This is a genomic window from Spirillospora sp. NPDC047418 (genome assembly GCF_040643275.1).
Classification (GTDB): Bacteria; Actinomycetota; Actinomycetes; order Streptosporangiales; family Streptosporangiaceae; genus Spirillospora.
On the sequence record NZ_JBEYTW010000056.1, the window covers coordinates 1 to 53,648 of the forward strand.

38 protein-coding genes and 1 other RNA gene are annotated in these 53,648 nt (G+C 74.2%); 23 read left to right on the forward strand and 16 right to left on the reverse strand.

Going from position 1 to position 53,648, the window contains the following annotated elements; translation table 11 throughout:
- Positions 1-230 precede the first annotated feature (230 nt).
- The gene (locus tag ABZ806_RS28885; RefSeq protein WP_500220559.1) at positions 231-1,064 is read left to right on the forward strand and encodes a CPBP family intramembrane glutamic endopeptidase; all 834 of its coding nucleotides are present in this window, start codon (positions 231-233) and stop codon (positions 1,062-1,064) included.
- Between the two features lie 150 nt (positions 1,065-1,214).
- On the opposite strand, the gene ABZ806_RS28890 is transcribed toward ABZ806_RS28885, so the two are convergent.
- Entirely contained in the window at positions 1,215-1,901 is a 687-nt protein-coding gene (locus tag ABZ806_RS28890) for a DUF899 domain-containing protein (protein ID WP_500220560.1), read from the reverse strand.
- A 218-nt stretch (positions 1,902-2,119) separates the two neighbouring features.
- Positions 2,120-3,505 carry an alpha/beta hydrolase family protein gene (locus tag ABZ806_RS28895; RefSeq protein WP_500220561.1) on the reverse strand — a complete coding sequence of 462 codons (1,386 nt, stop codon included), beginning with the start codon at positions 3,503-3,505 and terminating at the stop codon, positions 2,120-2,122.
- Between the two features lie 74 nt (positions 3,506-3,579).
- Here ABZ806_RS28895 and ABZ806_RS28900 point away from each other — a divergent pair, with 74 nt between their 5' ends.
- Complete coding sequence (locus tag ABZ806_RS28900; protein WP_500220562.1) at positions 3,580-4,533, forward strand: ArsR/SmtB family transcription factor; 954 nt, start codon at positions 3,580-3,582, stop codon at positions 4,531-4,533.
- A 53-nt stretch (positions 4,534-4,586) separates the two neighbouring features.
- Here the strand turns inward: ABZ806_RS28900 and ABZ806_RS28905 are convergent, their stop codons facing one another.
- On the reverse strand, positions 4,587-5,654 hold the full coding sequence (locus ABZ806_RS28905; protein WP_500220563.1) for a right-handed parallel beta-helix repeat-containing protein: 1,068 nt from the start codon (positions 5,652-5,654) through the stop codon (positions 4,587-4,589).
- 395 nt (positions 5,655-6,049) lie between these two features.
- Here ABZ806_RS28905 and glnII point away from each other — a divergent pair, with 395 nt between their 5' ends.
- Positions 6,050-7,063 (forward strand): glutamine synthetase GlnII, encoded by a 1,014-nt coding sequence (gene glnII, locus ABZ806_RS28910; protein WP_500220564.1) that lies wholly within the window; start codon positions 6,050-6,052, stop codon positions 7,061-7,063.
- Positions 7,064-7,299: 236 nt separating this feature from the next.
- Entirely contained in the window at positions 7,300-7,929 is a 630-nt protein-coding gene (locus ABZ806_RS28915; RefSeq protein WP_500220565.1) for a hypothetical protein, read from the forward strand.
- Here ABZ806_RS28915 and ABZ806_RS28920 read toward each other — a convergent pair.
- Positions 7,910-8,731 carry a hypothetical protein gene (locus ABZ806_RS28920; RefSeq protein ID WP_500220566.1) on the reverse strand — a complete coding sequence of 274 codons (822 nt, stop codon included), beginning with the start codon at positions 8,729-8,731 and terminating at the stop codon, positions 7,910-7,912. The genes ABZ806_RS28915 and ABZ806_RS28920 overlap by 20 nt on opposite strands.
- A 372-nt stretch (positions 8,732-9,103) precedes the next feature.
- On the opposite strand from ABZ806_RS28920, the gene ABZ806_RS28925 reads away from it, so the two are divergent.
- From ABZ806_RS28925 to ABZ806_RS28945, 5 genes are all read left to right on the forward strand, one after another.
- Entirely contained in the window at positions 9,104-10,126 is a 1,023-nt protein-coding gene (locus ABZ806_RS28925; RefSeq protein ID WP_500220567.1) for an alpha/beta fold hydrolase, read from the forward strand.
- Positions 10,127-10,330: 204 nt separating this feature from the next.
- Entirely contained in the window at positions 10,331-16,021 is a 5,691-nt protein-coding gene (locus ABZ806_RS28930) for a beta-ketoacyl synthase N-terminal-like domain-containing protein (protein ID WP_500220568.1), read from the forward strand.
- Positions 16,018-20,286 (forward strand): beta-ketoacyl synthase N-terminal-like domain-containing protein, encoded by a 4,269-nt coding sequence (locus ABZ806_RS28935; RefSeq protein WP_500220569.1) that lies wholly within the window; start codon positions 16,018-16,020, stop codon positions 20,284-20,286. Before ABZ806_RS28930 ends, ABZ806_RS28935 begins: the two co-directional genes overlap by 4 nt.
- Positions 20,283-21,506, forward strand: coding sequence for a glycosyltransferase (locus ABZ806_RS28940; RefSeq protein WP_500220570.1), 1,224 nt, complete (start codon positions 20,283-20,285; stop codon positions 21,504-21,506). The genes ABZ806_RS28935 and ABZ806_RS28940 overlap by 4 nt, the downstream gene beginning before the upstream one ends.
- Positions 21,507-21,695: 189 nt before the next feature.
- Positions 21,696-22,139: an OsmC family peroxiredoxin gene (locus ABZ806_RS28945; protein ID WP_500220571.1), complete on the forward strand. Its 444-nt coding sequence runs from the start codon at positions 21,696-21,698 to the stop codon at positions 22,137-22,139.
- Between the two features lie 9 nt (positions 22,140-22,148).
- On the opposite strand, the gene ABZ806_RS28950 is transcribed toward ABZ806_RS28945, so the two are convergent.
- Both ABZ806_RS28950 and ABZ806_RS28955 read right to left on the reverse strand, forming a co-directional pair.
- The gene (locus ABZ806_RS28950; RefSeq protein ID WP_500220572.1) at positions 22,149-22,802 is read right to left on the reverse strand and encodes a DUF1361 domain-containing protein; all 654 of its coding nucleotides are present in this window, start codon (positions 22,800-22,802) and stop codon (positions 22,149-22,151) included.
- Positions 22,803-22,828: 26 nt separating this feature from the next.
- Entirely contained in the window at positions 22,829-25,576 is a 2,748-nt protein-coding gene (locus ABZ806_RS28955) for an ATP-binding protein (protein ID WP_500220573.1), read from the reverse strand.
- Positions 25,577-25,755: 179 nt separating this feature from the next.
- Between ABZ806_RS28955 and ABZ806_RS28960 the strand changes: the two genes are divergently transcribed.
- Positions 25,756-28,038 carry a hypothetical protein gene (locus tag ABZ806_RS28960; RefSeq protein ID WP_500220574.1) on the forward strand — a complete coding sequence of 761 codons (2,283 nt, stop codon included), beginning with the start codon at positions 25,756-25,758 and terminating at the stop codon, positions 28,036-28,038.
- On the opposite strand, the gene ABZ806_RS28965 is transcribed toward ABZ806_RS28960, so the two are convergent.
- The 4 genes from ABZ806_RS28965 to ABZ806_RS28980 all read right to left on the reverse strand — a co-directional run bounded on the left by ABZ806_RS28965 (position 28,039) and on the right by ABZ806_RS28980 (position 31,114).
- Positions 28,039-29,055 carry a M48 family metalloprotease gene (locus tag ABZ806_RS28965; RefSeq protein ID WP_500220575.1) on the reverse strand — a complete coding sequence of 339 codons (1,017 nt, stop codon included), beginning with the start codon at positions 29,053-29,055 and terminating at the stop codon, positions 28,039-28,041.
- Positions 29,056-29,742: 687 nt separating this feature from the next.
- Positions 29,743-30,141 (reverse strand): hypothetical protein, encoded by a 399-nt coding sequence (locus ABZ806_RS28970; protein ID WP_500220576.1) that lies wholly within the window; start codon positions 30,139-30,141, stop codon positions 29,743-29,745.
- 49 nt (positions 30,142-30,190) lie between these two features.
- The gene (locus ABZ806_RS28975) at positions 30,191-30,535 is read right to left on the reverse strand and encodes a DUF6191 domain-containing protein (RefSeq protein ID WP_500220577.1); all 345 of its coding nucleotides are present in this window, start codon (positions 30,533-30,535) and stop codon (positions 30,191-30,193) included.
- Between the two features lie 45 nt (positions 30,536-30,580).
- Positions 30,581-31,114, reverse strand: coding sequence for a pyridoxamine 5'-phosphate oxidase family protein (locus tag ABZ806_RS28980; protein ID WP_500220578.1), 534 nt, complete (start codon positions 31,112-31,114; stop codon positions 30,581-30,583).
- 113 nt (positions 31,115-31,227) lie between these two features.
- On the opposite strand from ABZ806_RS28980, the gene ABZ806_RS28985 reads away from it, so the two are divergent.
- From ABZ806_RS28985 to rnpB, 4 genes are all read left to right on the forward strand, one after another.
- Entirely contained in the window at positions 31,228-32,049 is an 822-nt protein-coding gene (locus tag ABZ806_RS28985; RefSeq protein WP_500220579.1) for a Nif3-like dinuclear metal center hexameric protein, read from the forward strand.
- On the forward strand, positions 32,046-32,789 hold the full coding sequence (locus ABZ806_RS28990) for a zinc ribbon domain-containing protein (RefSeq protein ID WP_500220580.1): 744 nt from the start codon (positions 32,046-32,048) through the stop codon (positions 32,787-32,789). Before ABZ806_RS28985 ends, ABZ806_RS28990 begins: the two co-directional genes overlap by 4 nt.
- Positions 32,786-33,949 (forward strand): bifunctional RNase H/acid phosphatase, encoded by a 1,164-nt coding sequence (locus ABZ806_RS28995; RefSeq protein ID WP_500220581.1) that lies wholly within the window; start codon positions 32,786-32,788, stop codon positions 33,947-33,949. The genes ABZ806_RS28990 and ABZ806_RS28995 overlap by 4 nt, the downstream gene beginning before the upstream one ends.
- A gap of 78 nt (positions 33,950-34,027) precedes the next feature.
- Positions 34,028-34,426: RNase P RNA component class A (rnpB, locus tag ABZ806_RS29000), an RNA gene on the forward strand.
- A gap of 152 nt (positions 34,427-34,578) precedes the next feature.
- On the opposite strand, the gene ABZ806_RS29005 is transcribed toward rnpB, so the two are convergent.
- Both ABZ806_RS29005 and ABZ806_RS29010 read right to left on the reverse strand, forming a co-directional pair.
- Positions 34,579-36,270, reverse strand: a complete 1,692-nt coding sequence (locus ABZ806_RS29005; protein ID WP_500220582.1) for a sialidase family protein — start codon at positions 36,268-36,270, stop codon at positions 34,579-34,581.
- Positions 36,271-36,354: 84 nt separating this feature from the next.
- Entirely contained in the window at positions 36,355-37,077 is a 723-nt protein-coding gene (locus ABZ806_RS29010; protein WP_500220583.1) for a FadR/GntR family transcriptional regulator, read from the reverse strand.
- A 149-nt stretch (positions 37,078-37,226) separates the two neighbouring features.
- On the opposite strand from ABZ806_RS29010, the gene ABZ806_RS29015 reads away from it, so the two are divergent.
- The 7 genes from ABZ806_RS29015 to ABZ806_RS29045 all read left to right on the forward strand — a co-directional run bounded on the left by ABZ806_RS29015 (position 37,227) and on the right by ABZ806_RS29045 (position 45,277).
- Positions 37,227-38,822, forward strand: a complete 1,596-nt coding sequence (locus ABZ806_RS29015; RefSeq protein ID WP_500220584.1) for an ABC transporter substrate-binding protein — start codon at positions 37,227-37,229, stop codon at positions 38,820-38,822.
- A gap of 64 nt (positions 38,823-38,886) precedes the next feature.
- Entirely contained in the window at positions 38,887-39,846 is a 960-nt protein-coding gene (locus ABZ806_RS29020) for an ABC transporter permease (RefSeq protein ID WP_500220585.1), read from the forward strand.
- Positions 39,843-41,765 carry a dipeptide/oligopeptide/nickel ABC transporter permease/ATP-binding protein gene (locus ABZ806_RS29025; RefSeq protein ID WP_500220586.1) on the forward strand — a complete coding sequence of 641 codons (1,923 nt, stop codon included), beginning with the start codon at positions 39,843-39,845 and terminating at the stop codon, positions 41,763-41,765. Before ABZ806_RS29020 ends, ABZ806_RS29025 begins: the two co-directional genes overlap by 4 nt.
- On the forward strand, positions 41,762-42,790 hold the full coding sequence (locus ABZ806_RS29030) for an oligopeptide/dipeptide ABC transporter ATP-binding protein (RefSeq protein WP_500220587.1): 1,029 nt from the start codon (positions 41,762-41,764) through the stop codon (positions 42,788-42,790). Before ABZ806_RS29025 ends, ABZ806_RS29030 begins: the two co-directional genes overlap by 4 nt.
- Positions 42,787-43,725, forward strand: coding sequence for a dihydrodipicolinate synthase family protein (locus ABZ806_RS29035; protein WP_500220588.1), 939 nt, complete (start codon positions 42,787-42,789; stop codon positions 43,723-43,725). Before ABZ806_RS29030 ends, ABZ806_RS29035 begins: the two co-directional genes overlap by 4 nt.
- Before the next feature lie 26 nt (positions 43,726-43,751).
- Positions 43,752-44,588, forward strand: a complete 837-nt coding sequence (locus ABZ806_RS29040; RefSeq protein WP_500220589.1) for an ROK family protein — start codon at positions 43,752-43,754, stop codon at positions 44,586-44,588.
- Positions 44,588-45,277, forward strand: a complete 690-nt coding sequence (locus ABZ806_RS29045; RefSeq protein ID WP_500220590.1) for a putative N-acetylmannosamine-6-phosphate 2-epimerase — start codon at positions 44,588-44,590, stop codon at positions 45,275-45,277. The genes ABZ806_RS29040 and ABZ806_RS29045 overlap by 1 nt, the downstream gene beginning before the upstream one ends.
- Here the strand turns inward: ABZ806_RS29045 and ABZ806_RS29050 are convergent.
- Entirely contained in the window at positions 45,235-46,224 is a 990-nt protein-coding gene (locus tag ABZ806_RS29050; RefSeq protein WP_500220591.1) for an alpha/beta hydrolase, read from the reverse strand. The genes ABZ806_RS29045 and ABZ806_RS29050 overlap by 43 nt on opposite strands.
- Before the next feature lie 208 nt (positions 46,225-46,432).
- Between ABZ806_RS29050 and ABZ806_RS29055 the strand changes: the two genes are divergently transcribed.
- Complete coding sequence (locus ABZ806_RS29055) at positions 46,433-46,636, forward strand: hypothetical protein (protein ID WP_500220592.1); 204 nt, start codon at positions 46,433-46,435, stop codon at positions 46,634-46,636.
- Between the two features lie 135 nt (positions 46,637-46,771).
- Here the strand turns inward: ABZ806_RS29055 and ABZ806_RS29060 are convergent, their stop codons facing one another.
- The 3 genes from ABZ806_RS29060 to ABZ806_RS29070 all read right to left on the reverse strand — a co-directional run bounded on the left by ABZ806_RS29060 (position 46,772) and on the right by ABZ806_RS29070 (position 51,789).
- Positions 46,772-49,006, reverse strand: a complete 2,235-nt coding sequence (locus ABZ806_RS29060) for a SulP family inorganic anion transporter (protein ID WP_500220593.1) — start codon at positions 49,004-49,006, stop codon at positions 46,772-46,774.
- A 130-nt stretch (positions 49,007-49,136) separates the two neighbouring features.
- A complete protein-coding gene (locus tag ABZ806_RS29065) occupies positions 49,137-50,930 on the reverse strand; it encodes a hypothetical protein (RefSeq protein ID WP_500220594.1) in 1,794 nt (597 codons plus the stop codon).
- Between the two features lie 268 nt (positions 50,931-51,198).
- Positions 51,199-51,789: a YbhB/YbcL family Raf kinase inhibitor-like protein gene (locus tag ABZ806_RS29070; RefSeq protein ID WP_500220595.1), complete on the reverse strand. Its 591-nt coding sequence runs from the start codon at positions 51,787-51,789 to the stop codon at positions 51,199-51,201.
- Positions 51,790-52,184: 395 nt separating this feature from the next.
- Here ABZ806_RS29070 and ABZ806_RS29075 point away from each other — a divergent pair.
- A partial coding sequence (locus ABZ806_RS29075; protein WP_500220596.1) for an NAD(P)/FAD-dependent oxidoreductase occupies positions 52,185-53,648 on the forward strand: 1,464 nt, incomplete at its 3' end.

Sequence of the window (53,648 nt, forward strand, 5' to 3'; positions counted from 1 at the left end):
GCCAAGACCGAGGTGTCGGCGTTCATCCAGAGCCTCGGACTACGCCCCCTCGATGTCGGCGGCCTGGACATGGCCCGCTGGCTGGAAGGGGTCGGGCCGCTGCTGATGGGCCTGGCCCGCAACGGCGCGGGGACCTTCGACATCGCCCTCAGCGTCGACATCGCCGGCTGAGCGCACCCCTACTACTAGCCGGCGGCGCTCCCGCCGCGGCTTCTCACGAAGGAGTCATCATGCGTTTGATATGGCAGCTCTTAGCGGTTGCGGCGGTCTGGGTCGTCGGCAGTTTCGGAACGGCGGCGGTGAAGGACACCCCCTGGCTGGCGCTCGCCGCCGGCCTGCTGACGGCCGTTGTCGCGCTCCTGGTCTACGGCTGGGTGGTGCGGCGCACCGAGCACCGGGCCCCCGTCGAGGTGTCGCCGAAGGGGGCAGGTGCCGCGATCGGCTGGGGCACACTGCTCGGCGTCGCGCTGTTCGGCGCGGTCATCGCGAACATCGCCTTCTTCGGCGACTACACGATCAACGGCCTGGGCACGCCGGCGAACGCCGTCGCCCTGCTCGGCATCATGGTGGGTGCCGCCGTGACCGAGGAGCTGGTCTTCCGCGGCGTCCTGTTCCGCAACGTCGAGCACTGGACCGGAACCTGGATCGCGCTCGTGCTGACCGGCTCGCTGTTCGGCCTGATCCACCTGCTCAACGCGAACGCCACCCTGTGGGGCGCCATCGCCATCGCCATCGAGGCGGGCGGGATGCTGACCGCCGCGTACATCGCCACCCGCAAGCTGTGGGTGCCGATCGGTCTGCACTTCGGCTGGAACGTCGCCGCGAGCGCCATCTTCAGCACCGAGGTGTCGGGCAGCAACACCCCGCAGGGTCTGCTGGACGCGACGATGTCGGGTCCCGCACTGGTCACGGGCGGCGACTTCGGACCGGAGGGCAGTGTGTACGCCGTGGTGTTCGGCGTGGTGGCCACCGCCGTGTTCATGTGGCTGGCACACCGGCGTGGTCACGTGGTCCCCGTCCGTCGCCCGGTCCGGACGGACACGGCCGCTGGGATCGCCAGGTGATCGAACTCCAGCGGGTCCCGGACCGTGACGGCAGATCGACGTCACGGTCTGGGCATGCCGCTGGCTTGGTACGACCGCTCGCAGCAATGGGCCGACGACGACTCATCGATCAGTAAATGCGGCCGGAGTGCTAACCGCTCCGGTTTGGCGTTAGGGGTTCTCGCCGTAGGCGGCGGCTATTTGTTCGGAGGCGGGCCAGCGGGTGTAGGTGGGGGATTGGGGCCAGCCCTTGGGGGAGTCTTGCCATTCCTCCTGGCGGCCGTAGGGGAGTACGTCGATCAGGGCGAAAGAGTGGCTGAGTTGTTCGGTGCCTCGGCCGTTGGTGTGCCACGTGCGGTAGACGGTGTCGCCGTCGCGTAGGAAGACGTTGACGGCGAAGCCGCCGCCGGGTGGCGCGCCCACGTCGGTGCCGAACGTGCTGTTCGCGGTGGAGTACCAGGTCATCTCGTTGCCGACGCGGCGCTTGTAGGCCAGTGCCTCGTCGATCGGGCCCTGGGTGACGATGACGAATCGGGCGTCGTAGGCGTCCAAAAACTCCAGGCGCGTGAACTGGGACGTGAAGCCGGTGCAGCCCGAGCACTGCCAAGTCTCGCCGGGGAACCACATGTGGTTGTAGACGATCAGCTGGGTCTTGCCCTCGAAGATGTCGGCCAACTTGGCCGGTCCTTGCTCGCCTTCCAGGGTGTAGTCGGGCATCTCGACCATCGGAAGGTGGCGGCGCTCGGCGGCGATCGCGTCGAGTTCCCGCGTTGCGGCCTTCTCGCGGACGCGCAACTCGTCCAACTGGCGTTGCCAGGTCTCGGCGTCGACGACGGGCGGTAGGGCCTTGGCGGTCATGGGCGCTCCTCCTGTGTTCCGGCCGGTGGTTCATGGAGGTGGACCATGGCCGTTCGCCGAACTCATCGCTGCGACGATGGGCCGGCGGGTCAGGCAGTCTTCCGCCTGCCGGACGATGACTCTTACCTGCGCGAACCGCTTGTTGTCTGCAGCCTAAAGCGCCGCTAGGACCCCCTGCTCCGGGACGGAGACAGGGGGTCATGCCCCCGCGGCATGGTCTAGCGCAGGTACCGGGACGGGTGGTGGCGGGTGAAGGACGGGGTCGTCGGGTGCAGGCCGCGCTCGGGGTCCGGGTCGAACACCGTCTGGTAGTCGGGGGTGAACTTGGCTGCGGACCCGTTGAGGACGTCCGGGCTGGTGCTGGGCCAGTGGCGGGTGTTCAGGCGGGTGAGGAGGGCTTGCAGGGTCACTATTTCCTCGGACGCCGTGAACGTGCAGTGGTTGCCACGGTCGACATACAACTGCTTGAGGTTCGCCGGGTTGCCCGCTCGCCGCACCTGCGTGGCGTACCAGCGCTGGTTCTCCGGTGGGACGTTGCCGTCTCCCGTCGAGTGCAGGGTCACCACCGGCCAGGGCGTCCGGCCCGTGGGGGTGCCGTAGCGGTTCAGATAGCGGACGGCCCCCGGGTCCGCCTTGATGCGCGGGGCCGCGTTGAGGCGGGCGAGGTCTGCGCGGAGGCTCAGGCCGGCTTCGCGGTAGGCACGCTTGACCAGGGCCTTCTGGCTGGAGCGAGTGAAGAGCCTCCGGTAGTCGATGCCCGTGTTCCAGGACGGGTTGCCGCCCGCGCGGGCCTCGATGTCGGTGCGGTTGAGGCCCCAGAACGCGCCCCGGTCGTAGGCGTTGTAGAAGTACTGCTGCTGGACCTGGCCGGCGACCGTCCCGGGTGCGGGGGCCCGTGAGGTGTACCGGCCGGGGATGTCGGCGAGGGCGCTGGCGAGGGCCAGGCGGGCGCGTCCACTCGACGTGCTCAGGGCGGCACCGAGGGCTTGGCGGGCGTTCGAGATGTTCGCCTGCGGGTCCTTGATGCGCACCAGGTCGAGGTCGGGGGCGAGGAGCGTCTTGATCGCGTAGTTCGCGTCCAGGGCACTGTTGAAGTGGCCCGTCGTGCCGCCGAGCACCCCGCAGAGGGACGCGACGCCGGCGAAGCGGGTGGGGTTGCGTTCCGCTAGGAGGACCGCGACCAGGCCTCCGGCCGACGCGCCCGTGGAGATGGTGCGGCGGGGCTTGCCGATGTTGGCGGTGAACCAGTCGAGGAGGCCGATCTGGTCCTTGAGACCGGACTCCACCACGCCCCAGCCCTGCGCCACGCGGAACTGCGAGGCCGCCACCGCATAGCCGTGGTCGAGCAGCCACTGCTTCGTCGCCGGGTGGTTCGTCAGGGAGATGTCCGAAGGCGCAGGGAACTCCAGGCTGTAGGCGCCGTGGCTCCACAGGAGCAGCGTCCCGTTCCAGTGGCTCGGGACCTCGACACGGTACGGAACCCCGTCGATGTCGCCCTGGTGGACGTCCGCGCTGTCAGCGGCGCGGGCGGGCGGTGCGACCGCGACCAAGGCGGCGACCAGCATCAGCGGAACAGTGCGGCGGAGCGGGCGGAGTCGGCTCATGGCCGCACTTTCCACGAGGCCTCGAGCGAGGCGCAATGATTTTGGAAATAGCTGAAATGTCGTAGATTCCGATCATGCTGCGGCTCTGGCTCGACTATGACGACCTCGCGCGCATCCGCATCACTCCCGGCCTCTCGCCGATCGCCCAGTCGGTCCTGAGCGCCCAGGCTCTGCGCGCGACGGGGCCCGAGCCGGTTCCCGGCGCCTGGCGGACGCGGACGCGCGCGCGGCTCACCGGCCCGTCCCGCCTGCTGCTCGATCTGGTGCCGCCCGGATCCTGGGTGCCCGACTTCCTGACGCCGTACACGCGCGTACCGGGGCTCGAATCGGAACTCGACACGGTCGCCTCGACACCCGTCCGGCGGATCCGGGCCGAACTTGAGCGGTCGCACGGCGCGCGGCCGCCGTCCCCGTGGCTGCCCCGGCTCGGCTCAGGGGACGGGGAGACGATGCGGGCGCTGGTCCGCGGGCTCCGCGATTTCCACCGGGCCGCGCTGGCGGACGTGTGGCCCGAGCTGGGCGCCCTCCTGCGCGCCGAAGCGGCCGGTCATGCCCGGACGATGGCCGGACGAGGGATCGGCGGCCTGCTGGGGAGCCTGCATCCGGACGTCCGCTGGACGCCTCCGGTCCTGGAGATCGAGACGCGGCGCGACGGCGACGTCCGGCTCCAGGGGCGCGGGGTCGCGATCATGCCCTCGCCGTTCGTCGCGGGGCCGCGCGTCCTGATCGGCGGTGACTCTCCGGCGACCGTGGTGCTGCCCACGTCCCGCACGTTCGGCGGGACGAGCGACGCCGCCCTGCCGCGCGTGTTCGGGCGGACGCGCGCGGCCGTGCTCCGGTCGGTCGCCGACGGCGAGCTCACCACCGGTGCGCTGGCCGCGCGGCTCGGGGTCAGTGCCGCGTCCGCGTCGCAGCATGCCACCGCGCTGCGCGGGGCCGGGCTCATCACGAGCGAGCGCCGCGGCAAGACGGTGCACCACGCGCTGACCCCGCTCGGGGAGCGGTTCCTGCGCCGGTCGCCCGGCTGAACGCGAGAAGACCCCGTTCCCGGGTGCGGGAAAGGGGTCTTCATGGCGCCCGATCAGCAGAGGTGGCGCGGCTTCGAGGTGCGGCACTTGTTGTGGACGAAGCGGTTGGTCTTGCTGCCGCTGTTGTTCACCAGGTCGTACGGGGCGTTGCCGCGCGCGGTGTTGCCCTTGATCAGGTTGTGGCTGGCGGGACGGGCGTGGCCGTGCTCCGGGGCCACGCCCGGGAACAGGACGATGCCGCCGGAGTAGGGCAGCTTGCCCCGGTTGTACTTGACGATGTTCTTCTTGACCGTGTTGTGCTGGCCGCCGAAGAACAGGATCCCGGTGCCGCCGAACGGCGGGACGGGCCCGTGCTGGGCGCAGGACCGGTTGTTCTTGTAGACCTTGTTCTTCCAGACGTTGTTGTGGCCCTGCCCGCCCTTCTGGCCGTCGTCGATCAGCGCGACCCCGACGCAGTTGCGGGTGATCTCGTTGTCGTGGACGTTGACGTGGTGGGCGTGCCGGACGAGGACGCCCAGCGTGTTGGCGTAGGAGTGGTTCCAGGCGACCTCGGTGCCGCGGGCGTTGGCGGTGTCGCCGACGTACAGGCCGGCGTCCTCGTCGTTCTCGAGGGTCCAGTTCCAGACGAACCGGCCGCGGGTGGAACGGAATTCCGCGATGCCGTACTCGCCGTTCTTCTTGGCGAGGACGGCCATCACCGCGAGGCGGTCGGTGTACATGCCGTGCACGCCGTTGCCCTTGAAGTTCTGCACGGACAGGTTCCGGATCGTGACGCCCTTGACCGGGTGCTTGGCCCGGCCGATCACGCAGATGCCCATTCCCGGCGCCTTGGCCTTCGCGCAGTTGTCGTGGCGGCCCGGGCGCAGGATGGTCTCGTTGCCCTCGCCCCGGATGGTGAGGCGCTTGCGCACGAGGACGCCGCCCGCGTAGTGGCCCTTCTTGAGCCGGATGGTGTCGCCCGGCCGGGCACGGTCGACGGCCGCCTGGATGGAGTGGCCGGGCAGGACGACATGCGTGCGCCCGCCCTTCGGGCCGTCCGCCGCCTGGCTCGCCGGTGCCAGGGCGGCGAGCCCCGCCAGCACGACGACCGTGCTCAGCGAGGCCGAGAAAGTCCGCCTCATCCCTTTTTCTCCCGTTCTGTTTTTTGGGTCAGGACACGCCGCGGCACGCGCCGCGACGTCATTCCTCGATCATCTTGAAGGGGGCGGCGTAATCCGTGGATGCCAGAGAAGTAAACAGTCGGGGGAGTTTGCGGCAACCATCGTCTGTTCCCTCCGCCGAAAACCGTCGAAAGTGACCGGATAAGGCGAAACATTGGTCGGGATGGTAATCCGCGCGCCCTCTTCGCCCGAGAGTGGACGGGTTGTTACGCAGCGTGATCGCTGTGACGAAGGTCTCCGCAGGTCAGATGGCGTGTTACATGCCGTTCACAAACGGGCAACAGAGGTGAAATGGCCGGTTGGCACGTTCTGTAAGGCCGAACCCGTGAGGCCAGGCAGAGACGAGAGGACCGACGTTGAGCTACAAGGCCGAGTACATCTGGATCGACGGCACCGAGCCGACCGCGCGCCTGCGGTCGAAGACGAGGATCCTCGCCGACGGGGCCGATCTGCCGGACTGGGGCTTCGACGGGTCCAGCACCAACCAGGCGCCAGGCGACCACTCGGACTGCGCGCTGAAGCCGGTGTTCTCCTGCCCCGACCCGATCCGCGGCGGGGACCACAAGCTCGTCCTGTGCGAGGTCTTCCTCGTGGACGGGACGCCCCACCAGACCAACGAGCGCGCCAAGCTGCGCCCGGTCGCCGAGCAGTACGCCGGCCAGGACTCCTGGTACGGGATCGAGCAGGAGTACACGTTCTTCAAGGACGGCCGCCCGCTCGGCTTCCCCGAGCGCGGCTACCCGGCCCCGCAGGGCTTCTACTACTGCGGCGTCGGCTCCGACGAGGTGTTCGGGCGCGACATCGTCGAGCGGCACATGGACGCCTGCCTGGACGCCGGCCTGAAGATCTCCGGGATCAACGCCGAGGTCATGCCGGGGCAGTGGGAGTTCCAGATCGGCCCGGCGGGCCCGGTCGAGGTCGGCGACCACATGTGGATCGCCCGCTGGCTGCTCTACCGCATCGCCGAGGACTTCGACGTCTCCGCGACCCTCGACCCGAAGCCGGTGGAGGGCGACTGGAACGGCGCGGGCGCGCACACCAACTTCTCCACCAAGGCGATGCGCGAGGGGTACGACCCGATCATCACGGCGTGCGAGGCGCTCGCCGAGAAGGCCGACGAGCACGTCGCGAACTACGGCGCCGACATCGAGCGGCGGCTGACCGGGATGCACGAGACGGCCGCGTGGAGCACGTTCAGCTACGGCGTGTCGGACCGCGGCGCGTCGGTGCGCATCCCGTGGCAGGTCGAGGTCGACAAGAAGGGCTACATCGAGGACCGCCGCCCGAACGCCAACATCGACCCCTACGTGGTGACCCGGCTGATCACCGGCACCTGCTGCTCCGCGCTGGAGCGGGCCGGCCAGATCTGACCATCGGCCGCGTCCGACCATCGGCCGGGCCTGACCACAGGCCGGAATTGACCACAGGCCAAGTGTGCTCGGCGGCCGCGTCTCATCGGACGGCAATGACGGCGCCTCCTCGCCCAGAGGGGGCGCCGTCGCCGTGCTCGGGGGCGTGGCCAAGCGACTGCAAATTGTCGAGATTGGGCGAGTCTCCCCATCGGTGCCGGGTAAGCACCTCTACGTTCGCACCCGGGGGAGGGAACATGCCCGACTCGTCATCCGGGCGGTACCCCGGCGGCCTGCCCGGCAGGCACGTCGGCCGTCCTGCGCCACGGCCCTGGGAACGGTCGTTCCGGTGTCCCTCCACGGCCCGGCGCCGCCCGCCGGAGGCGCCGACGAAGCGCTACGAGGACTTCGTCGCGCTGCACGAGGAGATCGCCGCCGAGTCCGGGCCGCCGCTGCGCCCGCTGTGGTGGACGGGGATCTCCGCGTCCCTGGTCGGCGGCGGGCTCGCGTTCGCCGCGGTGATGGGCCTGCGCACGCTGTTCGGCGTGGAGGTCCCGGTGTTCGCGGGCGGGCACGCCTCCGACGCCTCGGCCGCGACGAGCTACGCGCTGTGCGCGACGGCGGCGACGATCCAGGCGACCGCGCTGATGCACCTGCTCCTCGCGACGGCGGCGCGTCCCGTGCGGGCCTTCGCCTGCATCGGCGCCATCGCCGTCTTCGTCCTGACGGTCCTGCCGCTGACGATGCACGGCCCGTTCGACGCGGCGCTCGCGACGTCCGGGATCAACCTGGCGGGCGGGACGGCCGTGGTCGTGCTGCTGTCGGCGGTGGTGGGGGCCACCCGCCGGTTCCCCTGGGACGGGCCGTTCAGGCGCGCCCGACGGTGATCGTCAGCGGGTCCGGCGCGGCCGAGGACGTCACCCGGACGTGCCGCAGCCGCCGCCACACCTGCACGTCCACCGGCTCGTCGGCGGCGAGCAGCCGCAACTCGCGGTGCATCCCGGAGAAGCCCAGGCACAGCGACACCTCCCAGGTCCCGCGCGGCAGCGGCTCGTCGATGAGCGCCCGCGTCACCGGGACGGCGGCGGTGTAGCAGAGCCGGCCGGGACGCTCCTCCAGCATGGCGATGACCTCGAAGCTGCGGTCGGGGCCGTGCTGGGACAGCAGCAGCGTCCCCGAGATCGGCATGCTGGCGTCCTGGAGGTCGACGTGCCCGGCGACGAGGATCTCGGCGCGCGCGCCGTTCCAGCTGGTCATGTCGGCGCGGGTGGTCCCGGCGGAGTGCGGCCGCCCGCCGACGTCGATCTTGAAGGTGCCGTCGGTGGCGAAGTAGGCGATGACGGTGGCGGATCCGGGCAGGAACCGCCGCTGCGGCGCGGCGTCCAGGTCCGGGGCGTGCCCGAGCGGGACGACGGCGTGGGACGGCGGCGCGCCGACCGCCAGGGTGACGTCCCACAGCCCGCCGGGCAGCGGCCGCCCGCCCATGATGGACGCGACGTCCATCCGCGCCTCGAAGACGACGAGACCGTCGCGGGCCTCCGCGGCGACGGGCACGCGCAGCTGCGCGCCCTCGGTGTGCTCGTGCAGCAGCAGTTCGATCTCGGGGACGGCGGCGCCGGGCCCGAACCGGCCGGCCAGCCGCAACGCGGATCCCGTCCAGCCGACCTCCGTCAGAAGAGGATCCGGCATCGCCACCTCCGCCTGGTCCGTCAGCATTTCCCTCACCCGTCCCCGCGATGCCGCCGTCGAATCGGCGCGGGCACGACAAGGCATGACAAGCAGGGACGGTAACGGACGGAGGCGGGGGCGGCCCGCACGGGGTCCGGGCCGCCTGCCGTCGTGCACGGACTGTGATCGCCATTATGCGCCATGTGGCGGCCCGGCGTGAGATTCTCGCGAGGCCACTTCCGGCCCGCGCTGTCAAGCCGAATTCACGCAGGCTTCACAGCCGGGTGATTTCCGGGGGGCGATGACCAGTGTATGAATGGCCTGGACGGCGGCGGCCGCCTAGGGTCAATGCGCGCCGGCCGCAATCGGCGAATGCGGACGGACAATGACGAAATGATCCTTTCCCCGCGAGGTCTGCGCGACGCGACGTCCAATGCCCTGCGGCTGGCCCGGTCCGGCCGGATCGCCGATCTGCGCCCGATGCCGGCGGAGACGGTCGAGGAGCGGCCGGGGCGGTCGGTGCGCCGCTACCGGCCGCCGGAGGGGCTGGTGCCGGCCGGGCCGCCGGTGCTGTTCGTCCCGCCGCCGGACGCGCCCGCGCGCTGCTACGACCTGCGCCGCGGATGCAGCCTGGCCGAGCACGTCGTCCGCGCAGGGCGCCGCAGCTACCTGCTCGACCACGGGCCGGACCGGGACGGCGACCCGGGCCCGGGCCTGCGCCGCTGGGTCGGGGACGTGCTGCCGGGCGCGATCCGGGCGGTCAGCCGGGACGCGGGCGGCCAGCCCGTCCAGCTCGTCGGCTGGTGCCTCGGCGGGGTCCTCGCGCTGCTGGCCGCCGCCGACGATCCGGGCCTGCCGATCGCGTCGGTCGCGGCGATCGGCGCGCCGGTGGACGGGGCCGCCGCGCGGCTCGCGGCACCGCCGGTGAACCGGGCCCCGCTCCCGGCCCGCCTGGACAGGTACCTGCTCCGCCCCTGGGCGATGCTGGCCCACCTCGACGACGCCGATTTCCTCGCGCATATCGAGGCGATGGATCATTTCCGGCATATGACGATCGCCCATCCGGTGGATGCCGCCCGGCGCATTCACCGGTCCCTTCTGGACGGCGGCGGGCTCCTGCGCGGCGGCGTGGAGATCGGCGGCCGTGCGGTGGACCTCGGCCGGATCGGCGTGCCGGTGCTGGCGATCGCGGGGCGCGGCGACGCGTGCGCGCCGGTCCGGGCCGTCCGCCCGCTGGTCCGCCTGCTGGGCGGGGCGCCGCAGGTGCGGTTCGAGATCGCCGCCGGCGGCCACCTCGGCGTGCTGACCGGCCGCGAGGCCAGGTCGACGACGTGGCGGCACCTCGACCGGTGGCTCGATGAGGGCATCGTCAGGCACGGGATCCGCGCACAGCGCGCCGCCGCTTCCACACTCTGACCGGCACTGCTCTGACCGGCGCTGCGCTGTCCGGTGCGGCGCTGTCGGGAGCGTCGCGGGTCTGCCGGAGGCCAAAGGACGTTCCAATCTCCTTTGCGGACACGCCAGCAACACGCCCTCGGGTGTGTCGTCTCGGTAATCGGCGTGTCGCCGACCGTAGTGTGGCGCACCGTTGTTGGCGCACGGGACGTCGGGGGGCAGAGCATGACGGCGGACACGGGCGGATACGGCACGGCCCGGGGCGATCGGGCGCCCGCGGAGATCATCGGGGGCGCCCCGTCCGGCCGTCCGGTGCCCCATCTCACCGTGGCCGTCGCGCGCGCGGGCGGGACCGGGATCCTCGGCCTCGGCGCCGACCGGGCGCCCGTGCTCGCCGCCCTCGCCGACGTGCGCCGCTGGTGGACGGGCCCGTTCGGCGTCCGCGTCCCGCCCGGCTGCCGGGTCCGCGCCGCCGAGATCCCGCCCGCCGCCCGCACCGTCGTCGTGGACGCCGCCGCGCTGCACTCCGACGACTGGCTCGCCGTCGCCGGGTTCGCCCGCGGGCGCCGCCTGCTGATCGAGGTCGCGGAGCCGACGGAGGCCGCGGACGCCGTCCGGATCGGGCGCGGCCTCACCGAAGAGGTGGGGATCATCGCGCGGGGCGGCGGGCGGCCCGCGGATCCGACCGCGTTCGTCCTGCTCCAGATGCTGCTGGCCGAGGCGGACGCCCCGGTCTACGCGGCGGGCGGCATCGGCCCGCACACGGCCGCCGCCGCCGTCGCGGGCGGCGCGGCCGGGGTGGTCCTGGACGAGCAGCTCGCGTTCGTGCGCGAGGCGGAGCCGAGCGGGCCCGGCCCGGCGCTGGGCCGGCCGGGCGTGGTGCTCGCGAACCGGTACAAGACGGCCGGGGGAGTGGTGCAGGCCGTCCGGGAGCAGATCGTGCTGCACGTGCGGGCCGCCGTGCGGGCCGAGCCGCTGGCGCCCGGCACCGGCCCGGTCGCCGTGCAGGGGCCGATGACGCAGGTCAGCGACGTGTCGGCGTTCGCGGGCGCGGTCGCGCAGGACGGCGGCCTGCCGTTCCTGGCGCTCGGCCCGCTGGACGGCGGCCGGGTGCGGGCGCTGCTGCGGGAGACCGCCGACCGGCTCGGCGACCGGCCCTGGGGCGCCGGGATCCCCGGCGGCGCGCCGGCGGACCTGCGCGCGGAGCAGCTCGCCGCCGTCCGCGACGCCCGGCCCCCGTACGCGATCATCGGCGCCGGCCGCCCGGCGGAGGCCGCCGCGCTGGAGGCCGCCGGGGTCGGCGCATACCTGCACGTCACGTCACCGGAGCCGCTCGGACGGCTCCTCGGGGAGGGCGCGCGGAAGTTCGTCTTCGCGGGCAGCGAGTGCGGCGGGCCCGCCGGGCCGTACCCGGGCTTCCCGCTCTGGGACGCGCTGGTGGAGCGGCTGGCGGCGTTCGGCGGCGACGCCCGCGAGCTGTCGGTGATGTTCGCGGGCGGCGTCCACGACGCGCGGTCCGCCGCGATGGTCGCCGCGCTGGCCGGGCCGCTCGCCGAGCGCGGCGCCGACGTCCGCGTGCTGATGGGCACCGCGTACCTGTTCACGCCGGAGGCGGTCGCGGCGGGCGCGATCGTGCCCGCCTACCAGGACGTGGCGCTCGCCTGCACGGGGACGGCCGTGCTGGAGACGGCTCCCGGGCAGGCGGTCCGGTGCGCCCGCACCCCGTACACCGAGACGTTCGAGCAGACCCGCCGCGAGCTGGAGCAGGCCGGGACGCCGGAGCGGGAGGTGCGGCGGCGGCTGGAGAAGCTGAACCTCGGCCGGCTGCACCTCGCGAGCCGGGGCCTGCGGCTCGGCACGCCGGTCGACCCCGTCCGGCAGCGCTCCGAGGGCCTGTACGCGATGGGGCAGGTGGCGGCGCTGCGCTCGGCCACGACCGGGATCGCCGCCCTGCACGAGCAGGTCACCACCGGCGCGACCGCCTTCCTGGCGGCGCGGGCGGCCGAGCTGGGCATCGGGACGGGCGACGCCGTGCGCGACGCCGCGCGGCCGGCCGATGTCGCGATCATCGGCCTGGGCTGCGTCGTCCCCGGCGCCTCCGACGCGGACGGCCACTGGGCGAACATCGTCGGCGGCCGGTCCCGTGGCGGTGCCGTTCCAGGCGTCCCGTTCGACGCGGACGCGTACGGAATCCCGGCGGACGCGATCGGCGGGATCGCCCCGATCCAGCTCCTCTCGCTGGAGACCGCGTTTCGTGCCCTGCGGGACGCCGGCTACGGCGACCGCCCGTTCGACCGGTCCCGGACCTCGGTGTTCTTCGCGGCCGAGGGCGGTGGCGACCTCGGCATCGCGCACGCCCTTCGCGCGACGCTCCCGGCCTACCTGGGCGAGCTTCCGCCCGGACTGGACGAGCAGCTCCCGCGCCCGTCCGCCGACTCCCTCGACGGCGCCCGCACCGGCGCGGTCGCCGGGCGGATCGCCGACCGGCTCGGCCTCGGCGGCGCGGCCTGCACGGTCGGCGGCACGCCGCTCGCCGCCCTCGACGCGGCCTGCAAGGACCTCATGACCGGCTCCAGCGCCATGGTGCTGTGCGGGGGCGCCCACCTGAGCGACCGCGTCCACGACCAGGCGGCGGCCGCGTCCGGGGACGGCGTCGTGTGCGCGGTCCTGAAGCGACTCGCGGACGCCGAGCGCGACGGCGACCGGATCTACGCGGTGGTCAAGTCGGTCGCCGGGTCCGGTGGCAGGCTCGCCCTGGAGCGCGCCCACGAGCGCGCGGGCGTCGCGCCGTCGTCCATCGGACTGGCCGAGACGGACGGCCTCACTGGCCTCGTCACGACCGCGTGCGCGCTGCACACGGGCGTGCTCCCCGGGTCGCCGGACTCCGGCGCCGCCCGCCCGTGGGCGGCTCGTCCCGGTGAGCGGTTCGCCGGTGTGAGCGGGCCCGGGTTCTGCGGCAGGCGCTTCCACGCCGTCCTCTCCGGGTACGAGGGCGCCCCGGAGCCGGTGTCGGGGCTCGCCGAGTGGCCCGCCGAGCTGTTCCTGATCCGCGCGGACGACCGGGACGCCGCGCGCACCGCGATCGACCGGCTGGCGCGCCTGCTGGACGGGCGGCCCCGGCTGCGCGACCTCGCCCGGACCGCCGCCTCGCTCGAAGGCCCCGTCCAGGCGGCGTTCACGGCGTCCGGACCGGACGACCTCCGCGAGAAGCTCGCGCTCGCCGCGCGGTTCCGCCCGGCACCGGGGATCTTCGTTGCGGCGGGCGAGCCGGGGCAGGTCGCGTTCCTCTTCCCGGACGAGTCCGCGGACGAGGTTCCCGGTGCGGGCGGACGGCCCGGAATGCCCGCCGACCTCTGCGTCGCCTTCCCCCGGCTGCAGCGCCTGCTGCGCCTGGCCGGCGGGCGGTGCGCGGGCACCGGCATCGCGGGGCTGGCCGTCCACCGGCTGCTCACCGCCGTCGGCGTCCACCCCGACCTCGCCGCCGGCCGCGGCCACGGCGAACTCGCCGCGCTCTGCGCCGCCGGGGTCATCGACGACACCGACATGATCGAGATCGGCGTCGGCTGCGCCGGCGCGGTCCCGTCCCGCGCCGACCTGGCCGGCCACGACCTCCGCTCGCCGGCCTTCCCGGTCTGGGCGAGCACGACCGCCCGCCCCTGCGAGACCGACCCGGCCGACCTGGCCCCGGCCCCGGCCGCGCCCGTCGACGCCGCCGCGCAGATCGAGGCGATGTACGGCGCGGGCGCCCGCACGTTCGTGGAGGCGGGCCCCGGCCGCGCGCTGACCGACCTGGTCGGCGCGACCCTCGGCGACCGCCCGCACACCGCCGTCGCCTGCGCCGCCCCCGGCGGGGACGGCCTGGGCGGCACCGGCCTGGAGGCGCTGCTGCGCGCGCTCGCCGAACTGGCCGCCGCCGGTGTCCCGGTCGACCCGGTGCCCCTCTTCGCCGGGCGCGGCGCCCACCCGGTCGACGACCCGATGGCCGGCCCGGCCGCCGGACCCGGCTGGCTCGTCGACGGACGCTCCGTCCGCGCCGCCGACGGCGGCTACCCGGCCGGCGCCCTGCGCCCGCCCGAACGCGTCGCGGACGTCCGCCGCCCGGCCGACGCCGCCGTGCTGGAGTACCTGCGCACCAGCCGGGAGATCATCGCGGCCCAGCGCGAGGTCGTCCTCCGGCACCTGACCGCGCCCGCCCCGGCGGCGCCCCCGGCCTCGCCCGCCGACCCGCTAGCGGAGCCGCCCGCCGAGATCTCCGCCGACCCTTCTGCCGAGCCCCCCGCCGAGATCTCGGACGAGCCGCCTGCCGAACCGTCGGCCGAACTGCCCGGCGAACCGCCGGGCGAGCCTTCGGGCGAGCCGCCTGCCGAGCCGCCTGCCGAGCCGCCCGGCCAACCGCCGGGCGAGCCGTTGGGCGAGCCATCGGGCGAGGCGTCGGGCGAACCGCCCGGCGGGTCGCCGCGGCCCAGCGTTCCGCGGCCGGCCCGGCCCAGCGCCCATGTGCGGACCGCGGCGCTGTCCGGGGGCCCGGCCCCGGCAGCGCGGGACGAGCCGCCCGCTGCCGGGGCGGAGGAGGAGCGGCGCGAAGACCACCCCGCGCCCCCGCAGGACGCGGGGACCGTGCCCCGGATGCGCCGGGCCGACCGGCAGGTGTGGCCGAGCCCCGAGGCGCGGGCCGCCCGGCGGCCGGCGCGGCGGGTGCCGCGGGTCGTCGACCTCGATCCGCTGCCGGCACCGCCGGAGTCGGGGACGGCGTTCGCCGGCCGGAGCTTCGTCCTCGTCGACGACGGGTGCGGCATCGCGCTGGAACTGGGCGACCTGCTCGAACGGCACGGCGCGCGGGTGCGCACGCCGCAGGACGTCGACGGACCCTGCGACGGGCTCGTCCACCTGGCGGCCCTGCGGCCGGGAGCGGCGGGCGTGCTGCCCGGGGCGTTCGCGGGCATCGGGCGGGCGGTGACCGGCGGCCTGCGGTGGCTGGTCCTCGCCAGCGGCGCCGGAGGGCGGTTCGGGCACGGCTTCCACGGCGGGGGCATCGGCGATCCGGCCCCGGGCGCGGGCCTGCGCGGCCTGGCCCGGACCCTCGCGAACGAGTACCCGGAGGCGCTCGTCCGGGCCCTCGACCTCGACACCAAGGACACCCCGCGGGCGATCGCCCGGCGGATCATGGCGGAGCTGCTGGCCCCCGACGCGCCGGTCGTGGTCGGGCACGAGGGCGGCCTGCGGCACGGGCTGGAACTGCTGCCGGCCGAGCCGCTCGGCGACGGCGCCCCCGACCTCGGGCGCGACGCCGTCGTCCTGCTGACCGGCGGCGAGCACGAGGTCACGGCGCGGACGGCATTGGAACTGGCCCGGACGACCGGCTGCCACATCGAGCTCATGGCCCGCGCGTCCGGCCGGGACCTGCGGCCGGAGGCCCTGGAGGAGCACGCGGCGTCCGTCCGGTTCCACGCCGGCGACGCCCGGGACCCGCAGGCCGTCCGGAGCGTCGCCGAGAACGTCCAGCTGACGCACCGGCGGCTGGACGGCGTGATCCACGCCGCCGCGCTCGGCGAGGCGCCCCGCGACCTCGAGAACACCTACCGGGCGAAGGTCGACGGCGCCGCCGCGCTCGCCCGGGCGGTCCGGCCCGACCTCGGATTCTTCGCCGTCCTGTGCGGGCTCGCCGGGGTGCGCGGTGACCGCGGCCGGGCCGGCGACGCCGCGGCCGAGGACGCGTGCGGCACGCTCGCCCACCTGTGGCGCAGACGCCTGCGCGGCCGGGTGCTCGTCGCCGGCCTCGGCCCCTGGCCGGACGGCGGCACCGATCCCGGCGGCGGCGCCGCGCCGATCGACCCGGGGGCCGCCGCGGCGGCGCTGCTGCGGGAGATCGCCCGCGGCGACGAGACGCACGTCGTGCTGACCGGGGACGTCCGGTGAACGAGGACCGCGAGCCGATCGCGATCGTCGGTGCCGGGGCGGTGTTCCCCGGCGCCGGGTCGGCGGCCGAGCTGTGGCGCAACGTCCTCGCCGGGTTCGACGCGATCAGCGAGGTGCCGCCCGGACGCTGGGACCCCGCGCTCTACTACGACCCGGACGCCTACGCCCGCGCACCGCAGAGCGACCGGTTCTACTGCCGGCGCGGCGGGTTCGTCGACGACCTCGCCACGTTCGACCCGGCCCGGTTCGGCATCCTCCCCGCGGCGGTGCCCGGCATGGAGCCCGACCAGCTGCTCGCGCTGCGCACCGCCGGGGACGCGATCGCGGACGCGGGCGGCGACGAGCGGCTGCCCGACCGGTCCAGGATCGGCGTCGTCATCGGCCGCGCCGGCTACCTCACGCCCGGCGCGGCCCGCCACGACCAGCGGGTCCGGACGTCCCACCAGGTCACCGGGATCCTCGGCGAGCTGATGCCGGAACTCGGCCGGGAGCGGCTGGCGGAGATCCGCCGGGCGTTCTGCGAGCGGCTCGGCCCGGACGGCGGGGACGCCCCGATCGGGCTGGTGCCGAGCCTCGCCGCGTCCCGCATCGCCGGCACGTTCGACCTGCACGGACCCGCCTACACCCTCGACGCGGCGTGCGCGTCGTCGCTGCTGGCCGTCGAGCACGCCGTGCGGGCGCTGCGCGGCGGGCAGGCGGACGCGATGCTCGCCGGGGCCGTCCACCACGCGCACCACGCCACGCTGTGGAGCGTGTTCAGCCAGCTGCGCGCGCTGAGCCCGAGCGAGACGATCCGCCCGTTCGACCGGGCCGCCGACGGGACGCTCCTCGCCGAGGGCACCGGGATGGTGCTGCTGAAGCGGCTGTCGGACGCCGAGCGCGCCGGCGACCGGATCCACGCGGTCATCCTCGGCGCCGGGTCCTCCAGCGACGGGCGGGCCGCGAGCATCCTGAGCCCGCTGGTGGACGGGCAGGTCCTCGCCGTCGAGCGCGCCTGGCGGGACGCCGGCCTGGACCCGGCGGCGCCCGGCGCGGTCGGGCTCGTCGAGGCGCACGGCACCGGCACCCCGGCGGGCGACGAGGCGGAACTGGCGACGCTGCGCCGCGTGCTCGGGGCCGAAGGCCCGCCGGTCGGGCTCGGCACCGTCAAGTCGATGATCGGCCACGCGATGCCCGCCGCCGGGATGGCCGGGCTGATCAAGGCCGCGTTCGCGCTGCGCGACGGGGTGCTGCCGCCGACGCTGCACGTGGACGACCCGCATCCGGCGCTGGCCGGCGGCAGGCTGCGGCTCCTGCGGGAGGCCGCCGAATGGGAGCGGCCCGGCGGCCCGCGGCGGGCCGTGGTGAACGCGTTCGGGTTCGGCGGGACCAACGCGCATCTGGTCCTCCAGGAGCCGCCGTCGTCGACCGTCCGGCGCGGAGGGCGGCGGCGGCTCGACACGCCGGCTCAGGACGGCGAGGCCGTGCTGCGGCTGGCCGCGCGCACGACCGAGGAACTGGCCGGGGCGCTGGCCGCCTCCGACGAGTCGCTCCTCGCCCGGGCCACCGAGGACGTTCCCGACCTTCCGTGCCGCCTCGCCATCGTCGGCCCGACGCCGCGCAGGCTCGACCTGGCGCGGGCCGTCGTCCAGCGCGGAACCGCGTGGCGGGGCCGGAGCGACGTGTGGTTCGCGCCGCGTCCGCTGCTCGCGGAGGGCGGCCGGCTGGCGTTCCTGTTCCCCGGGTTCGAGCCCGCCTTCGACCCGTGCGTCGCCGACGTCGCCGCGCACTTCGGGCTGCCCGACCCCGGCCTCACCGGCCGCACCGACCTGCTCGGCCACGCCGCCGACGCGCTGGGCGCCGGGCGCCTGCTCGCCGCCGCGCTCGCCGAACTGGGCGTCGAGGCCGATGTCGTGGCCGGGCACAGCCTCGGCGAATGGACGGCCATGACCGTCGCCGGGATGTGCGACGCGGGCGCGCTCGCCCGGGACCTCGACGGCGCCGCGCTGGACGCCCCCGACGCCGTGTACGCGGTGCTCGGCTGCGGCGCCGCCCCGGCGCGGGAGGCCGTCGCGGCGGGGTCGGGCGTCTTCGTCAGCCACGACAACTGCCCGCACCAATCGGTGATCTGCGGGCCGGCGGAGGCCGTCCGGGAGATCCTCGGGCGGCTGGCGTCCGAGGGCGTCCTCGGCACCGAGCTGCCGTTCCAGGCCGGATTCCACACCCCGCTGGCCGAGGCGTTCGAGAAGCAGGTGCGGCACTCGCTGGAGGCCCTGGAGATCCGCGAGCCGCGCGTCCCGCTGTGGTCGGCGTCGACGGCCGCGCCGTTCCCGCGCGGGCCGGAGGCGGTCCGCGACCTCGCCGTCCGGCACCTGCTCGAACCCGTCCGGTTCGGCGAGCTGATCGAGGAGCTGTACGGCGCGGCGCACGTGCGGGCGTTCGTCCAGGTCGGGCCCGGCGGGCTGACCGGGTTCGTCGCCGACCGGCTCGGCGACCGCGAGCACCTCGCGATGGCCGTCAACGTGCCGAAGCGGGACGGGATGGCGCAGCTGCGCCGGGTCGTCGCCGCGCTGTGGGCCGAGGGCTACGGCGCCGCCGCGCCGCCCCCGGCCGCCGCCGGCCTGCGGCTCGACCTCGGCACGCCGCTGGTCAGGCTGGACGGGGCGGTCGAGCCGATCCACCGCGCGCCGGGCGTGCCGTCGCTGCCGGCCGACGATCCCATCCTGGCGGAGCTGGAGGCGCTGCTGAACGACGCGGCGACGGGGGCGCAGTCCGTCCTGGAGGCGCTCGGCGGCGGGGCGGCGCCGGTGGCCGCGGGGGAGCCGTCGCCGGAGGCCGCCGAGCTGAGCGTGTCCCGCGCGTTCTCCGTCGAGGCGATGCCGCAGCTGGCCGACCACTGCCTCGTCCCGCAGGCCCCCGGCTGGCCCGACCTGTCGGACCGGTTCCCGATCGTCCCGCTGGCCGCGCTGGTCGAGGTGATGGCCGGCACGGCGCGCGAGCTGCTGCCCGACGCGGTCGTCGTCGGGTTCGAGGACGTCCGCACCGTCCGGTGGATCGTGGCCAGCCCGCCGACGACCGTCGACATCCGCGCCTCCCTCGTCGACGACGGCGACCGGCCCCGCAGGGTCAAGGTCGTCATTCCCGGGTACGCGGACGCGACGGTCCTACTCGCCGAGCACTACCCCCTGCCGCCCGCCCCGGACCGCACGCCGCTCACCATCGAGGGCCCGCCCATCGTCACCGCCGAGCGCCTGTACGAGGAACGCTGGATGTTCCACGGCCCGCTCTTCCGCGGCATCAGCGAGATCACGGCCCTGGCCGAGGACGGTGTGCGCGCCGTCCTGACCGCCCTGCCCACGCCGGGGGCGCTCATGGACAGCGCCGGGCAGCTCTGCGCGCACTGGATCCAGGTGTACGGCGACACCAACCAGACCGTGTTCCCGGTCGGGGTCGAGCGCGTCCTGCTGTACGGGCCGCCGCCGACCGCCGGGGAACGCCTGGAGACGACGATCTGGAACCAGTCCCTCACCGACACGACCATGCGCTGCTCGGCGGAGATGATCCGTGAGAACGGAACCGTGTGGGCGCGCATCGACGGATGGACCACGCACCGCTTCTACACCGACGAGGCCCTCTGGCGGATGAAGTTCACCCCCGAGGTGTCGGGGACGGGCGAGCCCCAGCCCGGCGGCTGGACCGCGGCCCGCAAGCGCTGGGACGGCTCCGCGTCCCGTGACCTGCTGATGCGCCAGTACCTCCGGGCGAGTGAGCGCGCCGCCTACGAGGCGCTCCCGCCGGTCATGCAGGGGCCGTGGCTGCTCGGGCGGATCGCCGCGAAGGACGCCGTAAGGGACCACCTGTGGCGCAACGGACACGGGCCCCTGTTCCCCGCCGAACTCACCGTCCAGGAGGGGCCGACGGTGACCGGCCCGTTCGACGAGCCGCTGACCGTGTCGATAGCCTCCGACGGAGAACTGGGCGTCGCCCTGGTGCGGCCCGGCCACGACCCGGCGGGCATCGGGCTCGCCGTCAGCGAGAACAACGCACGGGTGCGCGCCGCCAAGCAGGCGGTGCTGCAGTCGATGGGCACGCAGCCCATGAGCACACAGCCCATGAGCACGGGGGCGGACGGCCCCGAACTGGTCGTGACCGTCGCCGACGCCGAACGGCTCCTCATCGCCGCCGGCGGCACCGTCACCACAGTGCAGACCCGCGAACTCGACGGGCACGTCATCGCCTGGACGACCGTGTCCGGCGGAACCGACATGGAGGAAAGCCGAGCATGACCCAGCGCCGCGCGAGCGCCCGTCGCGTCCAGGTCCCGTCGATTCTCGGCGACCCGGGAATCCAGCGGGTCCGGACGCCGGAACGCCGATTCCTGTTCGCCGTCCCCCCGCTCACCGGGCGCATCGCCCCGATGGCCGCGGTCGCCGCCGAACTCGGCCGCCGCGGCCACAAGGTCGCCTGGGCGGGGCACCGCGCGTCCCTGGAAGGCATGCTGCGGCCCGGGTCGCGCGTCTTCGGCGCCGGCGACGACTTCGGCGCGGTCCGCGACCGCTGGCTGGAGTTGCGCGGCCTCGACGCGCTCCGCTTCCTGTGGGAGGACTTCCTCGTCCCGTTCGGCCGCGCGATGATGCCGGGCGTCGAGCAGGCCCTCGACCGCTTCCACCCGGACGTCGTGCTGTCGGACCAGGCCGTCCTCGCCGCGCCGGTCGCCGCGCGGCACCGCGAGATCCCCTGGGCGACCTCCGCCTCCTCGCCCGCCGAGTTCACCCGCCCGCTCGCCGGCCTGCCGGAGGTCGAGGAGGAGATCCGCGACCACATCGGGGACTTCCAGCTCGACCACGGCATCGAGGACCTCCTCGACCTGCGCTTCTCCGACCACCTCACGCTGGTCTTCGCCACCTCCGCTCTGGTCGGCGACACCTCGGTCTTCCCGGACCACTTCGCCTTCGTCGGCCCGACCGCGACCCGTTCGGCCCCGTGCACGTTCCCGTGGGAGTGGCTGGACGGACGCCCCGCCGTCCTGGCCACCCTCGGCAGGATCGCCGGGCCGTCCGCCGACCGGTTCTTCCAGGCCGCCGCCGAGGCCGTCCGCGACATGGACGTCCAGGCGGTCTTCGTCGCGCCGCCGGGCACGGTGCCCGAGCCGCCGCCGAACGTCCTGGTCCGCGAGCGGATCCCCCGGCACAAGCTGCTGGACCATGCCTCCGTGCTGCTGTGCCACGGCGGGCACACCGCGGTCTGCGAGTCCCTGTCCCGCGGCATGCCGCTGGTGGTGGCCCCGGTCAGGGACGACCAACCGGTCATCGCCCGCCGGGTGGAGGCCGCCGGGGCGGGCCTGTCCGTCGGCTTCGAGGACGCCCGCCCGGAGGACCTCCGCGCCGCCCTCTCCACCGTCCTGGCCGACGGCCCGCACCGCGCCGCCGCCGAGACGGCCCGCACCGGGTTCGCCGCCGCCGGAGGCGCCGCCGAGGCCGCCGACCGCCTGGAGAAACTCGCCTGACCACCGACCTACCGCACCGACCTGACCGCACCGACCTGACCACCGAAGGGCCCGCACGCCGCCGACGGCCTCCGCGTCGTCCCTGATGCGCCTCCCAGCGCTCCGCTCTTGTGTTTTTTACAAGTTGGACTGTAAAAATAGGTGGGGTGCTGAAAAATCTGTGCCCGGTCACGGTGTGAGGAGAGGGACATGGCGATCGCTGAGCGGACGGCGGAGACCACGTGGGAGGGGACCCTCGCCAAGGGCGGCGGGACGCTGAGCGGCTCGACCGGGGCCTTCACCGGGCTGCCGGTGAGCTGGGACGCCCGAACCGTCCGGCCGGACGGGGTGACGAGCCCCGAGGAGCTGGCCGCGGCCGCCCACTCGTCCTGCTTCGTGATGGCGCTCGCTCTGCGGCTCGGCGAGCACAAGGCCAAGCCGGAGCGGCTCACCGTCGCGGCGACGGTGACGCTCGACGAGGTGGACGGCGTGCCGACCATCGTGTCCTCGGCGCTGCACGTCAAGGGGAAGGTGCCCGAGCTCGACGCGGCCGGCTTCCAGACGGCGGTGGACGAGGCGGCCGAGCTGTGCCCGGTGTCCCGGCTCTTCGCCGGCGCCGAGATCAGCGTCGAGGCCGAATTCGTCGAGGACTGAGCCCGGCCGTCAGGACGTGAGCGTCGTGTGCAGGCGGCGGGCGTTCCTCAGGGTCGCGTCGAACGAGGCTTCGGCGATGGCCTTCGTCATGAAGTGGCACACCCAGGTGACGAGGAAGGTGCCCACGATCAGCACCGGCGCCCACGTCCAGGTCAGGTGGACGACGATTCGCTCGATGGTGGCGTGCGGGTCCACGACGGGTTCCCAGCTGTTCAGGCGGGCCCAGCGGCCGAGGAAGATGCCGATGGCGCAGAGGGCGTGCGCGGCCACGGTGGCGCGGCCGTTCCAGGCGCCGAGTCCGAGCCGGGTGAGGTGGCGGGTCGCGGCGGCCAGCGACAGGTAGTACGCGAGGAAGCCCGACGCGATGAGCAGCGCGTAGAGGGGGAGGATCGCGGTCACCACCGGGCCGCCGCGGTCGGCGTGGACGATGTCGCCGCGCAGGTGGACCAGGTCGGTGACGACATACGGAGCGTTCGGCAGGAAAAGGACGAAGAGCACCAGGCCCGTCCACCAGAAAGGCGACCGGGAAACGCGGCTCCCGCGGAAGAGGAGGAATGCGAGCCCGGCCGGAATCCAGGCCAGGAAGGTGTTCCAGCCCATCCACCAGGCGTCGCGGTGGAGGACGTCGACAAGGTTCGGTGCCACCTGCTCCAGAATCCCCATGGCTCCCATGGTGCCTGAGGGGTCGCCTATTCGGCGGAAATGAACGAGCCGAGCACGCCGTCGGCGTTGCCGAGCCGGGCGGCCGCCTCGCGGAGGCGGGCGGGCCAGTCGGCGTCGGCGCGGACGGCGCCCACGGCCTTCTCGATGGCCCCGGTGGAGCCCCAGACCGCGAGGTCGCGGGCGCCGAGGTCGCGCTGGTCGCGGTCCCACCAGGCTTTGACGGTGCCGAGTTGATCGGCGAGTGCCGCACCGGGAATGGCGCGCCCGTAGTGGGCCTCCCATCTGTCGCTGAACGGATGGCGGCCGCCGCCGGGGTCCGCTTTATGGGCGCGTTCGAGTTCCTCCAGGACGAGGCACCAGCGGTAAGGGGCCGCGAAATAGGCCGTTTCACCGCTTTCGCAGGAGCCGCCGTGCGCCGCCGCCACCAGATGGCCGGCGAGTTCGCCCGGAGCCGCCCGGGACGCGACGGCCGCGTCCACGGCGTGCGAGACGGCGCAGTCGCGGAGCCGGCGGGGCAGCCCGTCCAGCGCGGACGGGTCCGGGTGCGGGGTGCCCCAGCCGGTCAGGTGCGCGGCGGTGGCGAGCTCCGCCCACAGGACCAGCTCCGGGCGGTCGGCCATGGCCCGCTGGGCCATGCGCATGTCGCGCAGGGTGCAGGGGGAGTCGCGGCAGTCCGTCCCGCAGGTGCCGCTGCGCGGGGTCACGAGGGTGGCGGGGGAGGCGAGCGGCGCGGCGTGCTCCGCCCGGGAGCCGTCCGGTACGCGCACCAGGTGCGGGAAGTCCATGCCGTCGGTGAACACCGCGCCCTCGCCGGGCGTGAGCGTGACCAGGAACTGCGACTGGGCGTCGGTGATGTTCATGGTGGCGCCGACCGCGTCCCGGTCGTCCCGCGCGGGCAGCCGATGGACGATCTTGACGGCGGTGTTCTTGATGACGTCCGGGACGAGCTTGGACGGGATCTGCTCCGCCACGATCAGCCCCTCCCCGTACGCGCGGATCTCCGCCAGCAGGCTCGCGAACGTCTCCACCGCGTGCGCCGCGGGGCCCGCCTGCTCGCTGCGCCGCAGCAGCCGGTGCGCCTCCTCGAACACGCTCAGATGCCGCAGGCCGGCCGCGGCGCCCTGCCGCATCCGCAGGTGCTCCACCAGCCGGACCAGGACGGTGCCCATCAGGAACGCCTTGTCGCGGTCGTCGCCGACGTCCTCGATCTCCAGGACGACGTTGCGGGCGAGCAGCGCGTCGAAGTCGATCGGGTGGCCGCCCTCGAAGAACCGCCCCGTCGTGCCGAGCCGGAGGCTGGACAGCCGCACCCGGATGAACCCGCGCACGTTGTCGGTGATCTCCTGCCCGTAGCCGATGTCGTCGACGACCTCCTCGGCGACGGCCTGCAGGTCGGCGAGCGAGGGGTACCGCGGCGACGTCCCGGGGAGGGTCGGCTCGCCGAGCGCCAGGTCCCAGCCGAGCCGCTCGTAGCAGCGGGTCAGCGCCGCCGCCAGCACCTGCGGGAACGGCTCGTCCGCCTCGAACGCGGCGAGGAACAGCGCCCGGACGAGGTCGGCGTGCGTCTGCAGCGGGAACGGCCGCCCGTCCGGGCCCATGGCCGGTTCGAGCGGATTGATCCCGGCCGCGATCGCCTCCGCGTCACCGGGCCGGATCACGACGACCTCCGCGTCAGGCAGCCCCGCCGTCGCCAGCCGGGACGCCATCAGCCGGTACTCGGCCTTCGCCGGCTCCACGACCAGCCACGGCAGCCCGGCGGCGGACGCGGCGGTCAGCAGCGACCGGATGGTCTGCGACTTGCCGGAGCCGGTCGCGCCGCACACGAACGTGTGCCGGTTCAGGCTGGGCAGCGGCAGCGACAGGGCCCCGACCTCGCGGCGGTCGCGGTCCAGGACCCGGCCGAGCGGGACGCCCGCGTCCGCCGACTCGGGCGTCACGTCGAACTCCGGCCGCATCACGAACCGGACCCCGGCGACCTCCCGGGCGGGCGGCCGCGCGAGCGCCGCCACCAGCTGCGTGCTGGCCTCGAACGGCCCCTTCTCGCCCGGGACCAGCGCGTACGGCAGCCCGGTCAGGTCGGTGGACGCGCACACCAGCGCCGCCACCCGCGCGGCACCCTCCGGCGTCGCGGCCCCGGCCGCCAGGTGCACGCGCCACAGCCCGGACGTCGCCGACCGCCGCAGCTCCCGGTGCCGCCGCTCCATCCGCACCGCCGCCACCGACTCCTCCGGCGACATCTCCGCCATCGACTGGGCGCGCTGCTGCCGGTCGGCGAGATCGTCGGCGAGGCGCCCGGCCTCGGACGGCTCCACGGGCTCGGCGACCAGCAGCCACGCGAACGGCCGCATCCACACCGAGAGCAGACCGTCCTCCAGGGACGGCCGGGCGGGCTCCTCCTGGAGCCGGTCGTCGACGAGCAGGCCGTCGGCGATGCCGCCGATGCCGACCCAGTGCGGCATCGCGTCCGCGGCGACGCCGCCGGGGACCAGCACCCCGCGCCCGCCCGCCGGGAGGCTCAGCGTCGCCGCGCTCCCGTCCCGGTCGGCGACGAGCCCGGACCCGCCGACGAACACCTCCGTCGGCCCGAACGCCGCCGCGCGCCGCCAGCCGACGAGCACCGGCTCCCCGCCCGCGTGGTACGCCGACACCAGCGCCGCGAGCCGCTGGTCGCGCCACTCGTCCCGGCCGTCCGCCCGGTCGGGCCGCGGCACCTCCAGCAGCCTGCACACCGGCAGGCCGCGCAGCAGCTCCGACATGTCAGCCCCGAGTGCCATGGTGAGTCAGGTTATTGAGCAAGAGCACCGTTGGGAAGGCCGATTTGCGGCAGAGGGCCTGACAAGTTCCGTGTCAATCTGCTTGGGTGGTCTGCGGCATCGCCGCGCGGGCCCGGACGCCGCGGGGACAGGCGTGACGAGCGGAGTCGGCACCCGAGCAGAGCGGGGGGTTCAGCGTCGTGACGGGCGAACCGGTCGACCACGGGGGGCTGCTGTCGCGCCGCGAGCGCCTGTTCAGCCCCGATCCGCGCATCGGATGGGTCTTCCGGGACCGCTGGTGGTTCCTGACCCCGTTCCCGGAGGCGCCGCCGCAGCAGCAGGCGTTACCTGAATACTTGGCGCGCCGCGTCACCGAGACCGAGCTCGCCGCCCAGCGCAGGCTGACCCGCACCCTCCCGGCCAGTGCGGGCATCGCCGCCGTGCTGGTGCTGTTCGCCGCCTGCTCGGCCGGCGCCTCCGCGCAGCTGTCGGCCGGGTCGCTGCTGCTCGCGGTCATCGCCATGGTGCCCGGCGGGGTGCTGACGTGGTGGGCGCTCCAGCAGCGGCAGGCCGCCAGAGCGGCCTACGAGCTGGCGCAGAAGCAGGTCGTCGGCGGCTACGAGGAGCGGTCGCGGCAATGGCACGCCCGCAGGCAGGCCCACGACGCCGCCGAACGGGCGCGGCTGGACGGGCTGCCCGAATGGGGGTCGGCCCCGCTGCCCGGCCGCCGGCTGGACGTGTTCGGCGGGACGCTGTGGGCCTGGGAGGCGCTGCTCACCACCTACGGGGCGTCCGCCCTCGCCGTCCAGCCGCTGCTGGTGCTCGACTTGTCCCGCGAGGTCGTGAGCCGCGAGCTGGTCGAACTGGGCCGCGCCGCCTGGATGGACGTTGACGCGCAACTGCTGCCCAGCCGCCAGGCGTCGTCGAGCCTGCTGACCGACATGTCGCCGCAGGACCTCGTGGACGCGATCGTCGAGTCCATGCACGGCGGCACCCCCGACGCGGCCCGCGCCGAGCGGAGCATGGACGACCGCATCCTCACCAAGGTGTGCGGGGCCCTCGGCGGCGACATCACCCTCGCGCGGATCGCCGCCGCCCTGCGCGCCCTGATGGGCGAACCCGACGACGGGGACGTCCTGACCCGCGACGAACGGCGGCACATCGCGAGCGAGCTGTTCACCGTGGAGTACCGGCGCCAGGCCCACGCGAACCTGTCGCGGATCGAGTCGTACGTCCACCCCCTGGAGAACCTCGGCACGGAGCCGTCCGGAGAGGGCGCCGGGTACCTGACCGTCGTCGCGCTGGACAGCCAGGCCCGCAACGTGCGGTCCGAACTGCTCACCGACCTGATCGTCCAGTGGGTCACGCACCGGATCACCGCGTCGTGGGAGTCGACGCCCGCCCTGGTGATCGCCGGCGCGGACGAGCTGGCCCGGCGCCACCTGGAGCGGCTGTCGGACGCCTGCGAGCGGCGCGGCGTCCCGCTGACGCTGCTGTTCCGGCATCTGCGCGAGACGTCCGCCGAGCTGATCGGCGGCGGCGCGGTCGGGTTCATGCGGCTCGGCAACCACGAGGACGCCGCGCGGGCCGCCGGCTTCATCGGACGCGACCACCGGTTCGTGCTGTCGCAGATCACGAAGAACGTCGGCGGGAACGAATCGCACACCTCGACCGACACCCGGGGGGAGGGCGACTCGGAGACCCGCAGCACCAGCCGCACGACGAGCACGTCCCGTAACTGGGGGACGAGCAATTCCGCCGGCGTCAGCTACTCGGGCGGTGAGATGTTCGGGCTGTTCCCCGACCGGTCGACCTCCAGCCAGCGCGGCCGGAACCGGGGCGGCTCCACCGGCCAGAGCCACACCGAGGGGACCGCGACCTCCACCTCCCGGAACTGGTCGGCCGCCTACGCCTACGCCGAGGGCACCAACTGGAGCGACGCCGACACGACCCAGCGCGTGTACGAGTACCTCGTCGAACCCGTGACCCTGCAGCACCTTCCCGACCACGCGCTGCTGCTGGTCCGGTCCGAGCCCGGCGGGGGGCGCACCGTCACCCCCGTCGAGTGCGACCCGGCGATCATCACGCTGGACCGCGTCACCACCGGCCCCCTCCCGGACCCGCCCGCCCCGCGGCAGGCCGTCCCCGGCCCCGCCGCGCTGACCCGGCAGCCCCCGCAGCCGACTGCGCAGCCCCCGCAATGGGCCGCACCGCCGCCGCAGTGGGCCGCGCCCCCGACACCGCCGCCCCCGCGCGCACCGCTCGCGTCCGACCCCGGCCCACCCCCCGGCCACCGCCCCGGCCCTCACCAGGGCTCGCCGCCTCCGCAGGCGCCGCGCGCGTTCGATCCCGGCCCACCTCCCGGCCACCGGCCCGGCCCTCACCAGGGGCCGCCGCCTCCGCAGGCGCCCCCCTCGGCCGATCCCGGGCCGCCGCCCGGCCCCCACCCGGGGCCGCCGCCGCTGTGGGGCGGCAAGGGCTGATCACCCGAGCCGGCGCCGCAGCCCCTGCGCCCGCCGGACCAGGTGGAGCGGCAGCCCGTGCCGGGCGTGTTCGATGCGGTCCTCGACGGCCGCGACCAGGTCGGCGCCGAACCCGAGCCGCACCGCGACGCCGTCCGCCCGTCCCTCCCCGCGCCCGCCCGGCAGCCGCGCGCCGAGCGCGGCGATGTACGCGACGCAGGCGGGCAGCGCCACCACCGCGGTGACCGCCGTGGCCACCAGCGCCAGCAGGAACACCAGCACGAAACCGATCGGCCGGTGCCATGTCACGGCCCGCCTCCACATCGGCCCGATCGGCGACCAAGACCGGCGCAGCGTCCACAGCAGCGCCCGGCTCGGCAGCGTGACCTGCGCGTGCACGAACGCCGGGACCGCCCGCCACCCGAGCAGATGCCCCAGCTCATGGGCGAGCACGGCCTCCAGCCGTCCGGGCGGCAGCGACCGCGCGGACGCCGAGGTGACCGCGACCGTCCGCCCGAACGGCACGCAGGCGTTCAGCTCGTCCGACTCGACGACCACCAGCCGGTACGCACCCGCCCCGGCACGCCGCTGGACGTCCCGCCACGACTGCTCCAACTGGACGCGCTCGGCGCTGCCCGGCTCCCGGTACCCGTACACCCGCCCCGCCCCGAGCGGCGCCAGCAGCACCAGCGCCCACACGGCGACGACCGCCACCGCGCCCCAGACGGGCCACACCGACTGAGCCCCGAACGCGGCGGCCGCGACGACGACGGCCTCCGCCCCCACGATGACCGCGACGGGAACCCCCGCCCGCCCCGGCGCCTGCCGTCCGGGCGGCAGATAACGCCCCGCCTCCGGAACGTGCCACCCGGCCGCGCCGGTATCGGTCGCCGGCGCGGAAACGGCGGGCACCGCCTGGGGCGCCGCGGCTTGTCGGGACGGGACCGGCGGCAGATGCCCCTCCACGGGCGTCCGAGGTGCGGGCGCCCGCACCGGCACCGCGACCTCCGGCGGCGGCCCCTGCACGGCGTGCGGCACGGACGGCTCCACCGGCGTGCGAGGCGCCGGTGGCACGAGGAACGCGCCCGGCGGGGCCGGGGGCGTTCCCCAGGCGACGTCGGCAGCCGGATCGGGCAGTCGCGGCGGCGTGGGCACGGTCGTCTCGGCGGGGTCTGGACTGGCGGACGAGGGCTGCGGCGTGCCCGAAGGCGGCGCCGTCCACACGTCCAACGGCGATGCGAGTGGCGGCGCGGGCGTCGCTTGGGGCTGGGCGGCCGGTAGTGGGGGTGGCGTTGGGGGGCTGGGTGTCGGCTGTGGTGCGGTGGGGGCGGGTGCCGTCCATGCGTCCGGTGGTGACGTGGGTGGCGGCGCGGGCGTCGCTTGGGGCTGGGCGGACGGCGGTGGCGGTGGCGTTGGGGTGTCGGGTGTCGGCTGTGGTGCGGTGGGGGGCGGTGCCGTCCATGCGTCCGGTGGCGCGGGTGGGGGTGCGGCCTCGGGGGGTGGCGGGGGCTCTGGAGGTGGGGTGGTGCTGAGGGACGTGCGGCGGCGGGTGCGGGATTCGTACCGGCGTGACCGGGCGGTCCAGGTTTGTCCGTCCCAGTAGCGTTCGCGGCCCATCCACTCTGGATCTGGGTACCACCCAGGTGGTGTGCTCACCGGAACCCGCCTCCCGTCAGGGTCGGCTCAAAGGCTTGCGCACGAGGCGACAGGGAGTCAACGGGGTCGTCACAGCTTGGGGGTGAAAGGGCGGCGGTGGGCGGGGTCGTCGGGCTCGGCGAGGCCGCGCAGGGCCGTCTCGACGAGTTCGACGGCGCGCAGGACGGCGACGAGGCGGGCGCCCTCGCGGCGGTAGGCGTCCAGGACGGACTCGACGCCGTGCGGCGGGACGACGTCGCCGAGGTCGACGCGGGCGGTGCGGAAGCCCTCGCGGGCCGCGTCCAGGGACGCGCCGACGTGCTGGCGGGCCATCCGGGCGAGCGCGATGGGGTAGCGGCGCAGGACCCCGTAGCGGCGGTACTCGGGCGGGACGAGCTCGAGCAGCCAGCCGAGCGCGGTGTCCTCGAAGCGGTCGGAGCCCGGTGGGTGCACCTGCGAGGGCCAGCCGGGCGGGACGTAGGTGCTCACGAGGGCAGGATAACGTGTATTCGAACCTATGTTCGAGACAAATCGGACACTAATCGTGCGGCGGGTTGCGCCGTATCCGGATCCTGCCCGAGTCCAGGTCGTCGCGCGTGGCGCCGTCCCCGGCCTGCTCGTGGTCGTCCTGCCGCAGCACCTTCTGCCGCTGCTGCTCCTCGACCTTGACCTTCTTGGAGCCCTCGAACGCGGACGCCAGGTCCTCGAACAGGCCGCCGCCGGAGCTGGCGCCGGTCTCGCCGTCGCCGCGGATGGCCCCCATCAGGGACGACTTGCCCGTCCCCTCGCGGGGCCACTCGACGATCTCCGGTTCGGCCGCCGCCGGGCGGTTGCCCAGCGGACGGCCCTTGACGCGCTTGCGGCGCCGAAAGGGTGACTTCACACAGGCTCCAACGCGATGAGTCTCCGGATTGATCCCAGCGGACATTCAGGTTGTGAACGACCATCGGGTGGGAGAACCGGTGAAATCTCCCTGCCGGAGCCCGAACACCGACTGTGGGCGCACCGCGACGGTCGCGTTCACCTCGGGGTCCAGGAAATCGACACGATAGCGGGTCGCGTACTTGGAGTTGACCAGGTCGATGAACCGCTGGAGATCCTTGGACTCGGTGAGGATCTCGGCCCGCCCCTCGATGACGACGGGGTTCTCGGCCTCCTCTGTGGTCACCACCACCTGCGGGTTCGCCCGCAGGTTCACCATCTTGCGGGACGGGACGGCGCTGCTGAACAGCAGTGCCTCCCCCGACCACGCGCCCCACACGGGCATGGCGTGCGGACGCCCGTCCGGCCGGACCGTGCACACCCAGAAGTTGCGGGCGGCGCGCAGGCGCTCCACCGCCCACGACCACGGCAGCAGGCCGGCTCCCTCGTCCGGGCCCTGGATGCCGTAGCCGGGCATGTACGGGCGTTGCGCCTTGGGCTCCTCAGGTTCGGCTTCCGCGGCGGCGCCGGTGGCCGACATGGTGTTCTCCCCTCCGTCGTGCGCTGTCCCGTCCATATCGTTACAGACCGCGGGGCCCCGGGGTAACGCTCGGTGGCTCGTTGGGAGCGGCTCGGCGCGGTAGCCTGCGGGACGTGCGCCTATCCCATGTCATCACGGTTCTGGAGGAGCTGTACCCGCCCGCGTGGGCGGAGTCCTGGGACGCCGTCGGCCTCGTCTGCGGAGACCCTGACCAGGAGGTCGGACGGGTCCTGTTCGCCGTCGACCCCGTCGCGGCCGTCATCGACGAGGCGCTGGAGTGGGGGGCCGGCCTGGTGGTCACGCACCACCCGCTGCTGCTGCGCGGGGTGCACTCGGTCGCCGCCACCACCCCGAAGGGGCGGCTGATCCACCGGATGATCACGGACGGGATCGCGCTGCACACCGCGCACACCAACGCCGACCGGGCCGATCCCGGCGTCTCGGACGCGCTGGCGCGGGCGGTCGGCCTCACCGGCGGGCTGCGTCCGATGGTCCCCGCCGCCGACGACCCGCACCGCGGGCTCGGCCGGATCGGGGAGCTGGCCGCGCCGCTCACGCTGCGGGAGTTCACCGAGCGGGCCGCCGCCGGGCTGCCCGCCACGGCCTGGGGCGTGCGGGCCGCCGGAGACCCCGAGGCGCTCGTCCGCACCGTCGCCGTCTGCGGCGGCGCCGGCGACTCCCTCCTCGACACCGCGCGCGCCGCCGGTGTCGACGCCTACCTCACCGCCGACCTGCGGCACCACCCCGCGTCGGAGTTCGCCGAGCACGGCGGCCCCGCCCTGGTGGACGCCTCGCACTGGGCGACCGAATGGCCGTGGCTGGCCGACGCCGAGCGCCGGCTGGCCGCGTCCTCGCCGGAAGCGGGCACGTTGGAGACCCGGGTGTCCACGCTCGTCACCGACGCGTGGCGCCTTCACGCAGAAGGAGCATTGTGAAAGCCGCACCGCAAGCCCAGCTTCGCCTGATCGACCTGCAGGACCTCGACAGCTCGCTGGACCGGCTGGCGCACCGCCGCCGCACGCTGCCCGAGCTGGCCGGGATCGAGCGGCTGGAGGGACGCCGCACCGAGCTGCGCGACGCGATCGTGGCGGCCGAGACCGCGGTCGGCGACCTGGCCCGGGAGCAGAAGAAGGCCGAGCAGGACGTCGACCAGGTCCGCACCCGCGCCGACCGCGACCAGAAGCGGCTCGACTCCGGGCAGGTGACGTCCGCGAAGGACCTGTCCAGCCTGCAGGCGGAGATCGAGTCGCTGCAGCGCCGCCAGACCGACCTGGAGGAGGTCGTGCTGGAGATCATGGAGCGGACGGAGGAGGCCGAGGGCAGGGTCGCCGCGCTGCGCGCCGAGCAGTCCGCCGCGCAGGAGGAGCTGACCGGGCTCACCGAGCGCCGCGACACCGTCCAGCGGGAGATCGACGAGGAGGCGGGGACGACCAGCGCCGCCCGCACCGCCGTCGCCAAGGACGTCCCGGACGACCTGCTCGCCCTCTACGAGAAGCTGCGCGGCCAGTTCGGCGGCGTGGGCGCGGCGAAGCTGTTCCGGGGCGCGTGCCAGGGCTGCCACCTGGCCCTCAACACCGTCGACCTGAACAACATCCGGGCCGCCGCGGAGGACGAGGTCGTCCGCTGCGAGGAGTGCCGGCGGATCCTCGTCCGCACGCCCGAGTCGGGGCTGTGAACGCACCTGCCGGAGGCCGCGGGGGGCCGTCCCCCCGCAACGGCACGGGTTCTCGGAAGCTGGTCGTCGAGGCGGACGGGGGCTCGCGCGGCAACCCCGGGCCCGCCGGGTACGGGGCCCTCGTCCGGGACGCGCTGACCGGCGAGGTCCTCGCCGAGGCCGCCGAGTCGATCGGGCACGCCACCAACAACGTGGCCGAGTACCGGGGCCTGATCGCCGGGCTGGCGGCCGCCGCCCGGATCGACCCGTCAGCCCGCGTCGAGGTCCGGATGGACTCCAAGCTCGTCGTGGAGCAGATGTCCGGCCGCTGGAAGATCAAGCACCCGGACATGATCCCGCTGGCGCTGGAGGCGCGGGATCTCGCGTCCGGGCTGGGCTCGGTGTCCTACGGCTGGATCCCGCGCAACCGGAACGCGCACGCCGACCGGCTGGCCAACGAGGCGATGGACGCCGCCGCCCGCGGCGAGCACTGGACCCGCAAGGTCGAGGAGGCGCCGCGCGAGCCCGGTCCGGGCGAGCCCGGACCGCCGCCGCGCCCGCCGTCGTCCGCCCCGATGACCACGGTCCTGCTGCGGCACGGCGAGACGCCCCTGTCGGTCGAGAAGCGCTTCGCCGGGATCGGCGACGTCCCGCTCACCGCGAACGGCGCCGCCCAGGCCCGCGCCGCCGCGCTCGCCCTGACGGACCGCGGCCTCGACGCGATCGTCACCTCGCCCCTCGTCCGCTGCCGCGACACGGCCGCCGAGGTCGCCGCCGTCACCGGCCTGGACGTCCGGGTCGAGGACGGCTTCCGCGAGACGGACTTCGGCGAGTGGGAGGGCCTCACGTTCCGCGAAGCGGGCAAGGGGTGGCCCGCCGAGATGAAGTCCTGGCTGGCCGACCCCGAAGTGGCCCCGCCCGGTGGGGAGAGCTTCGCGCAGGTGTCGCGCCGCGTCCGCACGTCCCTGGACAAGCTCAAGGTCCGCTACCGCGAGCAGACGGTGCTGGTGGTGTCGCACGTGACGCCCATCAAGCTCCTGATCAAGGACGCCCTGGGCGCGCCCATGTCGTCCCTCTACCGGATGCACCTGGACGTGGCGGCCCTGTCGTCCATCGACTGGTACGCCGACGGCCCCGCCACCCTCCGCACCTTCAACGACGTCCACCACCTTCCCTCTTGACCCACGGACGCCTACCCTCCAGGGCAGACGGGGGTGCATGAGTGCTTTACGCACCCGCTAACCTTTACGTACGGCGGACGAGCCGGCCGGACGGCCGCGTCGGGGAGCGATCCCCGTCGAGGAAAGTCCGGGCTCCACAGGGCAGGGTGGTCGGTAACGCCGACCCGGGGTGACCCGCGGGACAGTGCCACAGAAAGCAAACCGCCACCGCTTCGCGCGGTGGTAAGGGTGAAACGGTGAGGTAAGAGCTCACCAGCGCCCACGGTGACGTGGGCGGCTCGGTAAACCCCACCCGGAGCAAGGTCAAGAAGGGGCCCCGCAAGAGGCCCCGCGCAGGTGCCCGAGGGCGGCCCGCCCGAGCCTGCGGGTAGACCGCTGGAGGCCGCCGGCAACGGCGGCCCGAGATGGATGGCCGTCACCCGCCGCCCCGCAAGGGACGGCGGCCCACAGAACCCGGCTTACAGGCCGACTCGTCCGCCCCTCACCGCCTGACCAGGGCAGGTACCGGTCATGGTCCGGCGGGTTCCGTGGAGGAGCCGCTTACCGGCCGCCGGCCGCCGCCTGGTCTCGTGGCGCTGCGGGGTGCGGAGGCCGGATCTTCGCCGCGGGCACCGCTGCCCTCGCCGGGGTCAGGATTCGAGCCAGGGGAGGGTGGTGCGGGTGAAGACCATGCCGCCTGTGTCGCCTATTTCGTAGAGGGTTCCTAGGGAGCCGTCTGGTAGGACGGCCATGGTGGAGTAGCCGGCGGCGCCCGGTTTGATGAGGGCCTCGTGGGGCCAGGTTGTGCCGTCGTCGCGGCTGACGCGGACGGTCAGGTCTGTGCGGGACGTTGCGGCGTTGTTGCTGTGCAGGGCGATGCTGGTCAGGGACGGGTTGCCCGGGGTGGGATACAGGTAGGAGATCTCGTCGCCGTTGCAGCCTGGGTCTATCAGGCCGCTGTTCCAGGACGTTCCGAAGGGTGATGTGACGTCGGGGGCGGTGGCGTACCAGCGGTTGGCGCCGGCGTTGGAGCGCATGTTCTGGGCTACGCGGCCCGTGGAGCGTTGGATCACTTTGCTCTCGTTGACGCCGGTGCCGGCGGTCGTGCCGTTGTGCCAGGTGGCGCCGTGGTCGTCGGAGTAGATGTCGGACGCGTGGTCGCCGGACGAGTCGCGGTAGACGATCGGCTGGACGAGGCGGCCCGAGGCGAGCTGGATGCCGTGGCCCGACGAGGCGAACATGCCCGCCCACGCCGGCTTGCGGACGTGCGGGTTGAGGTCGACCGGGGCGCTCCAGGTGGCGCCGTCGTCGGTCGAGGTGACGTAGCGGATGTGGGTGTTGGTGGTGGAGGTCGCCGAGGTGTCCCCGGCGGTGGAGCCCCAGTAGCCGACGCCGGGCTTGGGGGCGTAGGTGAAGAAGCAGAAGATCTCGCCGGTGGCGCGGTCGACGAGGAGGCTCGGGTCGCCGTAGCCCTCGGAGGCGGTCGGGGCCTTCGCGATGATCTTCGGGCGGGTGAAGGTGGCGCCGCCGTCGGTGCTGCGGGTCATCGCGATCTGGATGTTGTTGGTGCCGCCGCCGAGGTCGTAGCTGCCGTCCACGCGGGCGTCCATCGTGGCGATCACCGTGCCGCTGTTGGAGACGGCGAGGGCCGGGATGCGGACGGACTTGGCGGCTTTGCCCAGGCCGTCGATGACCGTGGACGTGGTGAGGACGGTCTGCGCGTTCATCCCCGGCCTTCCGGAGCCGACACCGCAGCCGGACGTGCCCGAGACGGTGTCGCTCCATGAGCCGGAGGTGACGTTGAAGGTGTACGGGGTGCCGTCCGGGACCGTCCAGTAGAGGCCGTCGTGGCCGGAGCCCGCGGGGACGGTGACGGTCCAGGGGGAGTAGGGGCGGCCCGGCCAGGCGACGGTGAAGGTGCGGGACGCGGGGGAGTCGTTGGCCAGGATGAGGCGCAGCCTGTGCGGGCTGCCGCAGTCCATGGCGGCGCGGACGCTGAGCGCGTCGGAGCAGTCGAGCGTGCCGCTGTCGGTCTGGTCGAAGCCCTCGGGGGTCGTGGTGCGGAATGTGTAGGCGGTGCTGGACGGCCTGGTGAAGTAGAAGTGGGCGCTGTCGCCGGCGGCGGCCCGGGCGGTCCAGGTGCCGACTCCGGGCCAGGTCAGGGTGAAGGTGGTGGCGGCGGAGGTCCGGTTGACGACGGTCTCCTGGATGCGGCTGGACGTGCAGTCGGTGGTCACCGCGGCTGATTGGGCGACGGCGGCGTGGGCGGGCGGGGCGGCGGCGGACGCGAGGACGATGAGCGCGGCGGTCAGGCCCGCGGCGAAGCGGGGGGACGGGGGCATGGCCTCAACCCTCTCGGTAGGACATGGGATGTAGGATGTCCTTCGAGAGGGAAGCTAGACCGGGGCGTCGGAGCCGTCAACCCCTCAGTTCGCCTGGTCGAGCCGGTCGCGGATGCCGCGGAAGTGGGCGGCCATCGCCGTCCTGGCGGCCGTCTTGTCGGCGCCGCGGAGCGCCTCGTAGATGTCGCGGTGGCGCTGGGCGACGTCGGCGGCCTCCTGCTGGACGGGGGCCAGGTCGTGCTGCAGGGTCCGGTAGACGTCCCAGAAGGCGGCGAGGAGCTGGTTGACGATCGGGTTGGCGAGCGGCTTGTAGAGCAGCTCGTGGAAGAGGCGGTCGGTCTCCGGGGTGACGAAGCCGTCGCGGGCCTCCTCGTCCATCCGGCGCATGATCTCGTCGAGTTCGGTGTTGCCGGCGGCGAGGCCGCGGTCGATGACCTGCTCGACGAGGCCGCGTTCGAGGACCTCGCGGACGTCCACGAGGTGGGTCAGGTCGTCGCGGCCCTGCGCCTTGGAGATGCGGGCGTGGAAGGTCAGCTCGTCGACGAGGGCGCCGAGCGACATGCTGCCGACGTACATGCCGAAGCCGTGCCTGATCTCCACGATGCCGACGGCCTGCAGCGCCTTGAGGGCCTCGCGCAGTGAGTTGCGGCTGACGTCCAGCTCCTCGACCAGCTCGAACTCGGTGGGCATGGGGTCGCCCACGGCGAGGCCGCGCTCCAGGATCAGCTGCTTGACCCGCTGCTGCACCTCCTCGGTCCGGCTGCTGCGGCCGCGCGTCGCACGGCCCCGGGTCCGAGCTGCGGTCATCGGCTTCCCCCATCGTCCGCGGTCCGGCACTTGACCTCGCCGGTGTCGGGGCCTACGGTACACCGACGAACGACGTTGGATGTCCTACCTCCCCCGCGACCTGCGGGGAAGCTGGCCTGCAACCCCACCCCCCTCACTCAGGAGACGACGTGACCGATCTCCAGCCCGGACGCGGCCTGCACCGCCGCGACTTCCTGCGCTACACCGGACTGCTCGGCGCGGCCGCGACGATCAGCGCCGGCCTGGCCGCGTGCGGCGGCCCCTCGTCCACCGGGTCCGGCGGATCCGGCGGATCCAAGGACACCATCCAGGCCGCCCTCGCCTACGCCCTGTCGGGCGGCTTCGACCCGATGACGGCCTCCAGCGCCGTCGCCGTGGCCGCCAACCTGCACGTGCTGGAGTCCCTGGTCGACCTCGACCCGGTGACCCGGCAGCCGTACAACGCGCTCGCCAAGGCCGACCCCGAGAAGGTGGACGACACCACCTACCGGATCGCGCTGCGGGACGGCGCCAAGTTCCACGACGGTTCCGCCGTCACGGCCGATGACGTCGTGTTCAGTTTCGAGCGCGTCCTGGACGAGAAGAACGCGTCGCTGTTCATCCAGTTCCTCCCGTTCCTGGACGGGGTGAAGAAGGTCGACGCGAGCACGGTCGAGTTCAAGCTCAAGTACCCGTTCGCGCTGTTCGCCGAGCGGCTGGCCGTGGTCAAGGTCGTGCCCAAGAAGCTCGTCGAGGCGGGCCAGAAGAAGTTCGACTCGCTGCCGGTCGGCTCCGGCCCGTACAGGCTGGCGTCCGCGAGCGCGACCGACGGCCTGTCGTTCGCCGAGTTCGACGGCTACAACGGCCCGCGCCCGGCGAAGGTCGCGAAGATGACGTGGCTGCTGCTGTCCGAGCCGTCCACGCGCGTGACCGCGCTGCAGTCGGGCCGCGTCCAGGCGATCGAGGCCGTCCCGTACCTGAACGCGGAGGAACTGGCGAAGTCCAAGGCCGTCCAGTCGGTGCAGAGCTTCGGGCTGCTGTTCATGATGTTCAACTGCGAGCAGAAGCCGTTCGACGACGTCCGCGTCCGGCAGGCGCTGCACTACGCGCTGGACACCGACAAGCTGATCGAGACGGCGATGCTCGGCAACGCGGCGGCGGCGACCAGCTTCCTGCCCGCCGGGCACCCCGACTACGTGAAGGCCGCCACGGTCTACGGCTACGACCCGGCCAAGGCCAAGAAGCTGCTGTCGGACGCCGGCGTCAGCGGCCTGAAGGTCGAGCTGGTCACCACCGACACCGACTTCGTCAAGGACTGCGCCCCGCTGATCAAGCAGAGCTGGGACGCGATCGGCGTTCCCACCACGCTGAACATCGGCCAGTCCGGCGGGCAGTACTCCAACCGCATCGACACCGGCAAATACCAGGTGATGGCCGCGCCCGGAGACCCGTCGGTGTTCGGCAACGACTGCGACCTGCTGATGCGCTGGTTCTACGTCGGGACGTGGCCCGAGCACCGCAGCTACAACTCCGGCACCGCCGAGGCGAAGAAGGTCGTGGGCCTGCTGGACGAGGCGGCGCGCGAGACCGACGAGGCCGCCCGCCGCGGGCTGTGGAAGCAGGCCATCGACATCGTCGCCGAGCAGGCCGCGCTGTATCCGATCTTCCACCGCAAGCTCGTCACCGGCTGGGACCGCGAGGGGCTGCCCGGATTCAAGCCGATCGCGACGACGGGGCTGTCCTTCCTGGACGTCGGGCGCGCCTGACGCCCGCCGCCTGACGCCGGGTGCCCCGCGCCCGGCGCCCCGCCCGACAGAACGGACGCCGCCCATGGCAACGATCCTGCGCATGACGGCGGGACGGCTGCTGACCCTCGTGCCGATGGTGCTGGGGATCACGCTGTTCGTCTTCGTCGTCCTGCGCTTCTCACCGAACGACCCCGCCTACAACGCGCTCGGCGAGGGGGCCACCCCGGAGGCCCGGCACCACTACGCGGTCGAGCACGGGCTCGACGACCCGCTGCCCGTCCGGTACGTCCGGTTCCTCGGTGAACTGGTGCGCGGTGACCTCGGGGTCACCGCGCCGCCGAGCCGGTCGGTGACGGACGCGATCGGGACGGCGTTCCCGCTCACGCTGCAGCTCACCGTCCTCGCGGTGCTGCTCGGGGCGCTGTTCGCGGTGGCCCTCGGGGTCACCGCGGCGCTGTTCCGGGACCGCTGGCCGGACCAGGCCATCCGGGTGGTGTCGATGGCGGGCGTCGCGATGCCGTCGTTCTGGCTCGGGATCCTGCTGATCCAGTGGTTCGCGCTGCGGCTCGGCTGGTTCCCGACGGGCGGGTACGTCAACCCGGCCGACTCGGTGAGCGGCTGGCTGCGCAGCCTCGCCCTGCCCGCGATCGCGATCGCGTTCCCGGTGGGGTCGCTGCTCGCCCGGGTGGTGCGCACCGCGATGGTCGAGGAGCTCGACCGCGACTACGTGCGCACCGCCGTCGGCGGCGGCCTGCCGCGCGTGGTCGTGGTCGGGCGCAACGTGCTGCGCAACGCGCTGATCACCCCGCTGACCGTGCTCGGCCTGCAGGTCGGCTACCTGCTGAGCGGCGCCGTCGTGGTCGAGGCGATCTTCGGGCTGCCCGGCCTCGGCACCCTGATCATGCAGGGCGTCACGGCCGGCGACCCCGCCCTCGTGCAGGGCGTGGTGCTCGGCATCGCGCTGACGTTCCTGGTGGTCAACCTGCTCGTGGACGTCCTGTACCTGTTCGCGAACCCGCGGCTGAGGGGAGCCACCCGATGAAGACCGCGTTGCGGCGGCTGCGGCCGGCGTCCCGGATCGCGCTGGGCGTGCTGCTGGTGATCGCCGTGGCGGCGCTCGCCGCCCCGCTGATCGCCCGGCACGACCCGCTGACCACCGGCATCGCGAGCCAGGCGCCGTCGGGCGAGCACTGGTTCGGCACCGACCGGGTCGGCCGGGACGTGTTCGCCCGCATCGTGCACGGGGCGCGCTGGTCCCTGGCGATCGGCCTCGGCGCGACGCTGCTGGCGCTCGCCGCGGGGGCGCTGCTCGGCTCGCTCGCCGCGACCGCGCACCGGGTGGTGGACGAGATCATCATGCGCTGCCTGGACGTCGTCATGGCGTTCCCGGCGGTCGCGCTCGCCGCCGTCCTCGTGACCGTGTTCGGCAAGAGCCTCCCGGTGCTGATCTGCACGATCGCGTTCCTGTACGTCCCGCAGATCGCGCGGGTGGTGCGGGCGAACGTGCTGTCGCAGTACGGCGAGGACTACGTCTCGGCGGAACGGGTCATCGGAGCCGGGCGCGGGCACATCCTGCGCAGGCACGTCGTGATCAACTGCGCGGCGCCGATCCTGGTGTTCTGCACGATCGTCGTCGCCAACGCCATCGTGTTCGAGGCGAGCCTGTCGTTCATCGGCGCCGGCGTCCAGGACCCCGACCCGTCGTGGGGCAGCGTCATCGCCTACGGCAAGTCGCTGGTGCTGGCGGGCGGCTGGTGGGCCACGTTCTTCCCCGGCCTGTTCATCCTGGTCACGGTGCTGGTGCTGAACGTCCTGTCCGAAGGCGTCTCGGACGCGTGGGCCGCGCCCGCCGCCCGCGCCGACAACGATCCCGAGGTCGACGCCGGGCCCGCCGACCGCCCGGCGGCGACCGTGCCGCGCGGCGCCGACGACCTGCGCGAAGCGGGACGGCGGCTCGCCGGCCGGGCGCGTCCCCTTCCCGAGGGCGAACCCCTCCTGCGCGTCGAGGACCTCACCATCGGGTTCCCCGACCGCTACGGCGACCTCGACGTGGTCGACGGGGTGTCCCTGGACGTCCGTCCCGGCGAGGTCGTCGGGCTGGTCGGCGAGAGCGGCTGCGGCAAGAGCCTCACCAGCCTCGCGGTCATGGGGCTGGAGCCGCGCGGCGCGCGGATCGGCGGCCGGCTGCTGTTCGACGGCCGCGACCTGCGCGCCATGCCCGCCCGCGAGCGGCGCCGGCTGCTCGGCCACGACATGGCGATGATCTACCAGGACGCGCTGTCGTCGCTGAACCCGGCGATGACGATCCGCGCGCAGCTCCGCCAGCTCACCCGGCGCGGCGGCACCCGCACCCCCGCCGAGCTGCTCGACCTCGTCGGCCTCGACCGGGACCGGACGCTGCGCGCCTACCCGCACGAGCTGTCCGGCGGGCAGCGGCAGCGGGTGCTGATCGCGATGGCGCTGTCGCGGGCCCCGCGGCTCGTCGTCGCGGACGAGCCGACCACCGCCCTCGACGTCACCGTCCAGGCCTCGGTCATGCGGCTGCTGCTGCGGCTCCGCGCGGAGCTCGGCTTCGCGCTGATCCTCGTCTCGCACGACCTGGCGCTCGTCGCCGACGTCACCGACCGGGTCGTGGTCATGTACGGCGGGCAGGTCGCCGAGACCGGCGTCACGCCCGAGCTGGTCGCCTCCTCCCGGCACCACTACGCGCGGGGGCTGCTCGGCGCCGTGCTGTCGCTGGAGGCCGCCGAGGGCCGCCCCGTGCAGATCCCGGGCGTCGTCCCGTCGCCGACGCGCTTCCCGGCGGGCTGCCGGTTCGCCGACCGCTGCGCCGCCGCCACGGGCCTGTGCGCGACGACCCGCCCGCAGGCGTCCGGCGACCCGCACCGGCACGCGTTCGCCTGCCACCACCCGATCGGCGCGCCCGCCGATGTCCCGGCCAAGGCGGGAGAGCCACGATGAACACACCGGTCATGGAGCTGCGGGACGTGCACGTCCGGCTGCCCGTCCGGAGCGGCAACCCGTTCCGCCGCGCCGCCGTGCACGCGCTGACCGGCGCCGACCTCGCCATCGCGCGCGGCGAGACGGTCGGGATCGTCGGCGAGTCCGGATGCGGCAAGTCCACGCTCGCGAAGGTGCTCGTCGGGCTGACCCGGCCCACGTCCGGAACCGTGCTGTTCGAGGGCGGCGATCTCGGCGCGCTGCGCCGCCGCGACCGCGCCGTCCGGCTCGGCGCGTCCGTCGGGATGGTCTTCCAGGACCCGGCGACCGCGCTCAACCGGCGGCTCCCGGTCCGGGCGATCCTGCGCGACCCCCTCGACGTGCACCGCCGCGGCACACCGGACGAGCGGGACGCCCGCGTCCGCGAGCTGATGTCGCTGGTCGGGCTGCCGCCGCAACTCGCCGCCGCGCTGCCCGGCCAGCTGTCCGGCGGGCAGCGGCAGCGCGTCGCGATCGCCCGCGCGCTGGCGCTGGAACCGGCCCTGCTCGTCGCGGACGAGCCGACCTCCGCGCTCGACGTGTCCGTCCGGGCGCAGATCCTCAACCTGCTGCTCGACCTGAAGGACCGGCTCGGGCTGTCGATGGTGTTCGTCTCGCACGACATCCAGACCGTCCGGCGCATGTCCGACCGGGTCGTCACCATGTACCTCGGCCGGATCGTCGAGGAGGCCCCGGCCGCCGTGGTGGCGCGCGGCGACACACGCCACCCGTACACGCGGGCCCTGCTGTCGGCGACGCCGAGCCTGCTCGACCCGATGGAGCCGATCCGGCTGGACGGGCCGGTCCCGTCCGCCGTGAGCCCGCCCAGCGGATGCCCGTTCCGGACCCGCTGCTGGCGCGCCACCGGCGAGTGCGGCGAGGCCATGCCCGCCTTCACCGCCGGCCCCGGCGACGTGGCCGCCGCGGGGCACCGGTACCGGTGCCTGCATCCCGTCACCGACCCGTCCGACCTCGACCCGCCCACCGTTTCCCAGGAGATTCCGTGACCCCCGCTCCCACCGGCCCCGTCACCGGGGTCGTGCCGCCCGTCTGCACGCCGCTGACCCCCGGGATGGAGGTGGACGTCCCGTCCCTCGAACGGCTCGTCGACCATCTCGTCGGCGCCGGCGTGGACGGGCTCTTCGTGCTCGGCTCCACCAGCGAGGTCGCGTTCCTGCCGGACGCGCACCGGCGCACCGTGCTGGAGACCGTCGTCAAACACGTCGCCGGGCAGGTGCCCGTCCTCGGCGGAGTCATCGACATGACCACGCTCCGCGTGGTCGAGCACGCCCGCGTGGCGGCCGAGGTCGGCTGCGACGCCGTCGTCGCGACCGCGCCCTTCTACACCCGCACCCACCCGGCCGAGATCGAAGCCCATCTGCGCGACGTCGCCGCCGCCGTCCCCGTGCCCGTCTACGCCTACGACCTCCCGGTCTCGGTGCACTCCAAGCTGGACGGCGGCATGCTGCTGCGGCTCGCGTCCGAGGGCGTGCTCGCCGGCGTGAAGGACTCCAGCGGCGACGACGGCGCCATGCGCACCCTGATGCTCGCCCTCCGGGACGCGGGCACGGCCGGCTTCAGCGTCCTGACCGGCTCCGAACTGACGGTGGACGCGGCGTTCGCGATGGGCGTGCACGGCGTCGTCCCCGGCCTCGGCAACGTCGACCCCGGCGGCTACGTCCGCCTGCGCCGCCTGTGCCGGGACGGCCGCTGGCCCGAGGCCCGCACCGAGCAGGAGCGGCTGCTCCGCCTGTTCGACATCGTCAACGCGGGCGCCCCCGGCAGGATGGGCCGCGGCTCGTCCGCCCTCGGCTCCTTCAAGACGGCCCTGCACCTCCTGGGCGTCATCGACCATCCGATCACGGCCCCACCGCAGATTCCGCTGGACGACTCGGAGACCGCCCACGTCCGAACCCGCCTGACCGCCGCCGGTCTCCTGTGACCACCCCGCCCCCATCGACCGCGGGCGTGCGGGACGGGGAGTTCTACGCGGCACTGGACATCGGCGGGACGAAGATCGCCGCGGCGCTCGTGGACGGGACTGGAACGGTCCGGACACGCGCCCGAGTCGCCACGCCCGGCGGCGGAGGCAAGGCCGTGCTCGCGGCGGCGGCCGCGCTGCTGGACGGTTTCGGTGACCTTCGCGTCCGGGCCCTCGGCGTGGGCGCGCCCGGGGTCATCGACGCCGGCAGCGGGCGGGTCGTGTCCGCGACCGAGGTTCTGCCGGGGTGGGCGGGGACGCGCGTACGGGACGTCCTCGCCGAGCGGACGGGGCTGCCCGTCACCGTGGTCAACGACGTCCGCGCCATGGCCTGCGCCGAAGCGCGCGCCGGGGCGGGAGCCGGGCATCACCGCGTGCTGCACGTCTCCGTCGGGACGGGGATCGGCGGCGCGCTGACCACGGACGGGCGGCTCGAACACGGGGCGCACGGCACCGCCGGGGAGATGGCGCACCTGCTCGTCCCCGAACGGGGGCCGGTGCCGTGCGGCTGCGGGCGGCGCGACCACCTGGAGGCGGTCGCCTCCGGTCCGGCCATCGCCGCCACCGGCGACGCGCCGCAGGCCGGTTCGGTGCTGGGCCGAGCCCTGGCGGGGCTCCTCGCCGTCCTCGACCCGGACGCCGTCGTGATCGGCGGCGGCGTCGCCCAGATCGGCGCGCCGTTCTTGGACGCGGTCACCGCCGCGTTCCGGGCGGAGGCGCTGCCGCCGCTGCGCGCGACGCCGATCGTCCCCGCCCGCCTGGGCACGGACGCGCCGCTCGTCGGCGCGGCCCTGCTCGCGATGACACCGCAAGGGAGCATCTGATGACCCCCGAGTCCTTCGCCGCGGCCGTCACCGGGCGGCTGATCGTGTCCTGCCAGGCGGGGGAGGGGCATCCGCTGCGCGACACCGCCGCCCTCGTCCGGATGGCCCGCGCCGCGGTCGGCGGAGGCGCCGCCGCGATCCGCTGCGGCGGGGTCGGCGGTGTCGGGGACGTGGCCGCCGTCGCCGGAGCCGTGGACGTCCCCGTCATCGGCCTGACCAAGGACGGGACGGGCGGCGTGTTCATCACGCCCACGGTCGCGGCGGCCCGTGCCGTCGCGGCGGCCGGCGCGCAGGTCGTCGCCGCCGACGCGACGTTCCGGCCCCGCCCGGACGGCCGTCCACTGGCGGAGTCGATCGAGGCCGTGCACGACGCCGGGGCGCTGTTCATGGCGGACGTGTCGGCGCTGGACGAGGGCGTCGCGGCGGCCGGGGCGGGAGCCGACGCGGTCGCGACCACCCTCGCCGGCTACACCGCGGCCGGGCCGCCGCCCGAGGATCCCGACGTCGACCTCGTCCGGGCGCTGCGCCGGGCCCTCCCCGGAACGCTGATCGTCGCCGAGGGCCGCTACCACTCGCCCGGGGCGGCGGCCGCGGCGATCGGCGCGGGTGCGAGCTGCGTCGTGGTCGGCACCGCGATCACCGACCCTCAGTGGATCACCTCGCGGTTCGCGGCGGCCGTCGCGTCCTGACCGGTGGTGAGCAGCCCGCGCAGGTCCGCGGCGGCCTGCCGGGCGGCCCGGTCCGCCGTCGCGGAGACGCCGCCGAGCCCGAAGAAGCCGTGGTTGAGCGCGGGCCACTCGCGGTGGACCACCGGGACGCCCGCCGCGCGCAGGGCCGCGGCGTAGGCGCCGCCCTCGTCCCGCAGCGGATCGAACCCCGCGGTGTGGACGGCCGCCGGCGCGACGCCCGCGAGATCGGCCGCGCGCAGCGGCGACACCCGCCAGTCGTCCCCGGGCGGGGCGTAGAGCTCGGCGAACCGGCGCATGCCCGCGAGCGTGAGCCCGTACCCGTCCTCCCGCTCGCGCCGCGACGGGTGGCGGGCGTTCACGCCGGGATCGGCGTACCCGCCCGCCACATCGGTGACCGGGACGACGAGGAGCTGCGCGGCCAGCGGCACCTCCCGGTCGCGGCAGGCGAGCGCGACGGAGGCGGCGAGCTGCCCGCCCGCGCTGTCGCCGGCGACGGCCGTCCGCCCGGCCGCGGTCCCGGCGACATGGAGCGTCGCGGCCAGGCAGTCGTCGAAGGCCGCCGGGAACGGGTGCTCGGGCGCGAGCCGGTAGTCGACGCCGACGACGGTCGAGCCGGTCTCCACGGCGAGCCGCCGCATGTGCTGCAGGTGGGTGCGCATGTCCCCGGCGATCCAGCCGCCGCCGTGGAAGAACATGATCGTGGCGTCGGTGAACCGGGTCGCGGGCTCGGTCACGCGGGCGGGGACGGGGCCGCCGGCCGTCTCCAGGACGATGTCGCGCTCCGCCGCCGGGACCGGCGGATCCTTCAGCAGCCCCCGCGACCGCTCGTTGACGGCCCGCGCGTGGATCCGAACACCCTCGACGGACGCGTCGGCGGCCGTCGGATCGAGGGCGCGCTGCCGGATCCACTCCGCGATGTCAGGGTCGAAGCGGGTTCCGCCGGTCATGAAGAGCCTCCCCAGATCAAGATGTAGGACATCCTATGTCCGGTGAGGGGCATGCCGGAAGTCGGCTGAGTCGCGTGACTCTTGGGTATCGGGTCACCGGACACAGAAGGGGGGAGACGCGGCGCTTACCGTCCTGAGTAAGAGCTGATCGCCTTGATCGGTGACGGCGGCGGGGCCGGTGCTGGGCCCCGGTGGGAAAGGAGCGCCGATGTTCATCATCGTGTTCGTGGCCCTCGCGGTGGTCGGGCTGCTGGCCGGCCTCGTGTACCTCTGGGACTTCTCGCGCGCCAGCCGGCGGGACGCGCTGTTCATGCCTGCGCCGGACCGGGGCGCGCGCCGTGCGCGCCGCGTGACGGGGATGTACGTGCGGGACTTCCGCGGCGACGAGGAGCAGGAGCTGGTGGGCCGCTGAGCCGACTCCGGCGGGCCGGGGGTCGCCGATCCGCCGGAACACGGGGAGTCGGGCGCCGATCGCGCACCGGGGTTCGCGGTCGGCGCCCAGCGGGGGTGTGCGGGTCGTCCGGGCGGGGGGACGGCCCGCCGCCCCTCAGGTGAGGGTGCGGGTGTTCGGGACCTCGTCCGGGACGCGGGCGAACGTGCCGTTGGCCCGGTCGAGGATCTCGACCGTGGCGGACGAGATGTCCAGGTAGAGGCCGACCAGCTCGATCTCGCCGGACTCGACCCGCTCCCGCAGCCACGGGTAGGTCAGCAGGTTGTCGAGCTGCTGCATCACGTTGATCTTGCAGAGCCGGGTGAGCGGCGGCTCGTCCCAGCCGTCCGGGTCGGTGGACAGGAAGCGGGCGAGGCTGTGGTTGCCGTGCCGGAGCCAGCGCGACAGCCCGGTCAGGTGCTCCACCTCGGTGCCGCCCGCGAGCAGCGCCGCCATCGCGCCGCAGTTGGAGTGCCCGCAGATCGTGATCGTCTTGATGTCGAGGACCGTGGTGGCGTACTCGACGGTGGCGGAGACGGAGTCGTCGGGCGTCCGGGAACCCTGCCGGGGCACGAGGGCCCCGACGTTGCGGTTGATGAACAGGTCGCCGGGACCGCTCGCGGTGATGATGTTGGGGACGACGCGGGAGTCCACGCACGTGATGAACAGATGCTGCGGCTTCTGCTTCATCGCCAGCTCGGACATGATCGGCCGGACGAGGCGGGCCGTACTGCCGTGGTACTCGCGGATACCGTTCAGCAGCACGTCGGCCGGGGACGTCTCGGGTGCGTCGAGCTCGGCCTCGGGGCGGCGTCGCCGGTTCGCCCAGGGCGCCCACCAGCGGGCTTGAGGAGCTGCCTTGCCTGGCTGAGTCATATCGCCTGTCACGGCTCTTTCATACCAAGCCTCGTGAACCTCGTCGATGTCGACCCTCCCCCCTTGGCGCTCGTGGGCGACCCGCCACTGGTGGATCGCGTCGAACGCGGCGTGGTCCATGAAGTCGACGTTGAGGTCCAGGTCGACTCCGCAGCCGGCCGGGATCTCCCGCAGCGCCCGCGTCACCCGGGGGACGCCGAGGAAGGTGAACGTCCCCTCCACGACCACGTGCCGGCGGGGCGGGACGGGCCCGTCGCCCGGCACGGGCACGAGCTCCTCCGCCCGGACCGACAGCCGCGTCAGCCTGCGCAGCGCCATCACCGCCATGATCGCGATGCCCACCAGGACGCCCTGGCCGAGGCCCAGCAGGACGACGCCGGCGAGGGTGCCGTAGTAGGCGGGGGCCTCCCGGTGGTGCCGCAGGTCGCGGACGCGGGCGGGGTCGGCCAGCCGGACGCCCAGCACGACCAGCAGCGCCGCGAGCGCCGACAGCGGGACCCGCTCGATGAGCGGCGCGCAGGCCAGCGCGAGGACGAGCACCCAGAGGCCGTGCAGGACGGGGGACAACCGGGTGCGGCCGCCCGCGTCCACGTTGGCGGTGCTGCGCACGATCACGCCCGCCACCGGCAGCCCACCGAGCAGGCCGGACACGGCGTTCGCGGCGCCCTGCGCGCGCAGTTCCCGGTCCAGGTCGGCGGGCGGCACCCCGGCCGGCCGGATGCGGTCGACCGCCACGCTGCACAGCAGGGACGCGACGGCGGCGACGAGCGCGATGGACACGACCGCCCCGGCGACCCCGACCGGCGGTCCGTGCGGCATGACCGGCGCGGCCCAGCCGCCCAGCGGCGAATCCGGCAGGTCGACGCGCGGCACCGGCAGCGCGAGGGCCCAGGCGGCGGCGGTGGCTGCGGCGACGGCGGGCAGCGGGCCGGGGACCGGGCGCAGCCGGCGCGGCAGCCGGGACCAGCCCAGCAGGACCAGGACGGTGAGCCCGCCCAGCAGCGCCGTCGGCAGGTCCGGGTGCGCGAGCTGGCCGGGCAGTTCGCGCAGGTTGGCGACCGCGGACTGCTGCGGGCTGCCGCCGAGGACGACGTGCACCTCCGCGAGGACGATGACGGCGCCGACCCCGGCGAGCATGCCGTGCACGACGGCGGGGGAGACGGCGAGCGCGGCCCGCGCGATCCGGCCGGCGCCGAGGGCGAGCTGCACCAGCCCGCCGAGCATGGTGATCGTGCAGGTGGCGCGCCACCCGTAGGTCTGGACGAGGTCGGCGACGAGCACGGTGAGGCCGGCGGCGGGCCCGCTGACCTGGAGCGGCGAGCCGCCGAGCAGCCCGGCGACGATGCCGCCGGCGACCGCGGCGACCAGCCCGGCGGCGACGGGGGCGCCGGACGCGACCGCGATCCCCAGCGACAGCGGGACCGCGACGAGGAAGACGACGAACGACGCGAGCAGATCCCGTCGCAAAATGGACACGTTGCGTGTCTTTGAAGTCACACAACGTATATAAGCATGATTAACCGCGGCTTCGCGGTACGCGCGGATCCGACACGGCGAGGGCCCGCCGGATCGGATCCGGCGGGCCCTCGGTCGTGCGCGTGCGCGGCTAGCGGCGGTAGTTCTCCCAGTCGTCGGCGGGCTGGCGGTTGCCGTAGTGGCTGCCGTCGTTCTGCTGACCGCCCTGCTGGCCGGCCGGGTAGCCGCCCTGCTGCTGGGAGCCGCCGTAGTAGCCGGAGCCGTACGCCTGGGTCGCGTTCGGGTCGGGGTACCCGCCCTGCGCTCCCGGGTCGTGCGGCGCGGCCGGCGGGTCGCCGGGGCCGTTGTAGCTGCTGCCGCTGAAGTCGCCGTAGACGCCGCCGGAGCCGGAGCCGCCGTAGGAGTCGTGGCCGCCGCCGAGCGGGTCCTCGTAGCGCGTGGACTCGCCGTAGGCCGGGGCGGTCGGGTAGCCGTCGTTCTGCGGCTGGCCCTGCCCGTAGCCGGACGGGCCGCCGAGACCGGAGTCGTAGCCCGGACCGGACCCGATCCCGGAGTCGTACCCGCCGCCCGGCCCGCCGGACGGCCACGGGCCGGTGTTGCCCGTGCTCGCGGGCGGCGCGCCCGTCCCGTAGGAGCCGGTGCCGAGCGGGTCGCCGAGCGGGTCGTTCAGGGAGCCGCCGCCGTAGGAGCCGCCCGGGTCGGCGGACGGCCCGCCGGTCGAGCGCTGCCGGTCGGACTGGATGCGCTGGAGCAGTTCGTCCACCGTCGGGAGCTTGTGGCCGTCGGTGTCGGAGCCGCCGCCGGGACCGGCGTGCGCGGCGGCCGGGGCCGGAGCCGCGGGCGCCGCGGGCGGGAGCGGCGGGGCCTGGGGCGGCACGGCCGGCTCGTCGGGACGGCCGAGCGGCAGCCCGAGCGGGTCCGACACCCGCGGGTCGCCGCCGCGCGGGCCGGACGGGCCGAGCGGCATGTCGAAGTCCTGCCGGGCGGCGGGCGGCGGGCCGGCGGCCGGGCGCCCGCCCAGCGGGTCGGAGCCGTAGTCGCCGTAGGACGGCTCGCGCGAGCCGTACTGGGGCTGCTCGGGGGCGCCGTACTGGTCGTGGCCGCCGTAGCCGGGGTCGCCCTGGCCGTAGTCGGCGGCGCCGTACGCGGGCTGCGGCTCCGGCCCGCCGTAGGACGGCTGGTCGGGCACCCCCGGGCCGCCGTAGGACGGGCCGCCGAAGTCGGCGGGGACCGGGTCGAGCGACGTCGCGCCGGGGTCGTTGCCGAACGGCGCGCCGCCGGGGAACCCGCCGGGAGCGGGCATCTGCTGCGGGCCGGTGCCGCCGTGCCCGCCGGTGTGGCCGCCGGGGCCGCCGCCCAGGCCGTTGAGGACGGTGCCGTCGGCGCTCAGCGAGACCGGCTGGGTCAGCTGCGGCTGCTCGATCTGCGGCTGCTCGGGCGGCGGGGCCTGCGCGTGCAGCGGGTCGCCGGCGAGGTCGGGCTCGGGGCCGCCCTCCTGGTCGCGGTCGTGCTGCCAGGGGAACTTGGGCTTGTCGAAGGTGATCGTCGCCCAGTAGTCGTCGTCCTCCATCTCGTCCGACGCCGGGCCGCTCTGGGCGGGCGGCGGCGGGGAGGGGGCGGCGGTGGGCGCGGCGAGCGGCCCGCCGGCGACGCGGCGGTCCGGGACGGGCTCGGGCGCGCGGTCGTAGCCGCCGTCGTAGCCCTCGTCGTACCCGTCGTTGTAGCCGGGGCCGTAGTCGTCGTGGCCGCCCATCTGCTCCTGCGGCGGGACTCCCCGGCGGCCGCGCGGCTGCTGCTGCGGTTCGTCGTCCATCCAGTCGTCGTCGTCGCGCCCCGCCCTGCTGGCCCGCAGGCCGAGGGCCACGAGGACGACCACCAGGACCACGACCACAATGAGGCCGAAGACCACGATGTAAGAAGTCATGCCACCACCCAATGCCTTGGCCCAACGAGAGTCGCCGGCGCGGACCGCGGGTCCGTCCCGATTGTCGCAAGCGTCCGGATCGTCGCGGGCCTCCGCCGCCGGGGCTCAGCCCGATTCTGTCCGACCGCTATGACCGTTGTCACACCATTCGCGCACATTTACCCTCACACGGCGCGTGCCGGTCGGCCAACCTCACCGATCCGCACACCCCTGTCGGCTCCGGCCCCCCGAGGGGTCCGCCCTGACCCTGCGCCTCCAGGCACCACGGTCAACGCGCCTGCTCGCCGCCGAAGTTCCCGGTGATCCGCCCGCGTCCGATGGTGTGCTCGGCGATGGCGGGGAGCGAGACCTTCAGTGCGGCGCCGTTCTGGAACGGTGCCGGATCGTCCAACGCGTAGATGGTGAACCGGTACCGGTGCTCTTCGTCCTCGGGCGGGCACGGTGGCGCGTAGCCCGCCTTCTCCTCTGTGGTCAGCCCTTCGACGGTCCTGTCCAGCCGGGCGTCCTCCACGATCTCGTTCACCGTTCCGTCGATGCCCGCGATCACCCAGTGGACGTACGCGCCGCCCGAGGCGTCCGGATCGTCCATGACGATCGCGAACGACTTGGTTCCGGCCGGCGTGCCCGACCACCGCAGCGGGGGGGTCTTCCCCTGCCCGCCAGGGTACGTCGTGCAGCCGTACCGCGGGGGCAAGTCGCCGCCATCGCGGAAGACCGGGCTGGTCACGGTGAACCACTCCGACAGTTCGGCGCTCTTGTTCTGCGGCTGGCCGATCAGCCCGCAGCCGCTCAGCACGCCGGCGAGGGCGAGGGCGAGGACGCCCGCCGCGGTCGCCATCGGACGCCGGTCTCTGCTCATCATCGATACGCTCCCGGGCGAGATCGTAGCCCGCGCGCCGCCGGGCCGCCGTCGGGCCCTGTCCCGCTCATCGGCCGCGCGCGCGTCCCGCCGGCGGCGCCCCCTTCCTCGTCCGCCCCAACGATAGGGCTTTCGCGGGGGTGCGACGGGCGGTTCGCGGCGCCGTCGGCGGGCCCGGCCGAAGAAGCTCCCTGTGACGTGCGTCATGCGTGCTTTGGTCCGCTCCATCCCATTATTTGCGAAGGAGTGGCGGGTTTCACACCCGATCCAGGCCCCAGGTTTACCCGTACGGGAAGTTCTTCGCTTCTTCGCTGGTTATTCGTTGGTGTCGGGCACGTTCCATCGGATAGCTTGTGAATGTCTTCACAAGCCGACCGTGACATTGGAGGGCCGCAATGGCCAGGACCGCCGAGGAGACCTCTGGCGCTCCCCACATCCTCATCGTGGGTGGCGGCTATGTGGGCATGTACACCGCGCTGCGCCTGCAGAAGAAGCTCAAGCGTGAGCTGAGACGCGGCGAGGTCAAGGTCACCATCGTTGACCCGAACTCGTACATGACGTACCAGCCGTTCCTTCCCGAGGCCGCCGCGGGGAACATCTCCCCGCGGCACGTCGTCGTCCCGCTCCGCCGGGTGCTGCCCAAGTGCACCGTGCGCAAGGCGCGCGTCACCGAGCTGAACCACGACGAGGGGTGGGCGATCGTCCAGCCGCTGTCCGGCCCCCCGGAGCGGATCTCCTACGACTACCTGGTCATGGCCGCCGGCGCGGTGCCGCGGCTGCTGCCGATCCCCGGGCTCGCCGAGCAGGGCATCAGCCTCAAGACCGTCGGCGAGGCCATCCACCTGCGCAACCACGTCCTGGAGCAGCTGGAGATCGCCGAGTCGACCGACGACGTCGAGCTGCGCCGCAAGGCGCTGACCTTCGTCTTCGTCGGCGGCGGGTTCGCCGGCGTGGAGGCGGTCGCCGAGCTGGAGGACATGACCCGCGACGCGACCAAGTACATGCGCAAGGTGACCCCCCAGGACCTGCGGTTCATGCTCGTCGAGGCCGCCGACCGCATCCTGCCCGAGGTCGGCCCGGACATGGGCAAGTGGACCGCCGAGCAGCTGCGCGGCCGCGGCATCGCCGTGAAGATGAACACCTACCTGGAGTCGGCCGTCGACGGGCAGATCGAGCTGTCGGACGGCAGCAGCTTCCCGGCCGGGACGCTGGTGTGGAACGCGGGCGTCAAGCCCTCGCCCGTCGTCCGGCACGGCGACCTCCCGCTGGACGAGCGGGGCCGCGTCAAGGGCACCGAGTACCTCACGGTCGAGGGCCTGGTGCGGGCGTTCACCGCCGGTGACAACGCCGCCATCCCGGACCTGACGCAGGAGGGCATGTTCTGCCCGCCGAACGCGCAGCACGCCGTCCGGCAGGCCAAGCTGCTCGGGGACAACATCGTCCGGTCGCTGCGGGGCAGGACGCTCAAGCCGTACGTGCACGCCAACATCGGCGCCGTCGCCGGGCTCGGCCTGCACAAGGGCGTCGCGCAGACCTACGGCTTCAAGGTCAAGGGCTGGCCGGCGTGGTTCATGCACCGCAGCTACCACGGCGCGAAGGTCCCGACCTTCAACCGGAAGCTGCGCGTCATCGCCGACTGGACGCTGGCGCTGTTCCTCAAGCGCGAGACCGTGTCGCTCGCGACCGTCGAGCAGCCGCGCGCCGACTTCCAGCTCGCCGCCCTCGACGACCCCAGGGTCAAGACCGCGGCCGGCACGGGCGCGGCCAAGGAGCCGGGCCGCGTCCGGGTCGCTGCCCGCCTCCCGCTCCACCGCCCGCGACACCGCCAGCACGCGCGCCATGAACGCGGCATGCCGCCG

Coding starts and splice junctions, on each gene's coding strand:
- ABZ806_RS28885 (WP_500220559.1), top strand. CDS start 231: ATGCGTTTGATATGGCAGCTCTTAGCGGTTGCGGCGGTCTGGGTCGTC.
- ABZ806_RS28890 (WP_500220560.1), bottom strand. CDS start 1,901: ATGACCGCCAAGGCCCTACCGCCCGTCGTCGACGCCGAGACCTGGCAA.
- ABZ806_RS28895 (WP_500220561.1), bottom strand. CDS start 3,505: ATGAGCCGACTCCGCCCGCTCCGCCGCACTGTTCCGCTGATGCTGGTC.
- ABZ806_RS28900 (WP_500220562.1), top strand. CDS start 3,580: ATGCTGCGGCTCTGGCTCGACTATGACGACCTCGCGCGCATCCGCATC.
- ABZ806_RS28905 (WP_500220563.1), bottom strand. CDS start 5,654: ATGAGGCGGACTTTCTCGGCCTCGCTGAGCACGGTCGTCGTGCTGGCG.
- ABZ806_RS28915 (WP_500220565.1), top strand. CDS start 7,300: ATGCCCGACTCGTCATCCGGGCGGTACCCCGGCGGCCTGCCCGGCAGG.
- ABZ806_RS28920 (WP_500220566.1), bottom strand. CDS start 8,731: ATGCCGGATCCTCTTCTGACGGAGGTCGGCTGGACGGGATCCGCGTTG.
- ABZ806_RS28925 (WP_500220567.1), top strand. CDS start 9,104: ATGATCCTTTCCCCGCGAGGTCTGCGCGACGCGACGTCCAATGCCCTG.
- ABZ806_RS28930 (WP_500220568.1), top strand. CDS start 10,331: ATGACGGCGGACACGGGCGGATACGGCACGGCCCGGGGCGATCGGGCG.
- ABZ806_RS28940 (WP_500220570.1), top strand. CDS start 20,283: ATGACCCAGCGCCGCGCGAGCGCCCGTCGCGTCCAGGTCCCGTCGATT.
- ABZ806_RS28945 (WP_500220571.1), top strand. CDS start 21,696: ATGGCGATCGCTGAGCGGACGGCGGAGACCACGTGGGAGGGGACCCTC.
- ABZ806_RS28950 (WP_500220572.1), bottom strand. CDS start 22,802: ATGGGGATTCTGGAGCAGGTGGCACCGAACCTTGTCGACGTCCTCCAC.
- ABZ806_RS28955 (WP_500220573.1), bottom strand. CDS start 25,576: ATGGCACTCGGGGCTGACATGTCGGAGCTGCTGCGCGGCCTGCCGGTG.
- ABZ806_RS28980 (WP_500220578.1), bottom strand. CDS start 31,114: ATGTCGGCCACCGGCGCCGCCGCGGAAGCCGAACCTGAGGAGCCCAAG.
- ABZ806_RS29005 (WP_500220582.1), bottom strand. CDS start 36,270: ATGCCCCCGTCCCCCCGCTTCGCCGCGGGCCTGACCGCCGCGCTCATC.
- ABZ806_RS29010 (WP_500220583.1), bottom strand. CDS start 37,077: ATGACCGCAGCTCGGACCCGGGGCCGTGCGACGCGCGGCCGCAGCAGC.
- ABZ806_RS29020 (WP_500220585.1), top strand. CDS start 38,887: ATGGCAACGATCCTGCGCATGACGGCGGGACGGCTGCTGACCCTCGTG.
- ABZ806_RS29025 (WP_500220586.1), top strand. CDS start 39,843: ATGAAGACCGCGTTGCGGCGGCTGCGGCCGGCGTCCCGGATCGCGCTG.
- ABZ806_RS29030 (WP_500220587.1), top strand. CDS start 41,762: ATGAACACACCGGTCATGGAGCTGCGGGACGTGCACGTCCGGCTGCCC.
- ABZ806_RS29045 (WP_500220590.1), top strand. CDS start 44,588: ATGACCCCCGAGTCCTTCGCCGCGGCCGTCACCGGGCGGCTGATCGTG.
- ABZ806_RS29050 (WP_500220591.1), bottom strand. CDS start 46,224: ATGACCGGCGGAACCCGCTTCGACCCTGACATCGCGGAGTGGATCCGG.
- ABZ806_RS29055 (WP_500220592.1), top strand. CDS start 46,433: ATGTTCATCATCGTGTTCGTGGCCCTCGCGGTGGTCGGGCTGCTGGCC.
- ABZ806_RS29065 (WP_500220594.1), bottom strand. CDS start 50,930: ATGACTTCTTACATCGTGGTCTTCGGCCTCATTGTGGTCGTGGTCCTG.
- ABZ806_RS29070 (WP_500220595.1), bottom strand. CDS start 51,789: ATGAGCAGAGACCGGCGTCCGATGGCGACCGCGGCGGGCGTCCTCGCC.